The organism is Blastococcus sp. TF02A-35 (genome assembly GCF_004571075.1).
GTDB lineage: Bacteria > Actinomycetota > Actinomycetes > Mycobacteriales > Geodermatophilaceae > Blastococcus.
Genome location: NZ_SPQP01000030.1, coordinates 1 through 46811, shown reverse-complemented (window position 1 = coordinate 46811; position 46811 = coordinate 1). Strand labels below are relative to the sequence as shown.

The window sequence follows — 46811 nt, the reverse complement described above, 5'->3', positions numbered from 1 at the left end:
CGCATCTGGTCCGGGATCGAGACCGGCGAGCCGCACCTGTTCGCCGCCAGCATCGCCAAGCACCTCGAGGACTCCCCGGTCGACCGGGTCCTCGGCTCGCTGCACTCCCTGGCCGACGAGGGCCGCCCGGGCGGCGTCGGCGTGCGCCCCGAGCTGCTCGGCCTCGCGCGCGGCCGCCACCACGTAGGGGACGGCGTCGGCCGCGGTGGACGGCCCGGCGGCGGCCACGGCGTGGTGCGCCAGGGCCGTCGCGTCCGCGCCCCGCTCGCGCAGCGCCCGCAGCGCCGCCGAGTGCACGCGCGCGCGGCGCATCAGCGGCAGGTCCTCGTACAGGGTGTCGCGCACCAGCGCGTGGCTGAACCGGACCTGGCCGGGGGCGGGCTCGTCCAGCAGCCCCGCGAGCACCGCGGTCTCCAGGGCGTCGAGCAGCTCGTCGGGGTCCCGGCCCACCACGGCGGCGAGCAGGTCGACGTCGACGTCGCGGCCGAGCACCGCCGCCTGCCGCAGCGCCGTCACCGCCGGCGCGGGCAGCCGCTCGACCCGCCGCCGCAGCACGTCGCGCACGCCGGCGGGCACGGTCGTCCGCCCCGCCGCCGCGCCCTCCGAGACGATGAGCCGGCTGAGCTCGCGGACGAACAACGGGTTGCCGCCGGTGCGCTCGCGCAGCAGCGCGACGACGTCGCCGGTCGGCTCGAGCCCGGAGTCGCGGGCGATGCGGGCCACCCCGGCCTCGTCCAGACCGCCGAGGGACAGGTGCGCCGCGCTCGCCGCGGTGAGCGCGGCGCGGGTGGCGGCCAGCGCGTCCCCGCCCTCGGTGGAGCGGAAGGTGGCGAGCACCAGGACCGGGGTGCCGGAGAGCTCGCCGACCACCTGGCGGAGCAGCTGCAGGGTGAGCCCGTCGGCGCGGTGGACGTCGTCCAGCACGACGAGCAGCGGGCGCTCGCGGGTGGTGGTCGCCAGCCGGTCGGCCACCGCCCGGGCCAGCCAGAACGGGCTCTCGGCCTCGGGGAGCCCGCCGAGCACCTCGTGCCAGGGCCAGGCCGGGGGCGCACCCTCCACCTCGGGGCAGCGGCCCCAGGCCACCTGCCAGCCTCGCTCCCGCAGCGCCGAGGCGGCCGCGTCGACGAGGGTCGTCTTGCCGGCGCCGGGCTCGCCGTCGACCCAGGCGACGCGCGCGCCCGAGCCGCGGGCGAGGGCCAGCAGCTGGTCGAGCTCGGCGGTCCGGCCGAGGGAGACGGCCGGTGCCGGGGGAGGCGCGGCGCGGGTGGGCGCGGGTGCCGGGGAGGGCCGCGCGTCGAGCGACGGGTCGTGGTCGAGCAGCGCGGCCTCCAGCTCGCGCAGCTCCCGTCCCGGGTCGACGCCGAGCTCCTCGGCCAGGTGGGCACGCGCCCTGCGGAGGACGGCGAGGGCGTCGCCCTGACGGCCGCTGCGGTACAGCGCGAGGGCCAGCAGCCGGACCGGCCGCTCCCGGCCGGGGTGGTCGTGCAGCAGCCGTTCCAGCTGGGGGACGACCGCGCCGGCCCGCCCCAGCTCGAGGTCGGCCTCCGCGCGCGCCTCCAGCGCGACGAGCCGCAGCTCCTCGAGTCGGGCGACCTCCGGCGCGGCCCAGGAGGTGTCGGCGACCTCGGCGTAGGCGGGGCCCGACCAGCAGCCCAGCGCCCGGTCGAGCAGCCCCCGGCGGGTGCCGGCGTCGGCCTCGGCCTGCGCGGCGGTCAGCAGGTCCTCGAACCGCCAGGCGTCGACCGCCTCGCGGGGCAGCTGCAGCGCGTACCCGGGCGGGCGGCTGACCAGGACGGCGGCGGCGCTGCGGGTACGGCGGCCGGGCTCCAGCGCGCGGCGCAGGTGGGACACGTGCACCTGCAGCGAGGCCAGCGCCTTGGGCGGCGGCTCGCCCTCCCACAGGTCGTCGACGATCCGGTCGGTCGAGACGACGTGACCGCCGGCGACCACCAGACGGGCGAGCACTGAGCGCTGCCGGGGGCCGCCGAGCGCGGCGGGCCCGCCGCCGACCGTGACCTGCAGCGGGCCGAGGACCGACACCGCCACGGGCGGCTGGTCGGGGAGCGGGCGAGCCATGGCGGGCAAGAACCTAGCCCAGCGACGAGCCGGGCGGACCTCGATCCGCGCGCCGACGAGGTGCCTCGGCCGCCACACCCGCCTCATCTGCAACAGTTGTACCAACTGGTTCCGGATCTCTGGATTTCCGGAACTAGCTTTGGCAGGGTGTGACGTGTCCGACACACCGGGTCAACGGGGACTCTGTGAGCGGTCTTGGTGAGGAGATGTTTCTCGTGGGAATGAAGCGCATCCTGGGCGCCGGTGCGGCTGTCACCGCCGCCCTGCTGACGGCCGTGCCGGCGACCGCGCAGGCGGCGGCGACGAGCTGCATCAACGGCACGTCCACCGGTCACTACCAGTACATCGGTGGGAACGGCGGCGCCTACATCAACGACAACACGGCCTGGCGGTTCCGGGCGCAGCAGATGACCCAGACCGGCGTCTTCTACGTCGGCGTCTTCTCGGGCGACAACGCCACCGGGTTCATCGCGCAGCGCGACAACGACCCGGAGGCGACGGTCGGCTGGGTCGGCTGGTGGAGCACCGGCAACATCCCGTCGCTCGCGAACAGCGAGAAGGTCACGAACTACGGGGCCGGCCAGAACTTCTACTACGACCGCTCCTGCACCCGCGTCTGACGATGGGAACCGGAACCACGACCGGTGCCAGGGCGGCCACGCGCCGCCCTGGCACCACCCGTCGCGCCCTCGTCCTGCTCGCCGCCCTGCTGACCACCGGCGGCTGTGCGTCAGGCTCCGGGGAGGACCCGGCATCGCCGGCTGCCTCCGCGGACGCCCCGGCGCAGTACGACTACTCGCCCGCGGGGTTCCAGGAGTGCCTCGACGACCGCGGCGTCCGGTACCGGGAGGACGACCAGGGCAGCCTCAGCCTGGTGGACCAGACCGACCCGGAGGCCCAGGGTGCCGCCGACGAGTGCCAGCAGCTGACCACGCGGCCCGTCGCCGACGGGGAGTCCGCCCGCATCAACCGGATCTCCCAGGCGATCATCGACTGCCTGGGGGCCCGCGACTACCACGTGAAGGGCGAGACGAGCGGCCACTTCGTCGACGGGACGCCCGCTCTGGGCTACTCGGTCCCGCAGGCCGAGCAGGAGTCGCCGACGTTCAAGGACGACCTCGGCGAGTGCACCCGGCTGGCGGAAGAAGCGAACCCCGAGAAGTGATGCGCGCACCCGACCGTCCCGAAGAGGTGGACACCGATGAGCAGGACGCCCGCCGTGCGCACGCGCAGGGCGCTGCAGGTCGCCGGCCTCGTGCTCGGCGTCCTGGTCGCCGGCTGCTCCACCGAGGGAGGGGCCCCGGCGGGGCAGGCCTCCGCCGAGGCCCCGTCCGGGGGGTGGACGGCTGCCGAGGTCTCCGACGTCACCGAGGTCGCCCCGTACGACGGGTCGGTCGTCGCGCGGAACGCGCTGGTCCTGTCGTCGTCGGCCGCGGGGACCGTCACGCGGGGAGCCGCGGTGGGCGAGACGCTGCACCCGGGGCAGCTGTGGCTGCACGTCGACGAGAAGCCGGTCACGGTGGCACCGGGGGCGATCCCGATGTACCGGGACCTGCTTGCCCCGCCCCCCGGCGGGCCCCCGCTCAAGGGTGACGACGTCCGCCAGCTGCAGCAGTTCCTCACCGCGGAGGGCGAGTTCGCGGGATCGGTCAACGGCGCCTTCAGCGACTCCCTGGGCCGGGCGGCCGCACGCTGGCGCGACCGGCACGGCATGGGCGACACCCCGGGGTTCGCCCGCGCCGAGCTGGCCTTCCTCGCCGGCCCCGGCCCCTGGACCGTCACCGAGGTGACCGTCGGCGTGGGGGAGGCCTTCAGCGGCGGTGAGGTGCTCACCGTGAGCTCCGGGGACCTCGCCGTCACCGTGGAGCTGGACGGGACGCCGCCCGACGGCGCGGTCTTCGCGCTCGTCCCGGTCGCCGGTGCGGGCGGCGAGGAGGTCCCGCTCACGCCGACCGGGGCGGCCACGCTGACGCCGGAGAACAAGTACGCCCTCCAGCTCGCCCCGCCGCCCGGGGCCGGCGCGCTGACCGCCGGCACGTCGGTCATCGTCGAGCAGCGCGTGGTCCTCGCGACAGGTGTGGTGACCGTCCCGGTCGCCGCCGTGCGGGTCGACGCCGCAGGGGACACCTACGTGGAGTGCCGCGGGCCCGGCGCCGGCCAGGAGCGCTGCCCCGTCGCGCTCGGGCCGACCAACGGCACCGACGTCGCGGTCACCGAGGGGCTGTCCGCGGGCACCGAGGTGGCGACCACCCCGTGAGCGCCGCACCGGGCGACGCGCTGGTCGAGCTCGCCGACGTGTCGGTCCGCTACCGCGACGACACCATCCTCGAGGACGTCACGCGCACGGTCCGCCGGGGTGACTACGTCACCGTCACCGGGCGGTCGGGAGCCGGCAAGAGCACTCTGCTCAACGTCATCGCCGGCACGGTCTTCCCCTCGTCCGGCAGCGTGCGCATCTGCGGGCACGACCTCGGCCGGAGCGGGCCGCGCACGCAGGCCCAGCGGTACGCGATCGGCTACCTGTTCCAGTCCGCGCACCTCGTCTCGTGGATGTCGGTGGCCGAGAACGTGCAGCTCGGCATGCGCTACCAGCGCGTCGCCGCGGCCGAGCGCCGGCGCCGCACGAGCGAGGCGCTGGAGGCGGTCGGTCTCGCCCACCGGACCGACCACCGGCCGACGCAGCTCTCCGGCGGCGAGCGCCAGCGTGCGGCGCTGGCCCGCTCCATCGCCCGCGACCCGGAGGTGATCCTGGCCGACGAGCCGACCGGCAACCTCGATGCAACGACTGGCGCCAGCATCATCGAGCTCATCGAGAGCCTCAGCGCCGGCCGCTGCCTCATCGTGGTCACCCACGACGAGGCGCTCGCCGCGCGCGGCACCCGCCAGTGGGTCGTCGGTGACCGCGGGGTGCGCGAGCACGTCATGGCCGCGTCGTGACCGAGGCGCTGCGCTCGCTGCTGGCGCGCCCCCGCGTGCTCGTCACCGGCATCGCCATGGTGGTCGTCGCCGTCACCGCCATGACGCTGATCCCGAGCCTCACCCACTCGGCCGGCGCCAAGCTGCTGGCCGACCTCGACGCCCTCGGGTCCGACGCCTGGCTCGTCGAGCCCCAGCCCACGCGGGACGGTCTGCCCGGCCGGCTCCCCAACGGCGCGGTCGCGCGCGCGGCGGGGCTGCCGGGGGCGTCGTCGGCCCTCCGCGAGGTCACCACGGAGGTCCCGGTCCGGCTCAGCGCCCAGGAGCGCTCCGACCGCGGCGTCCGGGTCGTCGGCGTCGCCGCCTGGCCGCAGGCCGCTCCGCTCCCGGTGGTGTCGGGTACGTCCCGGCCGGTCCCGGGCCTGCCCTTCGCCGTCCTGGGGCAGCGGGCCGCCGACGAGCTGGGCCTGACCGAGCTCCCGGCGACGGTCTTCGCCGGTGGTCGCCGGTTCGTGGCCACCGGGGTCATCGCCGGCGACCCCCTGCTGCCCGAGCTCGCCGACGCGCTCGTCGTCGACGCCGAGACGGCGTTGGCGCTGTCCGGCGCCACGGGCGCCGACCGGCTGGTCATCCGCACCGCGGCGACCCTGGACCCCGCCCGCATCCGGGCCTCCGTCGACCCGCTGGCCCTGAGCGCTCTCGCCGTCGGTCAGCCCGAGGCGCTGGTGGCCGCGAAGCAGCAGTCCACCTCGACGCTGGACGGGCTCGCCGTGTACGCCAGCATCGCGGCGTTCGGCATCGCCGGCCTGGGCATCGCCATCATGCTGGCCGCCGCCGTGCGGCAGCGGACCGCCGAGATCGCCATCCGCCGCGTGCACGGGGCCCCGCGGCGGGCAATCTTCGGCCTCGTCGCTGCCGAGGGGCTGGGGCTGGGAGTGCTCGGCGGCGCGCTGGGCCTGGCGGTCAGCGCCGCCGCCATGTACACGGTCACCGCCGTCAACGACTGGCCGGTGGAGCCGCAGTACTCGCTGTTCGCCGCCGCCATGGGTGCCGCGGTCCTGATGTGCCAGCTGGCTGCCGCGGTCCCCGCCTGGCTGGCCGTCCGCATCGAGCCGGCGACGGCCTTCGCCGTCGAGTGACCTCCGGCGAGGAGCGACCTAGACGAGGAAGCGGTAGGCGGTCGTTCCGGGCGCCACGTGCTGGATCCGCAGCGGGCTGGCCTCGATCCGCTCCAGCAGCTCCGGCAGCCCGTCGGCCGAGCCCAGCTCGATCCCGGTCAGCGCCGCACCCGTCTCGCGGTTGTCCCGCTTGACGTACTCGAACAGCACGATGTCGTCGTCCGGGCCGAGCACCTCGTCGAGGAACCGCCGCAGCGCGCCGGGCTCCTGCGGGAACTCCACCAGGAAGTAGTGCTTGAGCCCGCGGTGCACCAGCGAGCGCTCGATGACCTCGGCGTACCGGCTCACGTCGTTGTTGCCGCCGGAGAGCAGGCACACCACCGTCTGCCCGGGCTGCACCGCCACCAGGCCGCCGCTGAGCGCGGAGGTGGCCAGCGCCCCCGCGGGCTCGGCGATGACCCCGTCGGCCTGGTACAGCTCCAGCATCTCGGTGCAGATCTGCCCCTCGGGGACGGCGACCAGCTCGGCCCCGGAGTCCCGGACCAGCGGGTAGGTGACCGCACCCGCGCGGCGCACCGCGGCGCCGTCGACGAACGTGTCGATCTCCGGCAGGTCCACCGGCTCACCGGCAGCCAGCGCAGCCGCCATGCCGGCCGCGCCCGCCGGCTCGACGCCGACCAGCCGGGTGCCGGGGGAGTGCTCGCGCAGCCACGTCGCGCAGCCGGCCAGCAGCCCGCCACCACCCACGGGCAGGACGACGACGTCCGGCGCCGACCCCAGCTGCTCCAGCAGCTCCACCGCCACGGTCGCCTGCCCGGTCACCGTGGACAGGGCGTCGAACGCCGGCACCAGCGTCGCCCCGGTCCCGGCGGCGTGCGAGGACGCCGCCGCCGAGGCCTCGTCGTAGGAGTCGCCGACGACGACCAGCTGCACCATGTCGCCGCCCAGCGCCTTGATCCGCTCGCGCTTCTGCCGCGGCGTCGTCCCGGGCACGAACACGTGGCCGTGCACCTGCAGCGCCCGGCAGGCGTAGGCGACGCCCTGGCCGTGGTTGCCGGCGCTCGCGCAGACGACCCCGGCCGAGCGCTCGGCGTCGGAGAGCCGGCTGATCGTGTTGTACGCGCCGCGGATCTTGTAGGACCGGCCCACCTGGAGGTCCTCGCGCTTGACCCACACGTCGGCACCGGTCAGGGCGGACAGGCGGGCGTTGCGCTGCAGCGGGGTCCGCTCGGCGACGCCGGCCAGCCGGTCCACCGCCGCGCGCACCTCGGCCGTGAAGTCGTCCTGGGTCACCCGCTCATCGTCGTCGACGACCGGGGGAGCGCCCGAAGGGGGTCAGTCCGAGAGCAGGCGCAGGTGCGGCTGCGGGGAGAGCCGCTTCTCCAGCGTCACCCGGTGCCGGCCGTCGTCGGCCTTGACGAACTGCAGCCGGTCCACCAGCGCCTGCATGAGGACCAGGCCGCGGCCGTGGTCCTCCAGCGGCGAGCGGTCGGAGGTGTGCGACGCGGGGTCGAACTCGAAGCCCTGCCCCTCGTCGAGCACGCTGATGCGGCACAGCTGGTCGGTGATGGAGACGTCGACCTGGTACTCCTCGTGCTCACCGGCGTGGTCGACGACGTTCGCGCACGCCTCGGTCAGCGCGAGGACGATCTCCTCGATGCCGGCCTCGGCCACCCCGAGGTGCTCGAGCGCCTGCCGGAGCAGACCCCGCATGAGCGGGACGCTCTGCGCATCGGCCGGCAACCGGACGCTGAACTCGATGTTCACGGCGGCTCACCTCCTCGGATCCTCGTGGCCTACCCTCAGTCAGCAGGTAACACGAAGCCGAGGGAGGGAAACGGTGCTGTTCGACGTCGCACGCACGACCGTCGCCGGACGTCCGGCCCTCACGGTACGGGGTGAGCTCGACCTCGCCACCGCCCCTCACCTCGCGGCCGCGGCCGAGCCCCTGCTGCAGGCTGCCGGCGACGCCCTCGTGGTCGACCTGAGCCACACCAGGTTCCTCGACTCCTCCGGCGCCCGGACGCTCATGATCCTGGCCCGCCGGGCCCGCGAGGCGGGCGCCGAGCTGCACGTCCTGGTGCCCCGCACCAACCGCCCGGTCCGGCTGCCCATCGACCTGCTCGACCTGGGCGCCGCGGTGCCGGTCGTCGCGTCGGCGTCCGAGATCGGCACGGTCGTCGCCCGCAAGGACGCCGGCACGTAACGTCGCGGCGTGACCGCCCCCCGCGCCGACGAGGACGCCCTGCTCCGCTGCGCCGACGAGCCCATCGCGATCCCGGGCGCCGTCCAGCCGCACGGTGCCCTGCTGGCGGTCACCGAGCCCGACCTCGCCGTCGTCGTCGCCTCGGCCAACGCCGAGGAGCTCCTCGGCCGGTCCGGCGGCACGCTCGACCAGTACCTGGACGACGCCGACGCCGCCCGCCTGCGCGAGGCGCTGGACGGCGACCTCGCCGAGGCCAACCCGATCCGCGTCCAGGTCGCCGGCGCCGAGGTCGACCTCGTCCTGCACCGCGCCGACGGCCTGCTCGTCAGCGAGTGGGAGCCGGTCGCCGGCGCCGAGCAGGCCGGGGCCGCCTGGCACCGCCGGCTGCCGACCGTCCTGCAGCGGCTCTCGGCGACCGCGACGCTCGACGAGCTGACCGAGGTCCTCGCCCGCGACGTCCGCACCCTCACCGGCTTCGACCGCGTGATGGTCTACCGCTTCGACGAGGCCTGGAACGGCGAGGTCGTCGCCGAGGACCGCCGCGAGGACCTCGAGCCCTTCCTGGGCCTGCGCTACCCGGCCAGCGACATCCCCGCCCAGGCCCGCGCGCTCTACACCAGCAACTGGATGCGGATCATCCCCGACGCCGGCTACCAGCGGGTGCCGCTCGACCCGCCGGCGAACCCGCTCACCGGACGCCCGCTGGACCTCTCCGGGTCGATCCTGCGCAGCGTCTCGCCGGTGCACCTGGAGTACCTGGCCAACATGGGCGTGGTCTCGTCGATGTCGGTCTCGCTGATCGACCGCGGCAGGCTGTGGGGCCTGATCTCCTGCCACCACTACGCCGGCCCGCACCGGCCGTCCTACCCCGACCGCGTCGCCGCCGAGTTCCTGGGCCGCACCGCGTCGCTGCTGCTGCCCACCCTGCTCGCGGCGGGGGAGACCGACGGCCTGGTCGAGGTCGCCCGGCGCACCGCCGAGCTGACCGCCGCCGTCGGCCGCACCCCGCGCGCGCTGGCGACCGCGCTCACCGACCAGGACGTCACCGTCCTCGACCTGCTGCCGGCGACCGGTGCGGCGGTCCGGCTCGGCGGCCAGCTCCGGCTGCTGGGCACCACCCCGCCGGCCGAGCGCGTCGTGCCGCTGGTCCGCGCCCTGCTGGACGCGGGCGCCACCGCCACCGACGCCGCCTCGAGGGTCGTCCCGGAGGCGGCCGACCTCGCGGCGACCGCCAGCGGCGTGCTCGCCGTCCCGGTCGGCGGCGAGGACTTCCTCGCCTGGTTCCGCCCCGAGACGCTGCGCGAGGTCACCTGGGGCGGCAACCCGTACCAGTCGAAGACGGCGCAGACCGACGACGGCCCGCGGCTGAGCCCGCGGCGCTCGTTCGCGGCCTGGAGCGAGACGGTGCGCGAGACCTCCCGCCCCTGGCGCGAGCACGAGGTCGCCGCCGCCCGGTCCCTCGCCGGGCACCTCGCCGCCGCCACGCTGAGCCGCGCCGAGGAGGACAACCGGCTGGCCGGGGCGCTGCAGCGCACCCTGCTGCTGGAGGAGCTGCCCAAGGTCCCCGGCGTCGCGCTGGCGGCCCGGTACCGGCCCAGCGAGGACGACGTCGTCGGCGGTGACTGGTACGACCTGGTGCCGCTGCCGGGTGGGCGGGTGTCCATCGTGCTGGGCGACGTCGCCGGGCACGGGCTGGCCGCCGCCGCGGTGACCGCCCAGCTCCGGCACGCGCTGCGGGCGCACCTGCTGCGGGCCGCCGGCCCGGCGGCGGCGCTCGACGGGCTGAACGAGGTCATCGGCGCGCTGCTGCCGGGGGAGATGGCGACCGTCGTCGTCGCCGAGCTCGACCCGGAGAGCGGCGAGGTCGTCGTCGCCAGCGCCGGGCACCTGCCGGTCCTGCACGCGGGTGCCGGGGGAGCGGAGTACGTGCTGGACGGGCGCGGCCCGGCCCTCGGCGTGCTCGACGCCCCGGCCTACGGCGAGACCCGCCTGGCCCTGGCCGGCGACGACCGGCTGCTGCTGTTCAGCGACGGCCTGGTCGAGCGCGTGGCCACCGGCCTGGCCGCGGGCCTCGACGCGCTGCGCGACGCCGTGGCCGCCGGCCCCGCCGACCCGCAGGAGCTGCTGGACGAGGTGCTCGGCGCGCTGAACCCGCCGAGCACGGACGACGTCACGCTGCTCGGGGTCGCCCGGACCTGAGGGCCCTCAGCCGCCCTGCTTGTGCACGCGGGCGTGCACCCAGCCGGAGAGGCAGTGCAGGGCGGCGTGCCCCTCGGCCGAGGCGTACCCCTGCTCGAAGCGGATGGCGTCGAGCATCTCGCCGCTGTCGACCTCGGCGCCGCGGAAGAAGCGCTCCATGAGCTGGCCGGAGTCGGTGGCGCTGACGAACATGCCGGCGACGCCGATGGCGACGTTGTCCGGGATGGCCAGGCTCACCGGGGCGTGGGCCATCGAGCCGCGCCGGTCCAGCAGCTGCTGGACCGCCGTGACGATCTCCAGCTCCGTGGCGGGCAGTGTCGCTCGGCAGCTGATGCGCATGGTCTGGGCTCCCCGTGCTCGCTGTCGTTGTCAGGAGGACCATCGGCCGTCCGAGCGGCCGACTGAAGCCGGGCACACCCCCGCTGGGATGAGACCGGTCACGGCGGCTCAGGCGGTCAGCAGACCCGAGCCCTGCTCCTGGAGGCGGCCGCTGTCCAGGGCGAAGGCGAGCGCCTTCTCCAGCACCGGGGTGACCGAGGCCGCGCGGCGCTTGTAGCCGAAGGTCGCGGCGGTGGCGGTCAGCAGCTCGTCGCGGCGCATCCCGGCGGCAGCCCGGCAGAGTGCCGCCATCGCGTTCGCGACCTCCTCCGGCGGCACGTGCTCGATCGGCCGGTCGGTGCTGGAGACCTGCCGGCGGAACCCGGTCCAGGTCGCGCGGTCGACCCCGTCCGGCCACAGGTAGTCGCCGTCGACCGCCGAGGGCGGCAGCAGCGAGAGCAGCGTCTGCTTGCGCGACTCGGTGACCCGGTTGAGCCCGAACGCGCCGACCGTCAGCTTGGCCAGCCGGTCGACGTGGATCGGCCCCTCGGCCTTGACCCCGGCCTGCAGCACCCGGCGCACGGCACGGGCCGCCTTCGACGCCGGCAGCTCGTCGAGCACCGACTTCTCACCGGCGGTCTTGGGGATCCACGGCACGAAGGGCGACTCGCCCTCGAGCGCGGCGGGCTTGGCCGGCTTCTTCGCCGCGGCCTGCCGGGCGGCCGGGCGCGACGCGGTCGCGGGCACCGCCACCGACGCGGTCACCGCGGAGCGCAGCGCGGCCACGCCCTTGAACGACTCGACGGCCGCGGTCGGCAGCTGCACGGGCTCGGGGAGCGGGAGCGTCGGCACCGGCGCGGCGTCGACCGCGGCCACCAGCCGGTCGACGACGGAGGCGGCGTCCGACAGCCACGTGGGCAGCCACACGCGCTCGACCACCGGCCAGCGCAGCATCTCGCCCAGCACCTCGACCGGCACGGCGTCCCGGTCGCCGACCGTGCCCCGGCGGGCCCACGCGGGCCCGTCGAGCAGGACGGCCATCAGCGGGGCGTCGGGGTCGACGGCCCGGCTCACCGAGAGGTCCACCCGGAACTCGGAGAGGCCGACGTCGGTGCGCACCACCAGGCCGCGCTCGCGCAGCGCCGCCGCGATCTGCTCGCGGTGCCGGTCGACCACGGCGGCCGACCGCGCGGAGCGGGGCAGCACGTCGGTGCCCTGCTCGGCCATGTCGAGGTAGGCGCGCAGGTGCTTGATGCCCACCGAGGAAGTCTCCTCGGCCCGCAGCTGGTCGGGGTCGAAGGAGGAGAAGACGACGACCTGACGGCGCGCGCGGGTGATCGCGACGTTGAGCCGGCGCTCGCCGCCCACCCGGTTCAGCGGGCCGAAGTTCAGCGGCAGCGTGCCCGAGGCGTCGGGGGAGAAGCCGGTCGAGAAGAAGATGACGTCGCGCTCGTCGCCCTGCACGTTCTCCAGGTTCTTGACGAACAGCCCCTCGCCGTCGGAGCGGTCGAGCGCGGCGGCCAGCCGGTCGTCGTCGGCGTCGCGCAGCAGCGCCTCGATGTAGGAGCGCTGCTGGGCGTTGAAGGTGACCACGCCGATCGAGGGCACGCCGGCCATGCCGTCCCACTTCGGCTGGGCGTCGAAGCGGCGGCGGATCTCGGCGACGATCGCCTTGGCCTCGACCGGGTTGGTGCGCAGCAGCCGGCCGGCGCCGGACCGGTGGAAGGTGCCGGGCACCCGGACCAGCGAGACGCCGCGGCCGTCGGGCTCGGAGGAGGCGCGGCCGTGCGTGGGCGCCGGGAACGACGACAGCCGGTTCTCGTAGTACTGGGCGTTGGAGAACGCGATGAGCGACTCGTCCTGGCTGCGGTAGTGCCAGGACAGCCAGTGCCGCGGCACCCGCGCCTGCACGCACTCGCTGAGGATCGACTCCTCGTCCTCGACCGCGGTCTCCACCTCCAGGGAGTCGTCGGTCGAGGCCGTCGTCGGCTCGAGGAACGACGTCGGCGGCATCTGCTTGGAGTCACCGACGACGACGGCGGCCTTGGCGCGGCCCAGCGCACCCACCGCGTCGGCCACCCGGATCTGGCTGGCCTCGTCGAAGACGACCAGGTCGAACTGGCCGGCCGCCGCGGGGAAGAAGCGGGCCACCGAGTCCGGGGACACCAGCACGCAGGGCATGACGGCGGTGATCAGCTCGCCGTACTGGGCGAGGAGCTGCCGCACGCCCAGGCCGCGGCGCTGCTTGGCCAGCTCCCGCTGCAGGGCGCCGACCTGGCCGGTGCCCATGGTCGCGTCGAACGGCCGCGCGGCCAGCACCTCGGCGGGCAGCGCCGCGGTCAGGTGCTCGCGCACCGCGCGGGAGGCGGCGGTGAACCGGTCGATGGCGACCTGGTGGGCCTCGGCGTCGAAGGTGTCCAGCCCGGTGGCGTCGAGGCGCTCGGCGACCGAGGCCACGGCCAGGCCGCGGTCCAGCGCCCGGGTGGCGTCGTCGGCGGCGACCTCACCGGTGACGAGCAGCCGGCGGGCGTCGAACAGGCCCGCGTAGCGCAGCGGCTCCAGCGTGTCGAGGAAGGAGACCCAGCGGCGCAGCGACATGAGCACGGTGCCCTCGGCGCCGCGCTCGGGCCGGGTCATCGACCAGCGCAGCGCGAAGCCGTCGTCCCCGGCCCACGCCGCGAGCTGGTCGGTGGAGCTGCCGCACAGCCGCAGCAGGTCGACGACGGCGTCGCGCAGTCGGGCGACCGCGCCGGCGGTCTCCGGCCCCGAAAGCATGCCGGCGACGATCAGCTTGCGCAGGGCCACGTGGAAGGCCGAGCGGCCGTCGACGGCGGTGCCGGCGCGGCGCAGCCAGGCGACCTCGCGCTCCAGGAGACCGGGGTCGGTGAACGGGTTCCAGCCCTCGGGCGCGCTCAGCCCGGGTACCGAGTCGACGCGGGCGACCATGGCCTGCACCGCCGTCTGCACGCGCCACAGGTTCTCGACCAGGGCCGGGACGTCCTTGGGCTTCACCTTGGCGCCGGGCTTGAGGCAGGAGGCGATCTCGTCCCGGACGGCGATGAGCCGCTTGCGACGGCCCCACCAGCCGGAGGCGGCCGCCGTCTGGGCGCGGACGTAGATGTCGGCCAGCGGCAGGGCGAGCACCTCGGGGGAGGCGACGTCCAGGCCCGGGTGGCGGAACGCGGTGAACGCCGCGACCTCGCCGATGACGGCACCGGTCGCGGTGGTCCAGCGGTGGCTGAAGGTCTCGTCGAGGACGTCGATGCCGACCTGCGGCCCGGACAGCAGGTGGACCAGCGCGTCGAGGTCCTCGGGGCTGCGTGCGTGCCGCATGACCCCGCCGAGGTCGGTGAACGCGGCGACCTCGCGCAGGGCGGCGTCCACGGCGGCGGTGGCCTCGCGGGCGGCGGGCAGGTCGATCGCGGGGGAGTCGACGAACGCCCACGGGTGCCGCGGGGAGGGCCGCGTCAGGTCGGCGATGTCGGGCAGCAGCGCCAGCGCGCGGCGGACCGCCGTCAGCACCTCCTCCGGCGCGTTCGCGACGAACGGCAGGGGGATCGGCAGCGGCTGCACGTCGGTCCCGGCGGCGAGCTCGGCGGTGCGCGCCGAGTAGAGCGACAGGCCGACGGCGTTCTCCGCGTGCAGCCGGTCGGCGTAGCGCGCCAGCTGGCGGCGGGCCGACCGCAGGGTCTCGGATTCCGCCGACAGGCCCTGCTCGTCGACGCCGACCGCGTGCTCCATGGCCAGCCGGATCTGCGCGCGCACCATCGAGGCGCGGCTGCCCTTGTCGTGCAGGTCGAGGGCGAACATGCCCATGCCGACCGCGTCCAGCCGCCGGGCGACGACGTCGAGCGCGGCCCGCTTCTCGGCGACGAACAGCACCCGCTTGCCCTCGGCGACCGCCCGGGTCAGCAGGTTGGTGATGGTCTGCGACTTGCCGGTCCCGGGCGGTCCCTCCAGCACGAACGTGCGGCCGGCGCCGGCCTCGGCGATCGCCCGCAGCTGCGACGCGTCGGCCGGCACGGGCAGCTCGGCGGCGAGGGAGTCCAGGTCGACGAAGGCGCCCGAGTCCCGCGCGGGGTCGGTGAACGGCTCGGTCGGCTCGTGCACGAGGTGGTGCACCAGCGGGTTCTGGGCGAAGTCGGACCAGTGCTCGTCGAGGTCCTTCCAGAGCCGGTACTTGGCGAACTGCAGGATCGCCAGGTCCGCCGTCGCCTCGACCCGGTAGGGCAGGCCGTGGCCGACGAGGCCGACGCGCATGGCCTCCAGGGCGCCCTCGACGTCCAGCGTCGTCTCGGCCGACTCCGCCAGCGTGGGCACGACCAGGCCGTGCACCTGGCGCAGCTTCTCCAGCAGGCAGTAGTTGGGCGTGCTGGAGCCGGACTCGTCCAGCGACAGCCGGTAGGAGCCGGTGCGCCCGACCGGGGTGAGGACCACCGGCACCAGCACGAGCGGGGACCGCAGCGGCCGGCCGTCGAGCTCCCAGACCAGCGAGCCCAGCGCCAGGTAGAGGTTGTTGGCGCCGGTCTCCTCCTGCACCGTCTTCGCCCGGTAGGCGAGGTTGCGCAGCCGGGGGAGGTAGCCGCCGGTGGTGACGTCGGCGTGCACCTCGCGCCGCTCCACCAGCAGCTCGGTCAGCTGCTCGGCGGGGAGCTCCTTGGCGGCGGTGAGCCCGCGCTCCTCCTGGACGGCGGCCAGCTGGTCGCCGGGGAGCAGCGTGACGGGGGTGCCGTCGTGCACGAAGTTGTCGAGGATCGGCAGCGCCGTCGCGGGCAGCGTCAGCGGCAGGCCGGAGCGCTCGCTGTAGTTGATCAGCCGGTTGCGCAGGCTGAGGTCCAGCAGCGCGTTCTTCCACTGCTGCACCCGGGCCGGGGCCTCGGGGCGGTTGCCGAGCTGGGCCGTCGTCCCCGCCGGGAACGCCGCGACGCTGTGCTCGGCCGGCCGGTACTCGACGACCTGCAGGATGCCCTCGGGCGTCCGGGCGCGGGCCGGCAGCGGCACGATGCCGTCGCGGCGGGCGCGGTGGACGTCGGTGACGCCCAGGACGCGGTCCAGGTCGCCGCGCAGCCAGCCCTCGTAGGCGGGGGTGTGCAGGTCGGCGCCCGGCTCGGCGGAGCCGGTCAGCAGGGTGGTCTCGACCAGGCCGACGAGGCCGAGGTCGACCAGGTTCACCAGGGACGACGCGTCGGTGGTGGCGGCGCTCTCCGAGCTCCGCTCCTCCCGCCAGTAGCCGAGGAACGCGTGAGCTCCCCCGACCCGCCCGCCGACACCGTCGGCCAGCCACAGCAGCGGCCGGATCCCGGCCTGCTCCAGGGCGGCCGCGAGGACGACGACGGTGTCCAGCGGGGTGCCCACGCGCCAGGTGAGGACGTCGCCGGGGGAGCGGACCTGCTGGCCGAGGTCCGACCAGCTGGCGGGCGGCTCGGAGTAGCGGATGCCGCGGCGGTGCAGCGCGGCGGCGAGGGCCTGCACGACCTCGTCCACGCGCTCGGCCGTCGCCGCGTAGCCGACCATCGCGCCGCTGCCGGTCCGCTCCTCGAGCAGCACCGAGGCCTCGGCGACCAGCCCGGTGACCGCCGGGTGGTTGGGCATGACGTGCGCGGCGAGCATCTCCAGCGCCAGCGGCAGGGGAGTGGCCAGCCACTGGTTGGCGGCCAGCACCTGCACCGGTGCGGTGGCCTCGCCGATCAGCGTCTCGTCCAGCCAGGCCTCGACGTCGACGACGCCGGGGCGCTGCTCCTCGACGTGCAGCATCGCCGCCGGGTCCATGACCAGGCCGAGGTCGGTGAGGACGGTGGTCCGCCCGGCGTCGACGTCGGCCAGCAGCTCGACGGTGTGCGCGATCGGGCCCTCGGCGTCGCGCACCGACAGGCGCACGGTGACCCCGCGCAGGGTGGCCTCGCTGGTGAGGGCCAGCCGGGAGACGACGGGGACCCGGTTGTGGGCGAGGGCGTAGCTGAGCACCGGCGTGGAGGTGAGCTCGAGGGAGACCGTCGCCGCCGGCGCGACGGCCTGGCCGCGCTGGATGTCGGCAGTGCTCTCCATGTCACCTGTCTACCGGGTCGGACGGACTGGTCCGCCCATGGTCCCCGACGGAAGGGGCGGATGTGACGGGAGAGCAAGATCGTTAACCCGGATCACAGGGTTTCCCGCCGTCGGTGGTTCCGGCTCCGCGGAGTCCTGCCGATCGGGGGGTGCGCCGGTTTGCCACCCGGGCCGCGGGCGGGCCAGGGTGCCCGGCATGGCGAATGCGCAGCGGCACGCGTCCGGACTGCTGGTCGAGGACCGGGGGCACGTCCGCGTCCTCACGCTCGACCGGCCCGAGCGGCGCAACGCGCTCTCGACCGAGCTGCAGGCCGACCTCGTGGAGCAGCTGCTGCGGGTCCCCGAGGACGGCGTCCGCGCGGTGGTGGTCACCGGCACCGGGCCGGCCTTCTGCGCCGGCTTCGACCTCAAGGAGATCCGCGCCGCCGACGAGCGCGGCGAGCGGTTCCGCCCGCCCATGGGCCGGCCCGCCCGGGCGGTGTTCGAGGTCGTCACCGAGGTGCCCGTGCCGGTGGTCGCCGCCCTCAACGGGCCCGCGGTGGCCGGCGGGTTCGAGCTGGCGCTGGCCTGCGACCTGCGGGTGGCCTCGAGCGGTGTGCACTTCGCGCTGCCGGAGGCCGCGATCGGCATGGGGGCGAACTTCGGCTCGGTCGTGCTGCCCAAGCGCATCCCGATGGGCATCGCCCTGGAGCTGCTGTTCACCGGCGACCGGCTGTCCGCGGAGGAGGCCCAGCGGTGGGGGCTGGTCAACCGGCTGGTCGGGCCCGACGACGTCCTCGCTGTTGCGCTGGAGCTGGCCGACCGGATCGCGGCGAACGCCCCGATCTCGGTCCGCCGGATGAAGGAGACGGCGGTCAAGGCGCTGGAGCTGCCGCTCTGGCAGGGGCTGCGGCTGGACGTGGGACCCAACCCGTACCTCAGCGAGGACCGCAGGGAGGGCATCGCCGCCCGGCTGGAGAAGCGGGCGCCGCGGTGGACGGGGCGCTGACCGAACCGGAACCGCCTGGTTCCATTGCGGTCGGGTAACGGCTCGTCACTCCAGACGAACCGACCTCCCGATCACGCGCCCGAGCTGCCAGGGTCCGGTCGTCCGCCCCGCCCCGGGGCGCGCCGAGGAGGTCGACATGAACTGTGCGCACTGCGGAGCCGAGCACCAGCGCGGCCGCTACTGCATCGGCTGCGGCAAGCTCATGCCCCCGTCGCCGCTGCCGCCCCGTCGCGTCCGGCTCGCCCCGCGCCCGTCCTACGAGGTCACCGACGACATGACGCAGCCGGTGCTGCGCTTCGACGTCCGCCCGCGCCGTCCGGTCGTGCCCTCGCGGATGTCCACGCACGCCGGCTGACCCGCTGCCCGTCCCGAGGGTGCCGCTCCGCTCCGGAGCGGCACCCTCGTGCGTCTCCCGCAGCCATGCCTTGACGCGCCGCGCGCGCGGGTCGAGCCTGGGCGCACCGGCGAGGCCCTGGGGGGCGCCCATGAGCGACACGGTCTTCGTGGCCGTCCACGCGGCCGCCGCCACGCTGGCCTTCGGAGCCGGTCTCCTGGCCCTGCCGGCGGGCCGGTTCCTGGGGGTCTACCGCCTCGCGCTGCTGGTCATGGTGCTCGCGCTCGTCCCGGCCCTGCTGCTCGACTGGTCGGCCACCGACCCGCTCGCGCGGGCGGTCTTCGGTGGGCTCCTCGTGCTCGCCGCGGTCGTGCTCGTGCGCGCGGAGCTGGCCGCCCGGATCCGGCCGGACCGCACCGGCGGCCCCACGGCGGCGTACCTGGAGCACGTCGGCTTCACCCTCGTCGCCCTCGCGGACGGCTTCGTCGTCGTCGCCGCGGTCCGGGCCGGCGTCCCCGGCTGGCTGGTAGGGCTGGGCGCCGTCGCGGTGGTCGCGGTGGGGCACGCCGCCATCCAGGTCGGCAAGCGCCGGTGGGTGGGCGCCGGCGTCCCCCTGGCGCACTGAGGGCGGGGCTTCACCCGGACGAGTGACCAGGCTCACTGCTAGCAATCTGCTTGCAGGAGTTAGCAGCCCGGGATCCGGGGCATGTACCAGTCCGTCAGGTCATCCCCAATCACTGGAGTTGTTCTTCGTCATGGCCGACAACGCCAAGATCATCAACCAGCTGCGCGCTCTCGTCCTGCTCACGCAGACCGAGGAGCAGGTCGCACGGACCCGGATCTCGCAGGCCCGCACCGACGCCGTCCGTCGGGAGCTCACGCAGAACGCAGACAACGCCGCGGCCCGCACGCTCGAGATCACCGAGCAGCTGCGCGCCCTGGGCGGGGTGCCCGACGTCGTCACCCCGGCGATCGGTCGCCTCTCCGCGGTCCTCAAGGCCACCTTCGAGCAGGCCGCTCCGCTGGAGGAGGCCCTGCTGACCGACCTCCAGCTCGAGCACCAGCTGCTCGACCGCGCCACCTACGTCAAGGTGCTCGCGCAGACCGCCGGCGAGACCAAGACCCAGCGGCTGGCCGAGAAGCTCATCGACGCCCACAAGGCGACCGTCGAGTGGCTGACCGTCGTGCTCGCCGAGGAGGCCCTGGGTGGCCCCGCCGCCCTGGTCCCGACCCCGGTCCAGCGCGTCGCCGGCAACGTGGCCCGCGCCGTCAACGCCCCGGTCCGCTTCCTGGCCAACACGGTCAACAACGCCGTCGACACCGTGCAGCACGCCGGTGAGGAGACCACCGAGCGCTTCGGCGCCGTGGCCGACCGCGCCGCCGCCCTCACCGGTGCGGTGCGCGAGACGCTGACCGTGAGCCGCGCCGCCGGCCTGCGCCGCGCCGAGCGGATCGCGCAGCGCGAGGGCAACAAGGACGCCGCCGAGGTCGCCCGCGAGGCCCGCGAGGAGCTCGGTGACGTGAGCGCTGACGAGCTGCCGATCAAGGGCTACGACTCGATGTCCGTGCAGGACGCCGTCAAGGCCGTCAAGCAGCTGAAGACGCCGCACGACATCAACGTCATCATCCGCTACGAGGAGACCCACAAGGCCCGGGCGAACGTGGCGAGCGCCGCGCAGACCCAGCTGGCCGCCCTCGCCAAGGAGGCCGTGGGCGTCAGCAGCTGACGTCGGCACCCCTGCGACGCACGGAGGGCCCGCACCCCGAACGGGGTGCGGGCCCTCCGCGTCGTGCGAGATGGGACTCCCCGCGTTTGCCACGCCGAGCGGGGCGGGGAAGGCCGGAGCATGCAGATCACACCCGAGGCCCTCGAGGCGGAGTTCTCGCTCACGACGGCCGCCACCCGGCTGGACTTCCTCAGCCGCCGCGACAACGGCGACACCGCCCTCAACACGGTCCGGGACGAGGACGCCGACTCCTGGACCACCCTGCTGCACGACCAGACCACGCTGGACGTGCACGAGTCCCTCGAGCTGCTCGCGCTCGGCGAGGTGATCGCCCGCAAGGCGCACGACAGCCAGCTGGTGGGCATCCGCGCCGCACTCCGCGGCGGCGCCGGCTGGGAGGACATCGCCGCCGCGCTCGGCGTCACCCCGCAGCAGGCCTGGGACTCCTACACCGAGTCGGTCGGCCGCCAGCTCGACGCCGACGCCGCGGCCTCCGCCCGCGAGCTGGCCGGCACCCGTCCCGGCCGCTGAGCCGGCCGGGTCAGCGGACCTCGACACCCTTCCAGAAGGCCACACGGCCGGTGTTCTCCTTCGCCGCGTCCTTCGGCTCGGGGTAGAACCAGGCGGCGTCGGCGTTCACCTGCCCGCCGACCTCGAGGCTGAGGTAGGAGGCGGTGCCCTTCCACGGGCACACCGAGGTGGTGCTCGACGGGCGCACGACGTCCTCCCGGACGGACTCGCGCGGGAAGTAGGCGTTGCCCTCGACGGTGACGATGTCGTCCGACTCGGCGATCACGGTCCCGTTCCACGTAGCGGTGGTCATGGCCCGATGGTCCTCCCCGGAACGCGGGTCCGCGTCCCGGTCCCTCCGAAGAAGCAGGAGCCCGACATGACCGACCCCGACCGCAACCAGGCGCCCGACGACTTCGATGCCGACGACCGCAACAAGCGCCGCGCACGGGTGCTGATCCCCGCCGGGATCCTCGTGGTGGCCGCCCTGCTGATCCTGTTCATGGTGCTGGTCAGCCAGCTCGGCCGGTAGCCCGGCTCAGCGCTGCAGCAGGGCGAACGTGGCGACCGCGTGCACGAGCTCCTTGCCGTCCTGCTCCACGTCGGCCTCGCAGACGGTGAGGTGCTCGCCGCGCGTCCGCAGCCGGGCGGTGACCTGCAGCGGGCCCGGCTTGCCCGGGCGCAGGTAGGTGACGGTCAGCTGGCTGGTGGCGGGCACCTCGCCGTCGTCGGTGGTGGTGCGCACGGCCAGGCCCATCGCGGTGTCGACCAGCGTGGCGAGGACGCCGCCGTGCAGCGTGCCCGCGGGGTTGAGGTGCTCCTCGGTCACCTCGAAGGAGATGCGGGCGGAGCCGTCCTCGGCGGCCTCCGGCCGCGCCCCCAACCGTTCGGCGAACCCACCCGTGGCCACGTCGTCAGTCATGCCCGGCGCCTACCCCGGGGCCGGGTGGCGCACGCGCCGGCTGCGCGGATGCGGCTGTGGCCGGTGGTGCCCGCGGAACCGTTCGTTACCTCCCCGAGGCCGTGGCGCTGGGGAAGCAGGCCCGACGAGGACCGGCATGAGACAGGATCCGGGGGAACGCACGACGTCCCGCGACTTCAGGAGCCCCCATGAGCCACCCCGGAACCGGCCCGGACATGAACCCGTCCGGCCAGCAGCCGGGTCAGCCCGGCCAGCCCTTCCCGCAGGGCCAGCCGGGCCAGCCCTACCCCCAGGGCCAGCCGGGCCAGCCCTACCCCCAGGGCCAGCCGGGCCAGCCCTACCCCCAGGGCCAGCCGGGCCAGCCGTACCAGCAGTTCGAGCAGCAGCCGGGGCAGCCGGCCGGTGCCTGGACCCCGCCGGCCGGGCAGCCCGCGAAGAAGGGCGGCGCGTGGAAGAAGGTGCTGCCGGTCGTCGGTGGTGTGGTCGTCCTCGGTGCCGCCGCCTCGGCGTTCGGCCTGCTCGGCGGCGGCCCGGACGTCGGCGACTGCATCGCCGGCACCGGCGCCACCTCCTTCGAGGAGGTCGACTGCGGCTCCGGGGAGGCCGACGGCAAGGTCGTCGGCATCCAGGAGGAGGAGATGACCTACTCCGAGTTCGAGGCGACCGAGGAGCTCTGCCTCGACTTCGAGACGGCCGAGCTGGCGCTGTGGATCGGCCCGGAGGGCAACAACGAGGACGGCAAGGTCTACTGCGCCGAGCCCGTCTGACCTGCAGTTCCCGAGTGCCCCGCCGGTCCCGACCGGCGGGGCACTCGTCGTCCCGGGGTCAACCGACCGGCAGCCGGCCGAGCAGCACGCGTGCCAGGGCGACCGCCGACCGGTCGGGTGAGCCGGAGTCCGCCGTCGTGCGCAGCCAGCCCGCCAGCGGGCCGGCCACCGCGGGGGACAGCGCGCTGATCCACACGGCCGTGCCGGCGCGTGCCTCTGCGACGTGCTCGGTGCCGCCGTCGGCCGCGTGCGCGACCACCTCGGGCCGGCTGGCCAGCAGCCCCGCCACCCGCCAGTCCCCGGGCGTCGTCCGCGCCGCGAGCCTCTCCAGCCGCTCGGCAGCCGTGCGGAGGGTGCGCGCGTCCTCGGCGGTCACGCCGGCTCCCGGCGCATCGGGACGTGCGGGATCCCGTCCTCGAGGTAGCCCGGCCCGCTGCGGCGGAAGCCGAACCGCTCGTACCAGCCCTCCAGGTGGGCCTGGGCGCCGAGCGTGAGCGGACCGTCCCCGTAGCTCTCCAGCGCCGCCTCGATCAGCCGGGCCGCCAGGCCCCGGCCGCGAGCGCTGCCGGCGGTCGCCACCCGGCCGATGGCCCGGGACGCGCCGTCGTCGAGCACGCGGATGGTCGCGAGCACCTCGTCGCCGTCCTCGAGCCACAGGTGCTCGGTGGCCGGCTCCAGATCCCGGCCGTCCAGCTCGGGGTAGGGGCACTCCTGCTCGACGACGAAGACGTCGACCCGCAGCCGGCACAGCCGGTAGACCTCGAACGGCGTCAGGTCGGCGAAGGCGGCACGGCGCAGGGTCGGCTCGGAGGTCATGGGTGAGTTGTAACCCAGGGCGTCGGACGGCCGTCGGCCGGTGGGCGGGCAGGTGAACACCGGGGCCGTGGCCGGGTCGGCGCGTCCCCGCGGGGGTAGGGGAGCCGCATGTCGATGTCGAGCCCCCTGGAACCGAACCTCGGCCGTCCCGACGACGGCATCCCGGCAGCCGACCCCGGCGCCGGGGCGCCGCCCCCTGCCGAGGGCTTCGGCCTGGGCGGCGAGGAGCCCGACCGGCCCGAGGAGTCGGCCGAGCCGGCACCCGCGGCCGAGGCGCCCGCCGACCCGCCGTTCCGGACGCCGGACCCGCGCGACGTCGGCCCGGGCTGAGCGGCTCAGAGGCCGAGGGCCGTCGTCGCCCGCTCGACGAGCTGGAAGTGGCCGACGGCCCAGAACGCGGCACCGGCCGCGGCGAGCCCGCCCACGGTGACGGCCAGCGAGCTCACGGGGTGCTGGCGCGCGTGCCGCCACGCGGCGACCGCCTTGCGCCGGAAGGAGGCGAAGAACCGGCGCGCCCAGTCGAACTCGGTGGACCACAGCCACAGGCCCGCGAGCACCGGCGGGATGGTCAGCGGCCCGGGCAGCACGGTGAGCGCGACGCCGAGCATCACGAGCAGGAGCCCGGCGGCGAAGACGGTGACCCGCCAGGCCATCGCGACGCCGGGGTTGCGGTGCACCCGCTCGCGGAAGGAGCCGGGCTTCAGCTCGCGCGGCTTGCCGAGGCCGTCGGTGCAGTGCGCGCACACGGTGGACCCGGCGCCCTGGCGGGCCGAGGGGCCCGCGGCGCGGTTCCCGGTGACGCGGTACTCGGCGGTGCGGGTGCTCTGCGGTGCGGACATGGGTCGGGCACTACCCGCGCCGGCCGCCGGCCATCCCGGTAGTGCGCAACCCAACCGTCAGGTGCCGTACCGCGCGGCGGCCCGGGCCCGTGCCTTGGCGGCCTCCACCTCGCGGTCCTTGGGCGGGGCGGTGGTCACCAGCGACTCGAGGAGCCGGGCCGACGCGGTGGCGATCTCGGCGACCGCCCGGTCGAACGCCTCGGCGTTCGCCCGGGACGGCTTCACGGTTCCGCTGATCTTGCGGACGTACTGGAGCACGGCGGCCTGGATCTCGTCGCTCGCGGCGGGCGGCTCGAAGTTCGCCAGGGGGCGGATGTTGCGGCACATGCCCCGCAGCGTAGGAGCCGCCCGGCCGCTTCAGACGAGGTCGAAGCCTGCGCGGTCGACCTTGCGGTGGTAGCGCTCGCCCAGCTTGCCGCCCAGGATCGCGCCCAGCAGCGTGACCAGCAGGATCGCGACGAGCGTGATGATCCCCGCGGTGGTCGCGGTGCCCTCGTCCACGGGGATGCGCGGCAGGTTGAGCTGCTGCAGCACGTTGTACTGCGAGCCCAGGATCGCGCCGGCCGCGGCGAGCAGCAGCACGACCAGCAGGCCGATCACCCACACGGCGATGCCCTGCCGGGCGCCGTCGAACCGGGCCATGCGGCCGGCCACGTAGCCACCGGCGAGGTAGGCGAGGAACAGGATGACGAGGACGGCGATGCCACCGCCGATGCCGATGCCCGAGGTCACCTCGTCGGCCGCCTCGTCGGCGGAGCTGACGCCCTGCGACAGGCCCAGCGCGACGCCCGCCGCCGACAGCAGGGCGATGAGGATGACGGCCAGGCCGTTGGCGGACAGCCAGCCGAAGAAGGCCGCGCCCCACTTGATCCCGCCGAAGCGGGCGTGCTGGGCGCTGACGGCGTCGCGCGCGGCGCCGCGGGTGACCGAGGCGCCCTCCCTGGTGCCCGTCGCACCGAGCGTGGCGTCGTGGTCGTGCCTGGTGTGGTCGTTCCCGGCCATGGTGGTTCCCTTCCTTCGAACGGAGCCGCCGTCGGTTCCCCCGGGCGGTGACCAGGTTCCATGCCCGAGCGGCCCCGGGAGGAAACGACGCGGCCCCGGAGCCGCCGGGAAGGGTGAACGCGTGACCGTGCTGGTGGTCGACCTGGCCAACGTCGTCGGGTCGCGTCCCGACGGGTGGTGGCGGGACCGGGCCGGCGCGGCGGCGCGGCTGCTCGCGCGGCTGGCCGCGCTGCCGCCCGAGGTGCCCGGCCCCGACGGCGCGGTGCTCGGGGTCGGCGCCACCGTCGCCGTCGTCGAGGGCGCGGCGCGCGACGTGCCGAGGCCCGACGGCGTCTCGCTGGTGCGGGCGCCGGGCAGCGGTGACGACGCGCTGGTCGCCGTCGTCGGGGAGCTGGTTGCCGCGGGGCGCGAGGTGCTCGTCGTGACGGCCGACCGCGGGCTGCGGGCGCGGCTCCCGGCGGGCGTGCCCGTCGCGGGACCGGGCTGGCTGCGGGACCGGCTGGACGCGTGAGACCGCGCACCGCCGGGTAGCCCGCAACCGGTCGGGTCGCCGCCCGTCCGCACCCACTGGCGAGGAGAGCCCGTGCCGTTACACGAGGGATCCGGACCCATCACCGCGCTGGTCACCGGCGCCTCCAGCGGCATCGGCCGGGCCACCGCCGTGCAGCTCGGCGAGCGGGGCGCCCGGGTGGTGCTCGTGGCCCGTGGCCGCGAGTCGCTGGAGGAGGCGGCCACCGAGGTGCGCGCCGCCGGCGCGGCCGAGGTCGTCGTCTGCCCGGCCGACGTGCTGGACGACGACGCGATCGCCGCGGTCGTCCGGTCGACGGTGGAGCGGTTCGGCCGGCTCGACACCGTCGTCCACGCCGCGCAGGTGATGGCCTACGGGCGGGTCGAGGACGTGCCCAAGGAGGTCTACGAGCGGGTCGTCGACACCGCCGTGCACGGCACCGCGAACGTGGCCCGGCACGTGCTGCCGGTCTTCCGCCGCCAGGGCGCGGGGCACCTGGCGATCGTCAACTCGCTGCTGGGCAACGTCACGACGCCGCTGATGGGCAGCTACGTGGCGGCGAAGTGGGGCCAGCTCGGCCTGGCGCGGACGCTGCAGCAGGAGGTGCGCGACGTCCCCGGGGTCTCGGTGTCGATCGTGCAGCCCGGGGGAGTGGACACCCCGATCTACATGCAGGGCGCCTCGTGGGCCGGCAGCACCGGCCGCCCGCCGCCGCCGGTCTACTCGCCGCAGCGGGTGGCGCGCCGGGTGCTCTCCACGCTGGACTCCCCGGTGCGGGTGGTGCAGGCGGGGATCTTCAACCCGTTGATCACCGCGGGGTTCCGGCTGCTGCCGGGCGTCTACGACCTGCTGGTCGGACCGCTGATGCAGCGGCTGGCGATCGCCGACGACGAGGTGCAGCCCACCGAGGGCAACGTCTTCGAGTCCCGGCCCGAGGGGAACGCGACCGAGGGGCGCTGGCGCAGCATCTGAGTCGGGCGTGTGAAGAGTGCGTTCCGTCCCGTCGCAGGGCGTTGTGCGGCGGACGGGGCAGGGACACGCTGGCACCACCCGACCTCGCGGGGGCCTCCCGGAAGGCCGAGTGATGACCGCGGAACCAGCTGTTCGACCTGCCCGCACGGGCACGCACCACGCAGGCGTCGAGGCCGAGGCGGTGGAGGCCGGCTACCTCCAGAAGCGGCAGCTGCGCACCGGCACGGCCGGCTGGGTGCTCCTCGCCGGGCTGGGCGTCGCCGCCGTCATCTCCGGTGACTACGCCGGCTGGAACTTCGGTCTGGCGGAGGGCGGCTTCGGCGGCCTGCTGATCGCCACCGTGCTCATGGCGGTCATGTACACCGCCATGGTGTTCGGCCTGGCCGAGCTCGGCTCCGCGCTGCCGACCGCCGGCGGCGGGTACACCTTCGCCCGGCGCGCGCTCGGGCCGTGGGGCGGCTACGCCACCGGCGTCGCGGTGCTCATCGAGTACGCGATCGCCCCCGCCGCGATCGCCACCTTCATCGGCGCCTACGTCGAGTCGCTCGGGCTGTTCGGCATCACCGACGGCTGGTGGGTCTACCTGGCCGCCTACGCCCTGTTCATCGGCGTGCACCTCCTGGGCGTCGGCGAGGCGCTCAAGGTCATGCTGGTCATCGCGGCGATCGCCGTCGCGGGCCTGGTGCTCTACCTCGTCGGCGCGATCCCGGCCTTCGACGGCGGCAACCTGCTCGACATCGCGCCGACCGACGCGGCCGGCGCCTCGGAGTTCCTGCCGTTCGGGTGGATGGGCGTGTGGGCGGCGTTCCCCTTCGCCATCTGGTTCTTCCTCGCCGTCGAGTGCGTGCCGCTGGCCTCGGAGGAGGCCCGCGACCCGGCGCGGGCGCTGCCGCGGGGCATCGTCGCGGCGATGGGCGTGCTGGTCGTGCTCGCCGTCCTCATGCTGGTCTTCACCGCCGGGGCCGGTGGCTCGCAGGCCATGTCGGCCAGCGGCAACCCGCCGGTCGAGGCGCTGGACGTCGCCGGCTCCTCGCTCGCGCAGGTCGTCAACTACGCCGGCCTCTTCGGCCTGGTCGCCAGCTTCTTCTCGATCATCTACGCCTACTCGCGGCAGACCTTCGCGCTCTCCCGCGCCGGCTACCTGCCGCGGGCGCTGTCGGTGACCAACGGCCGCAAGGCGCCGGTGCTGGCCCTGCTGGTGCCCGGCGCCATCGGCTTCGTCCTCTCGCTGACCGGGCAGGGCGCGATGCTGCTCAACATGGCCGTCTTCGGGGCGACCGTCTCCTACGTGCTGATGATGGTCAGCCACATCGTGCTGCGCCGCCGCGAGCCCGACCTGCCGCGGCCGTACCGGACGCCGGGCGGCACGGCCACGACCGGCGTCGCGCTGGTGCTCGCCGCGGCCGCCGTCGTCGCCACCTTCCTGGTCGACGTCGAGGCCGCGCTCTGGACGCTGGCCGCCTACGCGGTCTTCCTCGCCTACTTCGCGCTCTACAGCCGCCACCACCTCGTCGCCTCGGCGCCCGAGGAGGAGTTCGAGCTGCTGGCGGCCGCGGACGAGGAGGTGCGGTGATCCGTCGGACGACGCTGTCCGGGCACACCTTCGAGTTCCCGTCGCTGTCGGACCTGCTGGCGAAGGCGACCCCGGCGCGCTCCGGGGACGTCCTCGCCGGGTGCGCCGCTGCGTCCGCCGCCCAGCGGGTGGCGGCGCAGACCGTGCTCGCCGACCTCCCGCTGGCCACCTTCCTCGAGGAGCAGGTGGTCGGCTACGAGGAGGACGACGTCACCCGCCTGATCCTCGACACCCACGACAGGGCGGCCTTCGCGCCGGTGGCCTCGCTGACGGTGGGGGAGCTCCGCGACCGGCTCCTGGCCTGGGCGGCAGCGGGGGACGAGGCGTCGATCAGCGGCCTGGCGAAGGGGCTCACGCCGGAGATGGTCGCGGCGGTGTCGAAGCTGATGCGCAACGCCGACCTGGTCGCCGTCGGCCGGCGGGCCCGGGTGGTCACCGGCCTGCGCTCGACGCTCGGGCTACCCGGCCGGCTGGCCTCGCGGCTGCAGCCGAACCACCCGACCGACGACCCGCTCGGGGTGACCGCCTCGATCGTCGACGGGCTGCTGCAGGGCTCGGGCGACGCCGTCATCGGCATCAACCCGGCGACCGACTCGCCGGGCCAGACGATCGCGCTGCTGGAGCTGGTCGACGCGGTGATCCGCCGCTACGACATCCCGACCCAGTCGTGCGTGCTGGCGCACGTGACGACGACGCTGCGCGCGCTGGAGAAGGGGGCGCCGGTGGACCTGGTGTTCCAGTCGGTGGCCGGCACGCAGGAGGCGAACCGGGGCTTCGGCGTGACCCTCGAGCTGCTCGCCGAGGCGCGGGCGGGCGCGCTGGAGCTGGGGCGCGGGACGGTCGGGCGCAACGTCACCTACTTCGAGACCGGGCAGGGCTCGGCGCTGTCGGCCGACGCGCACCGCGGTGTGGACGGGCGGCCGGTGGACCAGCAGACGCTGGAGTGCCGGGCCTACGCGGTGGCCCGGCACTTCGAGCCGCTGCTGGTGAACACCGTCGTCGGGTTCATCGGGCCGGAGTACCTCTACGACGGCAAGCAGGTGGCCCGGGCCGGGCTGGAGGACCACTTCTGCGGCAAGCTGCTCGGCCTGCCGATGGGCGTCGACGTCTGCTACACCAACCACGCGGAGGTCGACGGCGACGACACCGACTCCCTCATGCTGCTGCTCGGTGCGGCCGGCTGCTCGTTCCTCATCGCCGTCCCGGGGTCGGACGACGTGATGCTGCACTACCAGTCGCTGTCGTTCTCCGACGTCCTCACCGCCCGGCAGGTGCTCGGGCTGCGGCCGGCGCCGGAGTTCGAGGAGTGGCTGGCGCGCATGGACCTGGTCGACGACGACGGCCGGGTCCGCGAGCTGACCGCCGACGCGCCCGCCGCCCGGGCGCTGCTCGCGGCAGCACGCTCGTGAGCTCCGTCCAGGGCCGGAATGGCCATTCTGGCCCCGATCCGTGGGCGGTGCTGCGGGCGGCCACGCGGGCGCGGGTGGCGCTCGGCCGCGCCGGCGACGGGCTGCCGACGGCGCGGGAGCTGGAGTTCCGCGCCGCGCACGCGGTCGCCCGGGACGCCGTGCACACGCCCCTGGAGCCCGACGTCGTCCGCGCGGGGCTGGGCGACCTCGACGTGCTGGAGGTGCGGTCGGCCGCCGCCGACCGCGCGGAGTACCTGCAGCGGCCCGACCTCGGCCGCCGGCTCGCGCCCGGGACGGAGCTGCCCGCGACCGGCGCCGACCTGGGCGTCGTGGTCGCCGACGGGCTCTCGCCGCGCGCGGTGCACGAGCACGCCGCGGGCACGGTGCTCGCGCTGCTGGAGCGGCTGCCCGGCTGGTCGGTCGCGCCGGTCGTGCTCGCGCACCAGGCGCGGGTGGGGCTCGGCGACGAGATCGGTGCGGCCCTCGCCGTGCGGGCGGTCGTCGTGCTCATCGGGGAGCGGCCGGGGCTGTCCTCGGCCGACTCCCTCGGCATCTACCTGACCTGGGACCCGCGCCCGGGCCGGGTGGACTCCGAGCGGAACTGCGTCTCCAACGTGCGGCCGCCGCACGGCCTGTCCTACGCGCAGGCGGCCGGCACGGTGGCGGCGCTGCTCGGTGCGGCGCGCGAGCTCGGCGCCTCGGGCGTGGCGCTCAAGGACGAGGGCCCCGCGCTCCCGCCCGGCGCCGGCTGAGCGGCGCGGACGGGGACGCGGGGCCCCGGTGGTGCGGTGCGGTCAGCCGTCGCCTTCGGTGTCGTGCGCCCGGTCGAACCTGCGCCTGGCCTCCGTCGTCCCGGCGACGGAGACCGAGTCGGTGAGGCCGTGGTGGTGGTGCGCCTCCTCGATCTCGTGCGTGGCCTCCTCCAGGACGCTCGGGACGACCTTGCGGGGGACGAACCGCCGGACCAGCGGCCACAGCATGATCAGCGCGACGATCGCGTAGACGACCACCGACATCGGGTCGAACAGCCCGCTGACCGCGCCGTTGCTGATCTGCAGCGCCTGGCGCAGCTCCTGCTCGGCGAACGGGCCGAGGATGACCCCGATGATCGCCGGCAGGATGGGCAGGCCGTACCGGCGCATCATGAAGCCGAGCGCGCCGATGGCCAGCAGCAGGAACAGGTCGAAGGTGTTGGCGTTGGACGCGTACGCGCCGAGGCTGGAGAAGAACAGGATCCCCGCGTAGAGGTAGGAGCGGGGGATCCGCAGCAGCCTCGCCCACACCGGGGCCAGTGGCAGGTTCAGCAGCAGCAGCACGGCGTTGCCGATGAAGAGGCTGGCGATCAGCCCCCAGACCAGCTCCGGCTCGTTGTCGAACAGCTGCGGGCCCGGCTCGATGCCGTAGCTCTGGATGGCCGCGAGCATGACCGCGGCGGTCGCCGTCGTCGGGATGCCGAGGGTCAGCAGCGGCACCAGACCACCGGCGGCCGAGGCGTTGTTGGTGGCCTCCGGACCGGCGACGCCCTCGATCGCGCCGTGCCCGAACTCCTCCTTGTGCTTGGAGAGCCGCTTCTCGGTGACGTAGGAGAGGAAGGTCGGGATCTCCGCGCCGCCGGCCGGGACGGCGCCGAAGGGGAAGCCGATGGCGGTGCCGCGCAGCCACGGCTTCCAGGAGCGCTGGAAGTCGCTGCGGCTCATCCGCGGGTTGCCGACGGGGATGACGTCGATCGGCTTGCGGCGCAGGTGCGCCGCGGTCCACAGCGCCTCGCCGACGGCGAACAGGCCCACCGCGACGACGACGACGTCGATGCCCTCGGCCAGCTCGCCGATGCCGAAGGTCAGCCGCTGCTGGCCCGACGTCGGGTCGATCCCGATCAGGCCGATCGCCAGGCCGATGCCCAGCGCCGCGAGACCGCGGATGCGGGAGCTGCCGAGCACCGAGGTCACCGCGATGAACGCGAGCAGCATGATCGCGAAGTTGTCGGCGGGGGAGACCTCCACCGCGAGGTCGGCGACCGTCGGTGCCACCAGGGCAAGCAGCAGCGTGGCGATGGTGCCGGCGACGAACGAGCCGATCGCGGCGGTGGCGAGCGCCTGGGCGGCCCGGCCCGACCGGGCCATCTTGTTGCCCTCGACCGCCGTCACCACCGAGGCGCTCTCGCCCGGGGTGTTGAGCAGGATCGACGTCGTCGACCCGCCGTACATGCCGCCGTAGTAGATGCCGGCGAACATGATCAGCGCGCCGGTCACGTCCAGGCCGCGGGTGAGCGGCAGCAGCAGCGCGACCGTCATGGCCGGGCCGATGCCCGGCAGCACGCCGATCGCGGTGCCGAGCAGCACGCCGATGAAGGCGTACAGCAGGTTGGTGGGCGTCAGCGCGGTGCCGAAGCCACCGATCAGCTCGGTGAAGGCGTCCATCAGAGGATCCCGTCCAGGATGCCGGGGGGCAGGACGACGCCGAGCCCGAGGGCGAACAGGTAGAAGGAGCCGAACGAGAGCGCGAAGGCGATGAGCGCGTCGCGCACGTAGTGCCGGCTGCCGAGGGCGAACGCCGCGCCCCAGAAGAGGACGGCCCCGGAGAACCACCAGCCCACGGACTCGATCAGCAGGGCGTTGGCGACGAACGCCGCCGCGAGCATGAGGACCGTGCGCCAGTCGCTGCTGCCGGTCAGCTCGACGTCCTCGCCGCCCTCGGGCTCGCCGCGGCCGCCGCGGGCCACGTCGAGGGCGAGGAAACCGGCGACGACGACCAGGAGGCCGCCCACGACGATCGGGACGGTCGAGGGGCCGAGGGGGCCGCGGGCGATCCGGCTCTCCGGGATCAGGACCGCCAGCACGATGACGAGGACACCGAGGGCCGCGAGGAACAGGGCCACCCCGTACTCGGAGCGGCCCTGTTCCGTCGTCGCGCCGCCGGGAGCGGCAGAGCTCATGCCAGGCCCAGCTCGCTCATGACCGACTCGACGCGGTCGCTCTCGTCGGAGAGGAACGAGGTGAACTCGTCGCCGACGACGAAGGCGTCGGTCCAGCCCTGGTCCTCCAGGACCTGCTGCCACGCCTCGCTGTCGTGCATCTCGGTGACCGCGTCGACGAAGGCCTGCGTCTCGTCCTCGGAGATGCCGGGCGCCGCGACGATGCCACGCCAGTTGGCGAAGACCAGGTCGATGCCCTCGTCGGTCAGCGTGGGGGCGTCGACGCCCTCCACGGCCTCCTCGCTGGTGACGGCCAGGATGCGCACGTCGCCGGCCTCGGCGGCCTCGGTGACCTCGCCGACGCCGGTCGCGGCGAAGGCGACGTCGCCGCCGAGGATGCCGGCCAGCAGCTCGCCGCCGCCGTCGTAGGAGACGTAGTTGACCGCGGTCGGCGCCACGCCGACCTCCTGCGCGAGCAGCATCGGGGTCAGGTGGTCGGGGCCGCCGGGGTTGGAGGCGCCGCCGACCGGGGTGCCGCCGGGGTCGGCCTTCCACGCCGTCACGAGGTCGTCGATCGACTGGTGGGGGGAGTCACCGGGGACGACGATCGCCTCGGCCTCCTCGATCAGCTTCGCGATCGGGGTGGTCTGGTCGAGGGTGGCCTCGGACTGGTTGCTGAACTGCGCACCGACGACGCCGAGGCCCATCTGCATGAGCATCTTGGCGTTGCCCTCCTCGTTCACGAGGCGCTGGAGGCCAACGGTGCCGCCGGCACCCTCGAGGTTGAACACCTCGATGCCCGACGCGAGCTCCTCGTCCTCCATCACCTGGGCGACGGCGCGGCCGGTGGTGTCGTAGCCGCTTCCAGGGGAGTTCGGGACCAGCAGGCGCAGGCCGCTGATGGCGCCGTCGCCACCGCCCGAGGCGGAACCGCCCTCGGCCGTGGTGCCGCAGCCGGTGAGCACGAGCCCGGCGGCGAGGGCGCCGACGGTGAGCTTCCGCACGGAAGCAGTGCGCATCTTGTCCTCCTGTGTGTCGGGTGGATGACCACCTCGTGACACGGAAGATGGTCGGGCCGGTGACCCGTGTCACCCTTGAGTGCGCATTGAGCTTTGTGTTCCTTGTGTCCACGGCAGCCGCCCCGCGCGGCCGTGCTCCACTTGCCGCCCCATCCCCGCCCGACGTCAGGAGGCACCGTGTCCCGGCGGCTCTCCCTCGCCGGCCAGCTGCTGGCCCTGCAGGTGGTCATCATCTGCGTCGTCCTGGTCGGGGTCGCGGCGGTCACGGTCGCCCAGTCGACCCAGCGCGCAGAGGACGTCGAGGGGCGCCGGGCGCAGGCGATCGCGGAGACGCTGGCCAACGCCGGGTCCACCCGCGAGGCGCTGCTGGAGGACCAGCTCATCTACGTCCGGGTCGCGGCCGAGAGCGCGCGCAGCGTCTCGGGGTCGGACTCGGTGGTGGTCGCGACCGCCGACGGCACGATCGTGGCCAGCGCCGTCCCCGGGGAGATCGACAGCCGCTACGACCTCGGCGCCAGCGACGTCCTGTCGGGGCGCTCCTGGCTCGGTGACACCGAGGTCCACGGGGGCGAGGCCGCCGTGGCGATGGCGCCGATCCTGGTCCCGCGGGACGACGACGTCATCGGCTTCGTGGCGGTGCAGCGCAGCTACCCGGGGGTGTGGGACGGGCTGGAGGAGGCCGCGCCCAACCTGCTCACCTACCTCGGCCTGGCCAGCGTGCTCGGCGTCGGCGGGTCGCTGCTGGTGGCGCGGCGGGTCAAGCGGCAGACCCTCGGGCTGGAGCCGGCGGAGATCACCGGCCTCGTCGAGCACCGCGATGCGATGCTGCACGGCATCCGCGAGGGCGTCGTCGGCCTGGACCTGCGCGGCCGGGTGACCCTCATCAACGACGAGGCGATCCGGCTGCTGCGCATCCCCGGCGACGCGCTGGGCCGCACGCTCGCCGACCTGGGCGTGGGGGCGGAGCTGCTCGACGCGTTCCTCTCCGGCGAGGTGGAGCGCGACCGGGCCGTCGCCAGCGCCGGGCGGGTGCTCGTGGTGAACCGGCTGCCGATCGCCAGCCGCGGCCGCCCGATCGGCTCGGTGACGACGCTGCGCGACCGCACCGAGCTGCTGGAGCTGCGCCGCGAGCTGGACCTGACGCGGCACGTCACCGACACCCTGCGGGCGCAGGCGCACGAGTTCAGCAACCGGCTGCACACCATCGCCGGGCTGATCGAGATCGGGGAGGCGGAGGAGGCGGTGCGGTTCGTGCACCGGGTGAGCTCCAGCCGGTCGGAGTTCACCGCCGCGGTCACCTCCGCGGTGCGGGACCCCTCGATCGCCGCGCTGCTCATCGCCAAGGGCAGCCAGGCCGACGAGCTGGGCGTCGACTTCCGGATCGACCCGGACTCCTCGCTGCCGGTGCTCCCCGGCGAGCTGAGCACCGACGTCGCGACGGTGATCGGGAACCTGGTGGACAACGCCCTGGACGCGGCGTCGGCGGCGGTGCAGCGCTGGGTGGAGGTGTCGGTCGGGCTGGTCGACGGAGAGGTGGAGGTGGTCGTGCGCGACTCGGGTCCGGGCGTGCCCCCGGGGATGGAGCGCGAGGTGTTCCGGCGCGGGGTGTCGACCAAGGACGCGGCCGCGGGGGAGGGGTCCTCCGGCGAGCACGGCATCGGGCTGTCGCTGGTGCACCTGCTGTGCACCCGCCGCGGCGGTGAGGTCACCGCCAGCTCGGCCGGCGGGTCCACCTTCGTCGCGCGGATGCCCGCCGACCCGGCGCTGGTGACCTCGTGATCGGCGTCCTCATCGTCGACGACGACTTCATGGTCGCCAAGGTGCACGCCGCCTTCGTCGCCGCGCTCGACGGCTTCGAGGTGGTGGGGACCGCGGCCAACGGTGCGGAGGCGCTGGCGGAGGTGGCGCGGCTGCGACCGGACCTCGTCCTGCTCGACATCTACCTGCCGGACATGACCGGGCTGGAGGTGCTGCGCCGGCTGCGGGCCGAGGGGTCGACGGCGGACGTCGTGGTCATCAGCGCCGCGCGCGACGTCGACAGCATCCGCAGCGCGCTGCACGGCGGTGTCCTGCACTACCTGGTCAAGCCGTTCGAGCGGCGCACCTTCGAGGACCGGCTGCGGCAGTACGCCGCGGTGCGGGGCGAGCTGGCCGAGCTCGACGTCGCCGGCCAGCGGGACGTCGACCGGGTGTTCGGCGGGGCGCGGGGGAGCGGGCCGGAGCCGGTGGCCACCCCGAAGGGGATCACCCCGGAGACCCTGGAGCTGGTCCGCCAGGCGCTCGCCGCCGCCGCGGACCAGGGCCTGTCGGCCTCGGAGTGCAGCGAGCGCACCGGGCTGGCGCGGGTGAGCGCGCGGCGCTACCTCGAGCAGCTGGTGGCCCAGGAGCAGGCCGACGTGCGGCAGCGCTACGGGACCGCCGGGCGGCCCGAGCGCCGGTTCACGCTGCGAGCCGGCGTCCGGTGACCGCAAGGACCGAAACAACCGATAGGCGCGTAATGCTGACGACACCGAGCGGGTCGGCCAGGCTGCCGGCATGACGATCGTCGTGGGCTACGTGCCGACCCCGGAGGGCGAGGCCGCCCTGACCGCTGCGCTCGCGGAGGCGCGCCGCCGCGAGGAGCCGCTGCACGTCGTGAACACCTCGCGGGGCGACGCTTTCGTCGACAACCGCTTCGTCTCCGAGGAGCGCCTGGCCCAGCTGCGCGAGCGGCTCGACGGCACCGGCGTGGTGTACGAGATCGACCAGCAGGTGCGCGGGCACGAGGCGTCGGAGGAGGTCGTCGAGGCGGCCGACCGGGTCAAGGCGAGCCTGATCGTCATCGGCCTGCGCCGGCGCACCCCGACGGGCAAGCTGATCACCGGCAGCCAGGCGCAGCGCATCCTGCTCGACGCCAACTGCCCGGTCCTGGCGGTCAAGGCCGACCAGTAGGGGCGTCGCCTACCCGAGCAGGTCCAGGCCCTCGGCCGGGCCGTGCGCGAGGTTGCGGAAGATGGTGGCCAGGCTCTGCGTGAGGTGCTCGGCCATCGCGGTGGCGGCCGCGTCGGCGTCGCCGGCCAGCAGCGCGTCGCACATGCGCAGGTGCTCGGCGACCGAGACCTCCACCCGCTGCGGGTCGACGTGGGAGAGGTTGCGCAGCCGCGCGGTGTGCGGCCGGAGCTCGGCGATGGTGCGTCGCAGGTGCTCGTTGCGGGTCGCGCCGATGATCGCCCAGTCGAACCGGTCGGCCAGCTCGTAGAACGACCGCGACCGGGCCTGCGACGGCGCCCGGCGGACGGTCCGCGCGAACTCGCTGCGCATGGCGGTGAAGGCGCGGCGCAGCTCGGCGTCGGTGGTGGCGGCCTCGGTCGCCTGGCGGATCGCGGCCGGCTCCAGCAGCGAGCGGAAGTCGAAGAGGTCGCGGACGCTCTGCAGCGAGACCCGGGAGACGCGGGCGCCCTGCCGCGGTACCAGGTCGACCAGCCCCTCGGCGGCGAGCCGGCGCAGCGCCTCCCGGACCGGGGTGCGCGAGGCGCCGGTGCGCTCGACGAGCCACAGCTCGGACAGCGGCGTGCCCGGCGCGAGCTCGCCGAGCTCGATCTCCTCCTTGAGCTGCCGGTGGACCAGGTCGGCCTTGCTCGCCTCGCCGGGCCCGGGGAAGCCGGCGCTCATGCGAGCGGCCCGGCGGGGACACCGGCCGAGGCGGCCAGCTCGCGCAGCTCCACCAGGGACCCCTCGGCGAGCGCGACGCCGCCGGCGGCGAGAGCCGCCTCCTCGGCGCGGTCCTCCACCTCGCCCGGGAGGAACACCTCGTCGAACCCCTGGGCCAGCGGCACGCCGCGGACCTCCTCCACCAGCTGTCGCACGCGCTCCTCGTAGCCGGCGGGGTCGCCGAACGCCGAGGGGTCCAGGGCGAGGAAGAGGTGGCCGCAGCCGCTGCGGGCCTCGGGCTCGTAGGGACCGTGCACCCCGGTGCCGACGGAGCTGCCGGTGAGGGCGCCGGAGAGCACGTCGACCAGGAACGAGATCGCGTAGCCCTTGTGGCCGGCCATCGGCAGGATCACGCCGAGCACCCCCTCCGCCGGGTCGGTCGTCGGCGCCCCGTCGGCGGTGAGCGCCCAGTTCCCGGGGATCTGCTCGCCGCGGTTCCTCGCCAGGTAGATCTTGCCCCGGGCCACCGCGGTGTTGGCGATGTCGACGGCGACGACGCGCCCGTCGGGCGCGGGCGCGGCGATCGACCAGGGGTTGGTGCCGAGGACCTTCTCCCGCCCGCCCCAGGGGGCCATCGCGGGGCTGGCGTTGGTGGTGAGGACGGCGACCAGCCCGTCGCGGGCCGCGCGGCGGGTGAAGTACATGGCCGTGCCGAAGTGGTTGGAGTTGCGCACGCCGACGACGCCGACGCCGTGCGCACGGGCGCGCTCGGTGGCCAGCGCCCGGGCCCGGTCGGCCAGCACCTGGCCGACCCCGTCCCGCCCGTCGAGCAGCACCAGCGGCCCGGTGTCGGAGAGGACAGCCGGGTCGGTCACCGCGCGCATGGCGCCCGACCGGAGCCGCGCCGCGTACCAGGGGAGGCGCAGGAGGCCGTGCGACTGGTGGCCCCAGAGGTCGGCCTGCACCAGCGAGTCGGCCACGAGGGCGCCGTCGTCCTCGGGGACACCGAGGGCGGCGAGCACCCGGGTGCCGAACGTGCGCAGGTCCTGCGGGTCGATCCGGTCGGTCATCGCTTGCCCTCTTCCCCTTGGCTGCGGCTACTGTATACAACCTGTATACAAGCGGTCGAGGAGGAGGCGCACATGTTCAGCCTGGTGGTGCAGATGCAGGTCCGGCCCGGGCGGCGGGAGGAGTTCCTCGCCGGGATCTCGGCCAACGCGGAGGCGTCGGTGCGCGACGAGCCGGGGTGCCTGCGCTTCGACGTCTGCGCGGTCGAGGGGGAGGACCACCGGTTCCTGCTGTACGAGCTCTACGCCGACGCCGAGGCCTTCGAGGCGCACAAGCGCGCGCCGCACTTCGCGCAGTGGCGCACCATCGCCGCCGAGGTGCTCGAGGGACAGGTCAACACCCCCGGCTCGCTCCTGGTCTCGCACAGCGCCGAGGTGTCCCGGTGACCGCCCGGCCGGTGCCCCCGTCGATGGTGCTGCGGCCCGAGGACATCGAGCGGTTCGACCGCGGCAACGGCGTCGTCACCGTGCCGTTCGTCGGGAAGTGGAACTGTGCGGAGAACCGCGTCACCACCGGGATGACCGTCTTCTCCCCGGGGACCGGCATCCCGCTGCACTCGCACAACGTGGAGGAGACCGTGCTGGTCTTCGAGGGCGAGGCCACCGCGGTCATCGGCGACGACGAGTTCGACCTCGTCGCCGGCCAGGCCACCTGGGTGCCGGCGGGCGTGCCGCACTGCTTCCGCAACCGCGGTGAGGGCCCGATGACCATCTACTGGGTCTACGGCGGCAGGGACGTCACCCGCACGATCACCGCGACCGGCGAGACCTTCGAGCACCTGTCGGACAAGGACCGCGGGGCGAGCAAGGCATGAGCGCCGTCATCACCATGAACCCGGCGACGGGAGAGCGGCTCGTCGAGTACCCGGCCTTCACCGACGCCGAGGTCGACGCGGCGCTGGACCACGCGGCAGCGGCCCAGCAGCGGTGGGCGGCGCTCTCCTTCGCGGACCGGGCCGCCGTGCTCCGGCGGGCGGCCGGGCTGCTGCGCGGGCAGGGGGCCGAGCTCGCGTTGCTCGTCACCCGGGAGATGGGCAAGCCGCTCGCCGAGGCCCGCGCCGAGGTGGAGAAGTGCGCCACGGCGTGCGAGTACTACGCCGACCACGCGGCGGGCTTCCTGGCCGACGAGCCGGTCGAGACCTCCGCCGACCGCAGCTGGGTCGGCTACGAGCCGGTCGGCGTCGTGCTGGCCGTCATGCCGTGGAACTTCCCCCTCTGGCAGGTGCTGCGGTTCGCCGCCCCGGCGCTCATGGCCGGCAACGCGGCGCTGCTGAAGCACTCCCCGAACACCACCGGCTGCGCGCTCGCCGTCGAGCGGCTGCTCGCCGAGGCCGGCGCGCCGGAGGGGCTGTTCACCGCGCTCGTGGTCGCCGAGCCCGACATCCCCGCGGTGACCGCCAGGCTCATCGCCGACCCGCGCATCGGCGCGGTCACCCTCACCGGCAGCGAGCGCGCCGGCCGCGCCGTCGGCTCGGCCGCCGGCGCCGCGGTCAAGAAGTCGGTGCTGGAGCTCGGCGGCTCCGACCCCTTCGTCGTCCTCTCCGACGCCGACCTGCCGGCGGTCGCCGCGATGGCCGCCCGCGGCCGGTTCCTCAACGCCGGCCAGAGCTGCATCTCCCCGAAGCGGGTCGTGGTGGAGTCCGCGGTGGCCGAGGAGTTCACCCGGCTGCTGGTCGCCGAGGTCGGGAGGCTGGTCGTGGGCGACCCGCTCGACCCGGCCACCGACGTCGGGCCGATGGCCCGGGCCGACCTGCTCGAGGCCGTGCACGCCCAGGTCCTCGCCTGCGTCGCCGCCGGCGCCCGGCTGCTCGCCGGCGGCGCGCGGGTCGACCGGCCCGGCTGCTTCTACGCCCCGACCGTGCTGGCCGGGGTACGCCCGGGGATGCCGGCGTACGACGAGGAGATCTTCGGCCCGGTCGCGGCGGTCGTCGTCGCGCAGGACGAGGACGACGCGGTGCGGATCGCGAACGACACCCGCTTCGGTCTCGGTGCGAGCGTGTGGACGCGGGACCCGGAGCGCGGGGTCGCCGTCGCCCGGCGCATCCGGTCCGGCGCGGTGTTCGTCAACGCCGTCGTCGCCTCCGACGTCCGCCTGCCCTTCGGCGGCACCCGGGCCAGCGGCCATGGCCGCGAGCTGGCCGCCGCCGGCATCCGCGAGTTCGTCAACGTCCGCACCTGGTGGGTCCTGGACGAGCCCGCCGCCACCGCCCCCGCCTCGGAGTAGGAGAGACATGACCGCGAACCGCACCTACCGCCTCGGGCTGATGCCCGGGGACGGCATCGGGCCGGAGATCGTCCCCGCGGCGGTCCGGGTGGTCGACGCCGCCCTCGCCGCGGCGGGGGCCGAGCCGGTCGAGTGGACCGAGCTGCCGCTCGGCGCGAGCGCCATCGAGGAGCACGGCAGCGCGATCCCGGCGACCACGCTGGAGGCGCTCGCCGGCCTGGACGGCTGGCTGCTCGGGCCGCACGACAGCGCGGCCTACCCCGAGCCGTTCCGCTCGCAGCTCAACCCGAGCGGCACCATCCGCAAGCACTTCGACCTCTACGCCAACGTCCGCCCGGCCCGGGGCCTCGAGGGCGGCACTGCGATCGCCCCCGGCACCGACCTGGTGATCGTGCGGGAGAACACCGAGGGCTTCTACGCCGACCGCAACACCTTCGCGGGCACCGGTGAGTACATGCCGACGGCGGACGTCGCGATCACGATGGGCGTCTTCACCCGGCCGGCGATCGAGCGGATCGCGCGCGCGGCCTTCGAGCTGGCCCGGCGGCGGCGGAGCCGGCTGACGATCGTGCACAAGGCCAACGTGCTGCAGCTGAGCTCCGGCCTGTTCAAGAAGGTCTGCCTGGAGGTGGGGGAGGCCTACCCCGACGTCGAGGTCGACGACTTCCACATCGACGCGCTCACCGTGCACCTGCTGCGGCGTGCGGCGGCCTTCGACGTCCTGGTCGCCGAGAACATGTTCGGCGACATCCTGTCCGACCTGGCCGGCGAGCTGGCCGGCTCGCTCGGCATCGCGCCGTCGATCAACGCCTCCGACGACCGGTGCATGGCCCAGGCCGCGCACGGCTCGGCCCCGGACATCGCCGGGAAGGGCCTGGCCAACCCGATCGCGATGGTGCTGTCCGCCGGGATGCTGCTGGACTGGCTCGGGACCCGGCACGGTGACCCGCGCGCGGCCGACGCCGCGGTGCGGGTCGAGGACGGCGTGCGGGCGGCCGTGCGGGACGGCGTGTGCACCCGCGACCTGGGCGGCGGCGCCTCGACCGGTGAGTTCACCGACGCCGTCGTCGAGCGGGTCGCCGCGGGCTAGGTGGTCGGGCCGCCGTCCACCGCCAGCCGGCGGGCGGCGACCCCGACCGCGGCCAGCGCGGCCGCGGTCGCCCACAGCACCCCCGCCGCCCCGACCCCGGCGGCCACCAGGCCGACGGTGCTCGGGATGAGCACCTGGCCCAGCCGGTTGCCGGTGAGCCGCAGCGACATGGCGCGGCCGCGGAGGCCGGCGGGCGCGACCTCCGCGAGCCACGACATGGTGAGCGGCTGGCCCACCCCGAGCCCGAGGCCGAGCAGGACGACGACCGCGGCGAGGGCGACCGGGGGCAGCGGTGCCGCCACGACCGCCATCGAGACGGCGGCCAGCGCGACGCTGCCGATCATCAGCCGGCGCCGTCCCACCCGGGCGACGAGCCGGCCGAGGAACAGGCGCGAGGCCATGGAGGCGACGGCGCGGAGGGTGAGCAGGAGCCCGACGAACCCGGCGGCCAGCCCCCGGTCGGCGCCGAGGGCGGGCAGGTAGACCAGCGTGATGTCGACGGCGGCCAGCACCACGCAGCTGACCAGCAGGGCGCGCAGGAGCCCGGGGAGCCGCAGCAGCGTCGACATGCCGCCGGTCTCCGCGGCGGTGCGCTCGGACCCCCGTCCGGGGAAGCGCAGGAACGCGGTGCAGACCAGCAGGGCGGCGCCCAGCCCCGTCGCCGTCCAGAAGATCGGGGTGGTGTCCGGCAGCGCGCCCTCGCCGCCGACCAGCGTGATCAGCGCCGGGCCGAGCGCCTGCCCCAGCGACGCGGCGAAGGTGTAGTACCCGAAGGCGGTGTCGAAGCGGCCCGGGCCCGCGGTGTTGGCCACCGCCGCCTGCTGGCCGACGACCGACAGCAGGTGCCCGGTGCCCAGCACCACGCTGCCGAGCACCAGCCCGGCGGCCCCTCCGCGCCCGCTGGCGAAGACGACGCCGGAGAGGGCGAGCAGGACGGCGCCGACGAGCATCACCCGCCGCTCCCCGAACCGGTCGGTCGCCTGCCCGCTGGGGACGGCGAGGACGAGGGGGACGACGGCGAAGGAGGCGGTGAGCGCGCCCAGCCACGCGGTCGGGACGTCGAGCTCCAGCGCCCGGTAGGCCGAGGTCGGCCGCAGCACGAACGTCACCACCTGGGTGAGCGCGGAGTGCAGCAGGAGCAGCGCGAGCAGGCGGCGGCCGGGCCCGGTGGTCGCCGGCCCCGTCACCGGTCGGGTCCGGGGTGGGCCAGCCGGTCGAGCGAGCGGGCGCCCAGGCTGGACTCGACGTGCCGGCACATCAGGTCGCCGGCGGTCCCGGCGTCGCCGTCGCGGACGGCCTCGTAGAGCAGCCGGTGCTCGGTCGCGCGGGCGGCGCGCTCCTCGTCGCTGCGGCCGACCTCCAGCCCGTGCCGCCGGTAGCGGTCGGTCTTCGTCCAGAGCCCGTCTAGCGTCTGGGCCAGCAGCGCGTTGTGCGAGGCGCGGTGGATGGCGGCGTGGAAGCGGTGATGGCTCTCCAGCTGCGCGGCCGAGGGGGAGGTGCTCAGCGCCTCGAGGCCGTCGAGCGCCGCGGCCAGCTCCGCGAGGTCGGCGTCGGTCCGCCGCTGCGCCGCCAGCGTGGCGGCCAGGGGGTCGAGGGTCTGCCGCAGCTCCAGCAGGTCGCGGGCCTCGTCGGCGTCCAGCGGGCGCACGCGCGCGTCGCGGTGCGCGTCCAGCTCGACCAGCCCCTCCTGCTTGAGGCGGCGCAGCGCCTCGCGCAGGGGGGTGGTGCTCATCCCGATGGTGCGGGCGAGCGAGGCCTGCGGCAGGACGTCCCCGGGGCCCAGCTCTCCGGACAGGATCAGCTCGCGCACCCGCAGGTAGGCGAGGTCGCCCTTCGTCGCGTACTCCGCGTCGCTCATCGGCCCCCTCCGCCCCGTTATAGGTTATAACGGAGCCGCGACACCTGGGCACCGCCGACCCGAGAGCGAGCGAGACCGATGACCTTCGCGACCACCGACATCTCCGACGCCCACCCCGAGGGGCAGGTCTGCGACCCGGTCTTCCAGATCTTCGGCGGGGCGGTCTCCTTCAGCGGCCCGATCACCACGCTGAAGGTCTTCGAGGACAACACCCTGGTGAAGCAGGCGGTCGAGAGCCCCGGCGAGGGCCGGGTGCTCGTCGTCGACGGTGGCGGGTCGAGGCGCTGCGGGCTGGTCGGCGGCAACCTCGCGGCCGCCGCGGCGGCCAACGGCTGGGCCGGCATCGTCGTCAACGGCTGCATCCGCGACGCCGACGAGCTGGGGGAGCAGCCGGTCGGGGTGCGGGCGCTGGCCGCCATGCCCCGCAAGAGCCAGCGCGGGCTGCACTCCGGCCAGGCCGGAATCCCGGTCGTGTTCGCCGGCGTGGTGTTCCGCGAGGGCGAGTGGCTCTGCGCGGACCGGGACGGCATCGTCGTCCTGCCCGAGCCGCCCACCTCCTGACGGCCGGGCGGGTGGCCCCCGGGCGGCGGGGGTAGGTCCGGCGCGTGGACACGCCCACCCCCGAGCTGCAGACGATGCCCCTGGGCCTCTACGACGTCGTGCAGCTGGCCCTGCTGGGCGCGGGCTTCGCGCTGTTCGCCTACTTCGTCTACTCCTGGAACAGCCTGGGCGAGGTGTCGCCGCGGTACCGGCCCTCGGTCCTCGCCGGGCTCTGCCTGTCCGGTGTCGCGATGCTGGCCTACCTGCTGCTCTACATCGACTGGGACACCGGCTTCCGGCTCGCGGGGGAGGTCTACGTCCCGAACGAGGAGGCGCGGACCACCGAGGGGACCCGCTACATCGACTGGTCGGTCACGGTCCCGCTGCTGACCGTCGAGCTGCTGGCCGTCTGCTCGGTGGCCGGCTCCGCGGCCCGGAAGCTGCGCTTCCGCACGATGGCCGCGGCCTTCCTGATGATCGTCACCGGGTACATGGGCGCGCAGGTGCTCTCCGAGGGGCGCGACACCACCGCGCTGGTGGTGTGGGGGCTGATCAGCACCGCGTTCTTCGTCTACCTCTACGTCGCGCTCATCGGCGCGGTGCGCGCCGCGCTGCCCACCATGGGGGCGGAGGCCGGGGCGAGCCTGCGCAACGCGACGATCCTGCTGCTGAGCAGCTTCGGCGTGTACCCGCTGGTCTACGCCGTCCCGGTCTTCGCCGACGTGACCCCGGCCTGGTTCACCGCCATGCAGGTGGGCTACTCGGTCGCCGACGTCGTCGCGAAGGTCGGCTTCGGCGTCCTCACGCACAAGGTGGCGAAGCTGCGCACCGCCGAGGACGTCCGGAAGGGGGTCGACACCCACCCGGAGGCGGTGTGGTCCAGCCACGTGCACAAGAGCGACGCGGTGCTGCCGCCCGTGCGCGGGGCGGGGGCCCCGGCCGGCGACGGGCGCCGGCCGGGGGACGAGGGGGTCAGCGCGAGCTGACGCCCGCCGCGACCTCGCTCGGGCGCTGCTGCTCACCGGCGTAGGAGCTGATCGCGACCAGCGTGCCGGTCAGCGCGGGGATGACCCACTGCAGGGTGTCCAGCTGCTGCTGGGCGGCGGCGACGTCGGCCTGGGCGACCTTGGTCCGCTTGCTCGGCTTCGTCCCGGACTTCGAGGGCACCCCGCCGGCGGCCGACACCCGCTGGCCCAGGACCCGGCTGTAGGCGGTGGCCCCCAGCGCGGCCGCGGTCACCAGCGTCTTGAGCGCCGACATGCCGCCCACGCCCTGCTGCGCGGCCACCCGCTGCTTGTTGGCCCGCAGCTGGCCGACGCTGCCGACCAGGTGGGCGCCGATGGCGAGGGCGTTGACCGGCGTCCAGCGGTCCCAGCCGGCGTTCGCGACCCGGCCGGTGGCCGAGTCCGAGCCGGCCTCACCGGCGGCGGCGTTCAGGGCGACGGCGTTGGCGAGCGTGCCGCCGAACCAGGCCGACAGCCCGAGGTCGTGCAACGAGCGGGACAGGGTGTTCCGGGCCATGGGTGCTCCTCGGCTGGGGATGGTCCCCGCTCCCTACCCCGCGTGCCCGAGCCCATGCCGGTCGTGCACAACCGGACGGCGCTCAGGGGCGACGCAGCAGACGGGCCAGCCGGTGCCGCCGCCCCGCGGTCAGCTCGGCCGGGGTGGCCGGCGCCGGTGCCGGCTCGGCGGCCAGCGCCGCGTGCCGCTCGTGCAGCCGGGCCCGCACGTCGTCGGCCGAGTAGGCCCGCCGCTGGCGCTCGCCGCGCACGAGGACGGCGCCGGTCGCCGCGACTCCGGCGAGGCCGGCCAGGCCGAGCAGCTTCCAGGGGCGCACGTCCGTACCGTAGCGCCGTGCCGACGCTGACCCTGGACGAGGCGGTCGACCTCACCCGCACCGGCGACGTGTGGGTCTTCCGCGGTGCCTCCGTCGCCGACCGCGCCATCCAGACGCTGACCAACGCCCCGGTGAACCACGTCGGGATGGCGGTCGTCCTGGAGGACCTGCCGCCGCTGCTCTGGCACGCCGAGCTCGGCCGCTCGCTGCCCGACGTCTGGACCGGCACGCGCCAGCGCGGCGTGCAGCTGCACGACCTGCGCGACGCCGTCACCACCTGGCGGCAGAGGTACGGGCAGCGCGCCTGGCTCCGGCAGCTGGTCGGGCCCTCCGACGACGGCGGCGTGACCCCGGAGATGGAGGACGCCGTCCTGCGCACCATCGCCCGCATGGACGGCCGGCCGTTCCCGACCACCTCGAAGCTGGCGCGCGGCTGGGTCAACGGCCGGCTGCGCCGGGGCACCAGCACCGAGGCGGTCTACTGCGCCGAGCTGGTCGCGGCCACCTACACCGCGATGGGGCTGCTGCCCGCCGACCGCCCCGGGAACTGGTACGACCCCGGCAGCTTCTGGTCCGGCGACGACCTGGACCTGCAGCTGGGGGCGCGGCTCGGCCCGGAGATCCCGGTCGAGGTCCCCGCCGGCTAGCCGGTCCGGGCGGTCGCCCCGCCCAGCCGGACGACGGTGTCGTGGGCGCGCTCGACGTCGTCGTCGTGCGTCACGCAGACGACCAGCCGGCCGGCCAGCGCCGAGCGCAGGTCGCGCAGCAGCGCCGCGGCCGTGGGGGCGTCCAGGTGCGCGGTCGGCTCGTCGAGCAGGACGACGTCCCGGTCGGCGAGCAGCGCCCGCGCGGCGGCCAGCCGTCGGCGCTCCCCGCCGGAGAGCGCGGTGCCGCCCGAGCCGACCGGCGTGTCCAGCCCGGCGGGCAGCGTGGCGAGCAGCCCGCCCAGGCCGGTCGCGGCGAGCGCCTGGCGCATCCGGGCCTCGCCCTCGCTGCCGGCCAGCGCGCCCCGGGGTGCGGCCAGCGCCAGGTTCGCGCGGATGGTCGAGGCGAACACGTGCGCCTCCTGCGGCAGCCACGCCATACGGGCGCGGAGGTCCTCGCCGCGCAGCGCCTCCGTGTCGAGGCCGTCGACGGCGTAGCGACCGGCCCGCGGCCGGAGCGCGGCCATGAGCACGGCCAGGAACGTCGACTTGCCGGTCCCGGAGGGCCCGCGCAGCACCAGCCAGCCGTCGCCGGCGGCGAGCGAGACGTCGACGCCGCGCAGCACGTTGGGCGACGTGCTGGGAGGTGAGGTCGTCGAGCTCCTTCTCCGCGCGGCGCACGTCGTCCTCGCCGGCCTCGCCGTCCTTGGCGATGCGGTCGAGCTCCTCCTTGGCACGGCGGCGGA

52 protein-coding genes and 1 pseudogene are annotated in these 46811 nt (G+C 75.0%); 30 read left to right on the top strand and 23 right to left on the bottom strand.

What is annotated here, in order from left to right; genetic code table 11:
* On the bottom strand, window positions 1–2076 hold a 2076-nt coding region (locus tag E4P43_RS14370), incomplete at its 3' end, for a BTAD domain-containing putative transcriptional regulator (RefSeq protein WP_167759191.1).
* Between the two features lie 206 nt (window positions 2077–2282).
* Between E4P43_RS14370 and E4P43_RS14365 the strand changes: the two genes are divergently transcribed.
* The 5 genes from E4P43_RS14365 to E4P43_RS14345 are packed head-to-tail and all read left to right on the top strand — an operon-like array spanning window position 2283 to window position 6131.
* Window positions 2283–2696: a hypothetical protein gene (locus tag E4P43_RS14365; RefSeq protein WP_135146143.1), complete on the top strand. Its 414-nt coding sequence runs from the start codon at window positions 2283–2285 to the stop codon at window positions 2694–2696.
* A gap of 2 nt (window positions 2697–2698) precedes the next feature.
* Window positions 2699–3241, top strand: a complete 543-nt coding sequence (locus E4P43_RS14360; protein WP_135146142.1) for a hypothetical protein — start codon at window positions 2699–2701, stop codon at window positions 3239–3241.
* Window positions 3242–3277: 36 nt separating this feature from the next.
* Window positions 3278–4333, top strand: coding sequence for a hypothetical protein (locus tag E4P43_RS14355; protein WP_135146141.1), 1056 nt, complete (start codon window positions 3278–3280; stop codon window positions 4331–4333).
* Window positions 4330–5013: an ABC transporter ATP-binding protein gene (locus tag E4P43_RS14350; protein WP_209313890.1), complete on the top strand. Its 684-nt coding sequence runs from the start codon at window positions 4330–4332 to the stop codon at window positions 5011–5013. The genes E4P43_RS14355 and E4P43_RS14350 overlap by 4 nt, the downstream gene beginning before the upstream one ends.
* Window positions 5010–6131, top strand: coding sequence for an ABC transporter permease (locus E4P43_RS14345; RefSeq protein WP_135146140.1), 1122 nt, complete (start codon window positions 5010–5012; stop codon window positions 6129–6131). Before E4P43_RS14350 ends, E4P43_RS14345 begins: the two co-directional genes overlap by 4 nt.
* 18 nt (window positions 6132–6149) lie before the next feature.
* On the opposite strand, the gene ilvA is transcribed toward E4P43_RS14345, so the two are convergent.
* The gene (gene ilvA, locus E4P43_RS14340; RefSeq protein ID WP_135146139.1) at window positions 6150–7403 is read right to left on the bottom strand and encodes a threonine ammonia-lyase IlvA; all 1254 of its coding nucleotides are present in this window, start codon (window positions 7401–7403) and stop codon (window positions 6150–6152) included.
* A gap of 42 nt (window positions 7404–7445) precedes the next feature.
* Window positions 7446–7877 carry an ATP-binding protein gene (locus tag E4P43_RS14335; RefSeq protein ID WP_167759190.1) on the bottom strand — a complete coding sequence of 144 codons (432 nt, stop codon included), beginning with the start codon at window positions 7875–7877 and terminating at the stop codon, window positions 7446–7448.
* Window positions 7878–7950: 73 nt separating this feature from the next.
* Between E4P43_RS14335 and E4P43_RS14330 the strand changes: the two genes are divergently transcribed.
* Together E4P43_RS14330 and E4P43_RS20865 are read left to right on the top strand one after the other, a co-directional pair.
* Window positions 7951–8316, top strand: coding sequence for an STAS domain-containing protein (locus E4P43_RS14330; RefSeq protein WP_167759189.1), 366 nt, complete (start codon window positions 7951–7953; stop codon window positions 8314–8316).
* A 9-nt stretch (window positions 8317–8325) separates the two neighbouring features.
* Entirely contained in the window at window positions 8326–10515 is a 2190-nt protein-coding gene (locus E4P43_RS20865) for a SpoIIE family protein phosphatase (protein WP_135146136.1), read from the top strand.
* Window positions 10516–10521: 6 nt separating this feature from the next.
* Here E4P43_RS20865 and E4P43_RS14320 read toward each other — a convergent pair whose 3' ends face one another.
* Together E4P43_RS14320 and E4P43_RS14315 are read right to left on the bottom strand one after the other, a co-directional pair.
* The gene (locus E4P43_RS14320) at window positions 10522–10854 is read right to left on the bottom strand and encodes a hypothetical protein (protein WP_135146135.1); all 333 of its coding nucleotides are present in this window, start codon (window positions 10852–10854) and stop codon (window positions 10522–10524) included.
* Between the two features lie 108 nt (window positions 10855–10962).
* A complete protein-coding gene (locus tag E4P43_RS14315; RefSeq protein ID WP_135146134.1) occupies window positions 10963–16878 on the bottom strand; it encodes a DUF4011 domain-containing protein in 5916 nt (1971 codons plus the stop codon).
* Window positions 16879–17074: 196 nt separating this feature from the next.
* On the opposite strand from E4P43_RS14315, the gene E4P43_RS14310 reads away from it, so the two are divergent.
* The 5 genes from E4P43_RS14310 (at window position 17075) to E4P43_RS14290 (ending at window position 20458) form a co-directional block, all read left to right on the top strand.
* The gene (locus E4P43_RS14310; RefSeq protein WP_135146133.1) at window positions 17075–17866 is read left to right on the top strand and encodes an enoyl-CoA hydratase/isomerase family protein; all 792 of its coding nucleotides are present in this window, start codon (window positions 17075–17077) and stop codon (window positions 17864–17866) included.
* Between the two features lie 136 nt (window positions 17867–18002).
* The gene (locus E4P43_RS14305; RefSeq protein ID WP_135146132.1) at window positions 18003–18221 is read left to right on the top strand and encodes a hypothetical protein; all 219 of its coding nucleotides are present in this window, start codon (window positions 18003–18005) and stop codon (window positions 18219–18221) included.
* Window positions 18222–18351: 130 nt separating this feature from the next.
* Window positions 18352–18825: a hypothetical protein gene (locus E4P43_RS14300; RefSeq protein ID WP_135146131.1), complete on the top strand. Its 474-nt coding sequence runs from the start codon at window positions 18352–18354 to the stop codon at window positions 18823–18825.
* 130 nt (window positions 18826–18955) lie between these two features.
* Window positions 18956–19927 carry a ferritin-like domain-containing protein gene (locus E4P43_RS19985; RefSeq protein WP_167759188.1) on the top strand — a complete coding sequence of 324 codons (972 nt, stop codon included), beginning with the start codon at window positions 18956–18958 and terminating at the stop codon, window positions 19925–19927.
* 120 nt (window positions 19928–20047) lie between these two features.
* The gene (locus tag E4P43_RS14290; RefSeq protein WP_135146130.1) at window positions 20048–20458 is read left to right on the top strand and encodes a hypothetical protein; all 411 of its coding nucleotides are present in this window, start codon (window positions 20048–20050) and stop codon (window positions 20456–20458) included.
* Between the two features lie 10 nt (window positions 20459–20468).
* On the opposite strand, the gene E4P43_RS14285 is transcribed toward E4P43_RS14290, so the two are convergent.
* Window positions 20469–20750: a DUF427 domain-containing protein gene (locus tag E4P43_RS14285; protein ID WP_135146129.1), complete on the bottom strand. Its 282-nt coding sequence runs from the start codon at window positions 20748–20750 to the stop codon at window positions 20469–20471.
* 66 nt (window positions 20751–20816) lie between these two features.
* On the opposite strand from E4P43_RS14285, the gene E4P43_RS19980 reads away from it, so the two are divergent.
* On the top strand, window positions 20817–20969 hold the full coding sequence (locus tag E4P43_RS19980; RefSeq protein ID WP_167759187.1) for a hypothetical protein: 153 nt from the start codon (window positions 20817–20819) through the stop codon (window positions 20967–20969).
* A 6-nt stretch (window positions 20970–20975) separates the two neighbouring features.
* Here the strand turns inward: E4P43_RS19980 and E4P43_RS14280 are convergent, their stop codons facing one another.
* The gene (locus E4P43_RS14280; protein WP_135146128.1) at window positions 20976–21359 is read right to left on the bottom strand and encodes a PaaI family thioesterase; all 384 of its coding nucleotides are present in this window, start codon (window positions 21357–21359) and stop codon (window positions 20976–20978) included.
* A 188-nt stretch (window positions 21360–21547) separates the two neighbouring features.
* On the opposite strand from E4P43_RS14280, the gene E4P43_RS19975 reads away from it, so the two are divergent.
* Complete coding sequence (locus E4P43_RS19975; RefSeq protein ID WP_167759186.1) at window positions 21548–22126, top strand: hypothetical protein; 579 nt, start codon at window positions 21548–21550, stop codon at window positions 22124–22126.
* 58 nt (window positions 22127–22184) lie between these two features.
* On the opposite strand, the gene E4P43_RS14270 is transcribed toward E4P43_RS19975, so the two are convergent.
* Together E4P43_RS14270 and E4P43_RS14265 are read right to left on the bottom strand one after the other, a co-directional pair.
* Complete coding sequence (locus tag E4P43_RS14270) at window positions 22185–22502, bottom strand: hypothetical protein (protein WP_135146127.1); 318 nt, start codon at window positions 22500–22502, stop codon at window positions 22185–22187.
* Window positions 22499–22942, bottom strand: a complete 444-nt coding sequence (locus tag E4P43_RS14265; RefSeq protein WP_135146126.1) for a GNAT family N-acetyltransferase — start codon at window positions 22940–22942, stop codon at window positions 22499–22501. Before E4P43_RS14265 ends, E4P43_RS14270 begins: the two co-directional genes overlap by 4 nt.
* A gap of 108 nt (window positions 22943–23050) precedes the next feature.
* Between E4P43_RS14265 and E4P43_RS14260 the strand changes: the two genes are divergently transcribed.
* Window positions 23051–23272, top strand: a complete 222-nt coding sequence (locus tag E4P43_RS14260) for a hypothetical protein (protein WP_135146125.1) — start codon at window positions 23051–23053, stop codon at window positions 23270–23272.
* Between the two features lie 5 nt (window positions 23273–23277).
* On the opposite strand, the gene E4P43_RS14255 is transcribed toward E4P43_RS14260, so the two are convergent.
* From E4P43_RS14255 to E4P43_RS14245, 3 genes are read right to left on the bottom strand one after another with little or no spacing between them, the layout of a single operon-like run.
* Complete coding sequence (locus E4P43_RS14255) at window positions 23278–23781, bottom strand: PGPGW domain-containing protein (protein ID WP_135146124.1); 504 nt, start codon at window positions 23779–23781, stop codon at window positions 23278–23280.
* Window positions 23782–23838: 57 nt separating this feature from the next.
* A complete protein-coding gene (locus E4P43_RS14250) occupies window positions 23839–24108 on the bottom strand; it encodes a DUF2277 domain-containing protein (protein ID WP_135146123.1) in 270 nt (89 codons plus the stop codon).
* Window positions 24109–24138: 30 nt separating this feature from the next.
* Window positions 24139–24783: a hypothetical protein gene (locus tag E4P43_RS14245; protein WP_245159138.1), complete on the bottom strand. Its 645-nt coding sequence runs from the start codon at window positions 24781–24783 to the stop codon at window positions 24139–24141.
* Window positions 24784–24904: 121 nt separating this feature from the next.
* On the opposite strand from E4P43_RS14245, the gene E4P43_RS14240 reads away from it, so the two are divergent.
* From E4P43_RS14240 to eutC, 5 genes are all read left to right on the top strand, one after another.
* A complete protein-coding gene (locus E4P43_RS14240) occupies window positions 24905–25294 on the top strand; it encodes a hypothetical protein (RefSeq protein WP_135146122.1) in 390 nt (129 codons plus the stop codon).
* A 72-nt stretch (window positions 25295–25366) separates the two neighbouring features.
* Window positions 25367–26263, top strand: coding sequence for an SDR family NAD(P)-dependent oxidoreductase (locus tag E4P43_RS14235; RefSeq protein ID WP_135146121.1), 897 nt, complete (start codon window positions 25367–25369; stop codon window positions 26261–26263).
* A 112-nt stretch (window positions 26264–26375) separates the two neighbouring features.
* Window positions 26376–27836 carry an ethanolamine permease gene (gene eat / locus E4P43_RS14230; protein ID WP_135146120.1) on the top strand — a complete coding sequence of 487 codons (1461 nt, stop codon included), beginning with the start codon at window positions 26376–26378 and terminating at the stop codon, window positions 27834–27836.
* Window positions 27833–29245 (top strand): ethanolamine ammonia-lyase subunit EutB, encoded by a 1413-nt coding sequence (locus E4P43_RS14225; protein ID WP_167759185.1) that lies wholly within the window; start codon window positions 27833–27835, stop codon window positions 29243–29245. The genes eat and E4P43_RS14225 overlap by 4 nt, the downstream gene beginning before the upstream one ends.
* Window positions 29242–29997, top strand: coding sequence for an ethanolamine ammonia-lyase subunit EutC (gene eutC / locus E4P43_RS14220; protein WP_135146119.1), 756 nt, complete (start codon window positions 29242–29244; stop codon window positions 29995–29997). The genes E4P43_RS14225 and eutC overlap by 4 nt, the downstream gene beginning before the upstream one ends.
* Window positions 29998–30039: 42 nt before the next feature.
* Here eutC and E4P43_RS14215 read toward each other — a convergent pair whose 3' ends face one another.
* Genes E4P43_RS14215 through E4P43_RS14205 form a run of 3 tightly spaced genes read right to left on the bottom strand, consistent with a single transcriptional unit; the run spans window position 30040 to window position 33175 of the window.
* The gene (locus tag E4P43_RS14215; protein WP_135146118.1) at window positions 30040–31662 is read right to left on the bottom strand and encodes a tripartite tricarboxylate transporter permease; all 1623 of its coding nucleotides are present in this window, start codon (window positions 31660–31662) and stop codon (window positions 30040–30042) included.
* Window positions 31662–32177 carry a tripartite tricarboxylate transporter TctB family protein gene (locus E4P43_RS14210; RefSeq protein ID WP_135146117.1) on the bottom strand — a complete coding sequence of 172 codons (516 nt, stop codon included), beginning with the start codon at window positions 32175–32177 and terminating at the stop codon, window positions 31662–31664. Before E4P43_RS14210 ends, E4P43_RS14215 begins: the two co-directional genes overlap by 1 nt.
* Window positions 32174–33175, bottom strand: coding sequence for a tripartite tricarboxylate transporter substrate binding protein (locus tag E4P43_RS14205; RefSeq protein WP_135146116.1), 1002 nt, complete (start codon window positions 33173–33175; stop codon window positions 32174–32176). Before E4P43_RS14205 ends, E4P43_RS14210 begins: the two co-directional genes overlap by 4 nt.
* A gap of 177 nt (window positions 33176–33352) precedes the next feature.
* Here E4P43_RS14205 and E4P43_RS14200 point away from each other — a divergent pair, with 177 nt between their 5' ends.
* The 3 genes from E4P43_RS14200 to E4P43_RS14190 all read left to right on the top strand — a co-directional run bounded on the left by E4P43_RS14200 (window position 33353) and on the right by E4P43_RS14190 (window position 36106).
* Window positions 33353–34954, top strand: a complete 1602-nt coding sequence (locus tag E4P43_RS14200; protein ID WP_135146115.1) for an ATP-binding protein — start codon at window positions 33353–33355, stop codon at window positions 34952–34954.
* A complete protein-coding gene (locus tag E4P43_RS14195; protein ID WP_135146114.1) occupies window positions 34951–35640 on the top strand; it encodes a response regulator in 690 nt (229 codons plus the stop codon). The genes E4P43_RS14200 and E4P43_RS14195 overlap by 4 nt, the downstream gene beginning before the upstream one ends.
* A 70-nt stretch (window positions 35641–35710) precedes the next feature.
* Window positions 35711–36106, top strand: a complete 396-nt coding sequence (locus tag E4P43_RS14190) for a universal stress protein (RefSeq protein ID WP_135146113.1) — start codon at window positions 35711–35713, stop codon at window positions 36104–36106.
* 9 nt (window positions 36107–36115) lie between these two features.
* On the opposite strand, the gene E4P43_RS14185 is transcribed toward E4P43_RS14190, so the two are convergent.
* Window positions 36116–36826: a GntR family transcriptional regulator gene (locus tag E4P43_RS14185; RefSeq protein ID WP_135146112.1), complete on the bottom strand. Its 711-nt coding sequence runs from the start codon at window positions 36824–36826 to the stop codon at window positions 36116–36118.
* Window positions 36823–37875, bottom strand: a complete 1053-nt coding sequence (locus tag E4P43_RS14180; RefSeq protein WP_135146111.1) for an Ldh family oxidoreductase — start codon at window positions 37873–37875, stop codon at window positions 36823–36825. Before E4P43_RS14180 ends, E4P43_RS14185 begins: the two co-directional genes overlap by 4 nt.
* Before the next feature lie 3 nt (window positions 37876–37878).
* Here E4P43_RS14180 and E4P43_RS14175 point away from each other — a divergent pair, with 3 nt between their 5' ends.
* Genes E4P43_RS14175 through E4P43_RS14160 form a run of 4 tightly spaced genes read left to right on the top strand, consistent with a single transcriptional unit; the run spans window position 37879 to window position 41186 of the window.
* A complete protein-coding gene (locus E4P43_RS14175) occupies window positions 37879–38259 on the top strand; it encodes a putative quinol monooxygenase (protein WP_245159137.1) in 381 nt (126 codons plus the stop codon).
* The gene (locus tag E4P43_RS14170; protein WP_245159136.1) at window positions 38256–38687 is read left to right on the top strand and encodes a cupin domain-containing protein; all 432 of its coding nucleotides are present in this window, start codon (window positions 38256–38258) and stop codon (window positions 38685–38687) included. The genes E4P43_RS14175 and E4P43_RS14170 overlap by 4 nt, the downstream gene beginning before the upstream one ends.
* The gene (locus E4P43_RS14165) at window positions 38684–40096 is read left to right on the top strand and encodes an NAD-dependent succinate-semialdehyde dehydrogenase (RefSeq protein ID WP_135146110.1); all 1413 of its coding nucleotides are present in this window, start codon (window positions 38684–38686) and stop codon (window positions 40094–40096) included. The genes E4P43_RS14170 and E4P43_RS14165 overlap by 4 nt, the downstream gene beginning before the upstream one ends.
* A 7-nt stretch (window positions 40097–40103) precedes the next feature.
* Complete coding sequence (locus tag E4P43_RS14160) at window positions 40104–41186, top strand: isocitrate/isopropylmalate dehydrogenase family protein (protein ID WP_135146109.1); 1083 nt, start codon at window positions 40104–40106, stop codon at window positions 41184–41186.
* Here the strand turns inward: E4P43_RS14160 and E4P43_RS14155 are convergent.
* A complete protein-coding gene (locus E4P43_RS14155; protein WP_209313889.1) occupies window positions 41183–42373 on the bottom strand; it encodes an MFS transporter in 1191 nt (396 codons plus the stop codon). The genes E4P43_RS14160 and E4P43_RS14155 overlap by 4 nt on opposite strands.
* Window positions 42370–43044 (bottom strand): GntR family transcriptional regulator, encoded by a 675-nt coding sequence (locus E4P43_RS14150; protein WP_135146108.1) that lies wholly within the window; start codon window positions 43042–43044, stop codon window positions 42370–42372. The genes E4P43_RS14155 and E4P43_RS14150 overlap by 4 nt, the downstream gene beginning before the upstream one ends.
* Window positions 43045–43122: 78 nt before the next feature.
* On the opposite strand from E4P43_RS14150, the gene rraA reads away from it, so the two are divergent.
* Entirely contained in the window at window positions 43123–43605 is a 483-nt protein-coding gene (gene rraA / locus E4P43_RS14145) for a ribonuclease E activity regulator RraA (protein WP_135146107.1), read from the top strand.
* A gap of 44 nt (window positions 43606–43649) precedes the next feature.
* The gene (locus E4P43_RS14140) at window positions 43650–44570 is read left to right on the top strand and encodes a bacteriorhodopsin (protein ID WP_245159135.1); all 921 of its coding nucleotides are present in this window, start codon (window positions 43650–43652) and stop codon (window positions 44568–44570) included.
* On the opposite strand, the gene E4P43_RS14135 is transcribed toward E4P43_RS14140, so the two are convergent.
* Complete coding sequence (locus tag E4P43_RS14135) at window positions 44557–45105, bottom strand: hypothetical protein (protein ID WP_135146106.1); 549 nt, start codon at window positions 45103–45105, stop codon at window positions 44557–44559. The two genes, E4P43_RS14140 and E4P43_RS14135, sit on opposite strands and share 14 nt — an antisense overlap.
* An 82-nt stretch (window positions 45106–45187) precedes the next feature.
* A complete protein-coding gene (locus E4P43_RS14130; protein ID WP_135146105.1) occupies window positions 45188–45421 on the bottom strand; it encodes a hypothetical protein in 234 nt (77 codons plus the stop codon).
* A gap of 17 nt (window positions 45422–45438) precedes the next feature.
* Here E4P43_RS14130 and E4P43_RS14125 point away from each other — a divergent pair, with 17 nt between their 5' ends.
* The gene (locus E4P43_RS14125) at window positions 45439–46068 is read left to right on the top strand and encodes a hypothetical protein (protein ID WP_135146104.1); all 630 of its coding nucleotides are present in this window, start codon (window positions 45439–45441) and stop codon (window positions 46066–46068) included.
* Here E4P43_RS14125 and E4P43_RS14120 read toward each other — a convergent pair.
* Window positions 46065–46691: an ATP-binding cassette domain-containing protein gene (locus E4P43_RS14120; RefSeq protein WP_167759184.1), complete on the bottom strand. Its 627-nt coding sequence runs from the start codon at window positions 46689–46691 to the stop codon at window positions 46065–46067. The genes E4P43_RS14125 and E4P43_RS14120 overlap by 4 nt on opposite strands.
* A gap of 1 nt (window position 46692) precedes the next feature.
* Window positions 46693–46811: pseudogene (locus tag E4P43_RS20580) on the bottom strand (ribosome recycling factor); the annotation flags it as partial.

What these genes read in the sequence shown, in the direction of transcription:
- E4P43_RS14245 (WP_245159138.1), bottom strand. Translation starts at nt 24,783, where the DNA reads ATGGCCGGGAACGACCACACCAGGCACGACCACGACGCCACGCTCGGT.
- E4P43_RS14185 (WP_135146112.1), bottom strand. Translation starts at nt 36,826, where the DNA reads ATGAGCGCCGGCTTCCCCGGGCCCGGCGAGGCGAGCAAGGCCGACCTG.
- rraA (WP_135146107.1), top strand. Translation starts at nt 43,123, where the DNA reads ATGACCTTCGCGACCACCGACATCTCCGACGCCCACCCCGAGGGGCAG.
- E4P43_RS14310 (WP_135146133.1), top strand. Translation starts at nt 17,075, where the DNA reads ATGGCGAATGCGCAGCGGCACGCGTCCGGACTGCTGGTCGAGGACCGG.
- E4P43_RS14260 (WP_135146125.1), top strand. Translation starts at nt 23,051, where the DNA reads ATGTCGATGTCGAGCCCCCTGGAACCGAACCTCGGCCGTCCCGACGAC.
- E4P43_RS14180 (WP_135146111.1), bottom strand. Translation starts at nt 37,875, where the DNA reads ATGACCGACCGGATCGACCCGCAGGACCTGCGCACGTTCGGCACCCGG.
- E4P43_RS14280 (WP_135146128.1), bottom strand. Translation starts at nt 21,359, where the DNA reads ATGACTGACGACGTGGCCACGGGTGGGTTCGCCGAACGGTTGGGGGCG.
- E4P43_RS14305 (WP_135146132.1), top strand. Translation starts at nt 18,003, where the DNA reads ATGAACTGTGCGCACTGCGGAGCCGAGCACCAGCGCGGCCGCTACTGC.
- E4P43_RS14210 (WP_135146117.1), bottom strand. Translation starts at nt 32,177, where the DNA reads ATGAGCTCTGCCGCTCCCGGCGGCGCGACGACGGAACAGGGCCGCTCC.
- eat (WP_135146120.1), top strand. Translation starts at nt 26,376, where the DNA reads ATGACCGCGGAACCAGCTGTTCGACCTGCCCGCACGGGCACGCACCAC.
- E4P43_RS14355 (WP_135146141.1), top strand. Translation starts at nt 3,278, where the DNA reads ATGAGCAGGACGCCCGCCGTGCGCACGCGCAGGGCGCTGCAGGTCGCC.
- E4P43_RS14190 (WP_135146113.1), top strand. Translation starts at nt 35,711, where the DNA reads ATGACGATCGTCGTGGGCTACGTGCCGACCCCGGAGGGCGAGGCCGCC.
- E4P43_RS19980 (WP_167759187.1), top strand. Translation starts at nt 20,817, where the DNA reads ATGACCGACCCCGACCGCAACCAGGCGCCCGACGACTTCGATGCCGAC.
- E4P43_RS14255 (WP_135146124.1), bottom strand. Translation starts at nt 23,781, where the DNA reads ATGTCCGCACCGCAGAGCACCCGCACCGCCGAGTACCGCGTCACCGGG.
- E4P43_RS14250 (WP_135146123.1), bottom strand. Translation starts at nt 24,108, where the DNA reads ATGTGCCGCAACATCCGCCCCCTGGCGAACTTCGAGCCGCCCGCCGCG.
- E4P43_RS14150 (WP_135146108.1), bottom strand. Translation starts at nt 43,044, where the DNA reads ATGAGCGACGCGGAGTACGCGACGAAGGGCGACCTCGCCTACCTGCGG.
- E4P43_RS14205 (WP_135146116.1), bottom strand. Translation starts at nt 33,175, where the DNA reads ATGCGCACTGCTTCCGTGCGGAAGCTCACCGTCGGCGCCCTCGCCGCC.
- E4P43_RS14135 (WP_135146106.1), bottom strand. Translation starts at nt 45,105, where the DNA reads ATGGCCCGGAACACCCTGTCCCGCTCGTTGCACGACCTCGGGCTGTCG.
- E4P43_RS14300 (WP_135146131.1), top strand. Translation starts at nt 18,352, where the DNA reads ATGAGCGACACGGTCTTCGTGGCCGTCCACGCGGCCGCCGCCACGCTG.
- E4P43_RS14365 (WP_135146143.1), top strand. Translation starts at nt 2,283, where the DNA reads ATGTTTCTCGTGGGAATGAAGCGCATCCTGGGCGCCGGTGCGGCTGTC.
- E4P43_RS14215 (WP_135146118.1), bottom strand. Translation starts at nt 31,662, where the DNA reads ATGGACGCCTTCACCGAGCTGATCGGTGGCTTCGGCACCGCGCTGACG.
- E4P43_RS19975 (WP_167759186.1), top strand. Translation starts at nt 21,548, where the DNA reads ATGAGCCACCCCGGAACCGGCCCGGACATGAACCCGTCCGGCCAGCAG.
- E4P43_RS14290 (WP_135146130.1), top strand. Translation starts at nt 20,048, where the DNA reads ATGCAGATCACACCCGAGGCCCTCGAGGCGGAGTTCTCGCTCACGACG.
- E4P43_RS14265 (WP_135146126.1), bottom strand. Translation starts at nt 22,942, where the DNA reads ATGACCTCCGAGCCGACCCTGCGCCGTGCCGCCTTCGCCGACCTGACG.
- E4P43_RS14285 (WP_135146129.1), bottom strand. Translation starts at nt 20,750, where the DNA reads ATGACCACCGCTACGTGGAACGGGACCGTGATCGCCGAGTCGGACGAC.
- E4P43_RS14360 (WP_135146142.1), top strand. Translation starts at nt 2,699, where the DNA reads ATGGGAACCGGAACCACGACCGGTGCCAGGGCGGCCACGCGCCGCCCT.
- E4P43_RS14315 (WP_135146134.1), bottom strand. Translation starts at nt 16,878, where the DNA reads ATGGAGAGCACTGCCGACATCCAGCGCGGCCAGGCCGTCGCGCCGGCG.
- E4P43_RS14160 (WP_135146109.1), top strand. Translation starts at nt 40,104, where the DNA reads ATGACCGCGAACCGCACCTACCGCCTCGGGCTGATGCCCGGGGACGGC.
- E4P43_RS14165 (WP_135146110.1), top strand. Translation starts at nt 38,684, where the DNA reads ATGAGCGCCGTCATCACCATGAACCCGGCGACGGGAGAGCGGCTCGTC.
- E4P43_RS19985 (WP_167759188.1), top strand. Translation starts at nt 18,956, where the DNA reads ATGGCCGACAACGCCAAGATCATCAACCAGCTGCGCGCTCTCGTCCTG.
- E4P43_RS14320 (WP_135146135.1), bottom strand. Translation starts at nt 10,854, where the DNA reads ATGCGCATCAGCTGCCGAGCGACACTGCCCGCCACGGAGCTGGAGATC.